Genomic DNA, 53756 nt, shown 5'->3' with positions numbered 1-53756 from the left:
CCTGCACCGCGACACGCGTCGCGGGCAGCGAGCCACTGAAGATGATTACGCCCAGCAAGCCGCTGAGCCATCCGTCGGTCGTCTTTTGCACGGGAAATCCTGAACGGGGAAAGTGGATGACCGATGATCCGCCGCCCGCGAAAAGCGCGTAAGCTACAGCCCAATACAATTCGGACAAACTGTACTGGACAACCGTCCGTACAGTTCATTCTTCGCCATGCGCCATGCCGCCCCGATTCCCGTTCCGCCCGCCCCGTCGCGCACGCGCGTGGAAACCGTGATGGATACCTTGCGCGCGCGGATCGCGAGCCGCGCGCTGATGCCCGGCGCGCGCGTGCCGTCGATCCGGATGATGGCCGACGGGCTGGGCGTGTCGAAATCGACGGTCGTCGATGCGTACGAGCGGCTCGCGAGCGAAGGCGTGCTCGTCGCGCGGCGCGGCTCGGGCTTCTATGTGTCGGGGCACGCGCCGCCGCTCGCGCTCGCCGATCTCGGCCCGCGCCTCGATCGCGAGCTCGATCCGTTGTGGCTGTCGCGCCAGTCGCTCGAAGCGGCGCCGACGTCCGTGAAACCCGGCTGCGGATGGCTGCCGTCGTCGTGGCTGCCCGATGAAAGCCTGCGCCGCGCGCTGCGCGCCGTGTCGCGCGACGAATCCGACGCGCTGACCGACTACGCGACGCCGCTCGGCCTGCCCGCGCTGCGCCAGCAGCTCGCCTGGCGGCTCGCGCAGCACGGCGTTCACGCGGAACCCACGCAGATCTTGCTGACCGACGGCGGCACGCACGCGCTCGACCTCGTGTGCCGGCTGCTGCTGGAGCCGGGCGACACGGTCGTGCTCGACGATCCGTGCTACTTCAACTTCCAGGCGCTGCTGCGCGCACACCGGGCGCGGATCGTCAGCGTCCCGTTCACGCCGAACGGCCCCGACCTGGCGCGCTTCGAGCAGGTGCTCGCCGAGCACCGGCCGCGTCTGTACATCACCAACGCGGCGCTGCACAACCCGACCGGCGCGACGCTCGCGCCGCCCGTCGCACACCGGCTGCTGACGCTCGCGGCCGAGCACGGGCTGCTGATCGTCGAGGACGACATCTTCGCGGATTTCGAGAGCACGCCCGCACCGCGCCTCGCGGCGTTCGACGGGTTGTCGCGCGTCGTATCGATCGGCAGCTTCTCGAAGACGCTGTCGGCCGCGATCCGCTGCGGTTACATCGCCGCGCGCCCGGAATGGATCGAGGCGCTGGTCGACCTGAAGCTCGCGACGTCGTTCGGCAACGCGCAGATCGGCGCGAACGTCGTGCACCGGCTGCTGATCGACGGCACGTACCGGCGTCACCTCGACGGCTTGCGTGCGCGTCTTGCCGATGCGATGGGCGAGACGATCCGGCGCCTCGCGCGCGCCGGGCTCGGGATCTGGACGGAGCCGCGCGGCGGCCTGTTCGTGTGGGCGCAACTGCCCGACGGGCTCGACGCCGCACGCGTCGCGCGCCACGCGCTGGATCACGACGTCGTGCTGGCGCCCGGCAACGTGTTCAGCCCCTCGCACAGCGCGACGTCGTACCTGCGCTTCAACGTATCGCGCTGCAAGGGGCCCGCGGTGTTCGATGCGCTTGCGCGGGCGATGGAAGCCGCACGCGCGGCGGAACACGGCGGCGTGCAGGCGGATGCGGAGCGGCGCGTGCTCGCGGGCGAACCGTGATCGCAGGCGATCGCGCTAACTGCCGATCGCCACGATCTCGGCCACGAAATCGACGAACGCGCGCACCTTCGCGGGCGGCAGGTGGCGCGACGGATAGTACGCAAACAGCGGGAACGCCTCGCCGCGCCAATCCGCGAGCAGCTCGACGAGCCGCCCCTGCTCGATCAGCTCCGCTACGCCGCTCGCCTTGAAGCGGGCGATGCCCGCGCCGGCCAGGCACGCGCCGAGCATCGTGCCGGCGTCGTTGACGAGCAGCCTGCCCGTCGTCTTCACCGGCACGCGCTTGCGGCCAAGCTGATAGATCCATTCGAGCGGCTGGCCGGTCAACGTGTTGCGCATCTGGATGCACGCATGGCCGACCAGATCGGCAGGCGCCTCGGGACACCCGTGCCGCTTCACGTATGCGGGCGCCGCAACCGTCACCGCACGCGTCTCCAGCAGTTTGCGCGCGACCAGCGACGATGACGGCGGCTCACCAAACCGCACCGCGATATCGAAACCTTCGGCGACCAGATCGCCGAGTTGCTCGCGTGCCGCCAGTTCCAGCGACAGATCGGGATGGCGCGCAAGAAACGCAGGGAGATGCGGCGCCAGCACCCGCCGCGAGAAATAGGCGTCGACATTCACGCGCAACCTGCCACGGACGGCGGCGACCGAACCGGCGGCCAGCGTAACCGCGTCGCCGATCCCGGCAAGCAGCGGACCGATATCTTCGTACAGGCGCCGCCCTTCGTCCGTCAGCGTCACCGACCGCGTCGTGCGATCGAGCAGCCGCACGCCGACGCGCGCCTCGAGCCGGCCCACGGCCCGGCTGACGCCGGACGGCGACAGGCCGAGCGCCTCGGCCGCGCGCGCGAAGCTGCCGCTTTCGACGATCGCGGCCAGCACGCCCACGTTCGCCAGAATCCGCCCGTCGATGCCCATGATTTCGCTCATGACAAAAAATCACCAATCAAATGACATGGATTCGATTCCATCAGGAATCGCCGTTCCCTATCATGCAACCCGATGCATCGCGACGGCAAGCCCCTCTGGCGGCCTACCCGAACGCAGCAGGCAGACCCGCCGCGCGGCCGCTCCAGCGCGGGACCCTTTCATTTTTCGATGAGGATTTCGAACCATGTACGCCATTACCGGCATCACCGGACAGGTCGGCGGCGCGCTCGCCCGAACGCTGCTCGCATCCGGCCAGCACGTGCGGGCCGTCGCGCGCGACGCGGATCGCGCCGCACCCTGGGCCGCACGCAACTGCGACGTTGCACTCGCGGACATGACCGACGCCGCCGCACTGACGGCAGCTTTCTCGAACACGGCCGGCGTATTCGTGCTGCTGCCGCCGTGCTTCGATCCGTCCCCGGGATTCCCCGAAACGCGCGCCGTGATCGACGCGGTCGGCGCCGCGTTGCGCGCCGCGCGGCCGCGCAAGGTCGTCTGTCTGTCGACGATCGGCGCCCAGGCGACGCAAGTGAACCTGTTGTCGCAATTGACGATGATCGAGCAGGCGTTCGCCGATCTGCCGATGCCCGTCGCGTTCCTGCGCCCCGCGTGGTTCCTGGAAAACGCCGCATGGGACGTCGCGACGGCACGCGACGACGGTGTGATCCACAGCTTTCTGCAGCCGCTCGACAAACCGGTGCCTATGGTCGCCACCGAAGACGTCGGCCGCGCGGCGGCCACGCTGCTTCAGGATGAATGGACCGGCGCACGCATCGTCGAGCTCGAAGGGCCGCGTCGGGTCAGCCCGAACGACCTGGCGGCCGCGTTCGCCCGCGTGCTCGGGCGCACGGTACACGCCGAAGCCATCCCGCGCGACACGTGGGCAGCGCTGTTCGATGCGCAGCGGATGCGTTACCCCGAACCGCGCATGCGCATGCTCGACGGCTTCAACGAAGGCTGGATCGATTTCGCGTCGGCACGCGCGGACATTCTGAAAGGAGACATCGACGCGGATGCCGTACTCCGCACGCTCGTCGCCCGCACCGCGTGAGCGGGAACGAGGCGACCGCATTGCACGCTGTCGCCCCGTTCCCGCCTGTCACCGCGTCACGCTTCCCCCGCGTGCGCCCTCGCCCGCACCTCGGCAAACGACGCATCGACGAGCAAGCGCCCCGTATCGAACACCGTTTCGAGCGCCTCGTCCCATTCGCCTTCCAGCGCACGATCGTCCCACGCCACGGGCAGCGTCGTGGTCCGATACTCGCCGGTGCGGCGATTGCGCAGCAGCGTGAGCCGCCCCTTCTTCGAGCGCTTGCCCTGATCGGTGACCGGATCCTTGCGGACGTCGTGCCACACGCCGCCGCGCCGGATTGCCGAGCACTTCATCGCGAAGCGCTGCGTATCGCGGTTCAGTTGCTGCAACAGCGCGCCGCCCATGCCGAACACGACGTTGCCGGCCGCATACCCCGCGTCGTCGAGCGCGGAAAGAATCGTGTCGATCGACTGCTCGTCGACGCCATCGCCCTGGATCACGCGCACGCGGTTCAGCACGCGCCGCCCCTTGCCGTTTACGGTCGAACCGAACGACGCGTCGAGCGCGCGCACGGTCTGCAGCACGATCGCCATCGGGTCGCCCGAATCGGGACGCACGACGAGCGTCGCGCCCGAATCGAGCACGGCCTGCCGAAGCTCGCCGCCCCACAGTTCGAGCGCGGCGAACAGATCGTAGGAGTCCGACACGACCGACACGATCGCGCCGGGCAGGCCGAAGCGGCGGATCATGTTCCGGTAAGCATCGGCCTCGCCTTCGCGCCCCCACGACGTGATCGTGCTGTGTTCGGCCGCCGGCACCGAATAAGCCGCCATCGGCTCGCGATAGAAGCGGTTCGCGGCCAGCACGCCGAGCACCGTGTCCGAACCCATGAAGTTCACGAGGTGCGCCGCACCGCCGATCGCGGCCGATTCCGCGCTCGATACACCGCGCGCGCCGAAGTCGTGCAGCTTGAACGGCAATTGCGCGAGATCGTCGTCGGTCTTTTCGAGGAAATGGCGGATCGTCTGCCGCAGGTGCCAGCTACGTGTCGCGACCGTCACCGGATACCAGATGCGCAGCAGCATCGTCTCGAGATACGACGCGAGCCAGAACACCTGCGGATCGTCGCATTCGACGGTCATCAGCACGTTGTGTACCGGCACGACCGAACCCTCGGGCACTGCGCGGATCTTCACCGGCAGGTAACCGTCGTAGCGTTCGACGATATAACGCCACCCGGCTTCGTTGAACGGCTCGCCGTGCACCGTGAAGAAATCGCGCGCTTCGTCGATCATCGCGTGCGTGATCGGCGTGCACAGATACTCCTTCAGCAGCATCTGCAGGCCGAAGAACAGCGTGCGGTCGTAGCGGCCGCCGCGCGATTCGACGTACGAGAACATCGCCGACGCGTCGGGCGGATATTGCAGGAAGTGGGAAGCCTTGTACGAATCCGTATTGAGGATCGGATTGGCGAGAACCGCGGCAAAGCCGCCGAGATCGTTTTGCATGGCTAGAGCTCCTCTAGGCCGTTGACGTGCCGCCGCGTCTGTCGCGGCGGACCGGAATGCGGGGAATCAGCGGATCACAGCTTCCCCAGGAAGTGATACGCGATGTCGAAGTGATCCTCGAACATCACGTTGCGCATTTGCGCGAATTCGTTGAGCGGCACCCAGCGCGCCTTGTCGGCGTCGTCGCTGCCCTTCACGCGCGGCAGCTCGCCGGTCGGGAAGTTGAACAGGCATGCGTGCGTGATCGTGCGGCCGCGCAGCGAGCGGGTCGGGTGATCGAACACCTGCCGATCCTTGATCGAGCCGCGCAGCACGGGCTCCGGCAGTTTCAGCCCGGTTTCCTCGCGCAGTTCGCGGATGCAAGCGGCGTCGAGCCGTTCGTCCTGGTTCACGAATCCGCCCGGCAGCGCCCACAGGCCGCGGCCCGGTTCGCTGCGGCGGCGCACGAGCAGGATATGGCCCGAGTGCACGACCACCGCGTCGACCGTCACGAACGTGACGGGATACGGCGCGGCCGCCCATGCCTTGCGATACGCGGCGATGAATTCGGCTTCCGACTTCAGCTGCGCGAATTCCGGCTGCGTGCGGAAACGCTCGAGCCAGCCGAACACGGGTTCCGGCACGGCCCACTGCACGAAGCTGTTGGTGCGTTCGGCGAAATACTGGTCGCGGATCTCGGTAGCGGAAATGTCTTCCGTCGCGTCGACGTCGACGAGCTCCCATTGCGGGAACATCCGCAGGTAATACGATGTGGCGTCCTTCTCGTGGCCGATCAGCCCGACCTTGCGCTGCGCGACGTCGCCGAGCGCGGACGCGACCGCATCCTGAACCCAGCGCACCCAGTCGCCGTCGTTGTAGGTCGAATCCTGCAGCGGCGCGACCGTCACGCGGTCGCGCTCGGACGCGTCGAGCAGCGAAGCCAGCATCTGGCGGCGCTCGTCGAACGAGAACGGATCCTTGATGGTGCGGGGCTTGTCGGTCGACCCGATCAGCACACACACGCGCTCGGCCCGGCTCAGTGCCGACTTCAGCACATTCAGGTGACCACGATGCGGAGGCTGGAAACGACCAATGAAAACGAGCGCGTCGAAGCGCCGGTTCTGTTGCGTGCTCATGAGGCTCCCTCAAGAGATTGAAACGCTTCGGGTCTTTCCCGAAGGGTTGGATGAATCCTAGGGGAAATCCCGAAGTGCGTCAATCGAGCACATGCTCGACTTGACCAAGTCTGAAGAAATGCACGGCGCCGGCGGGTTACACTCGATTTCATCCCAATCCGCGCTGCGGCGCCCGCCATCATGAGGATCTCAGTCAGCCGAACCGTCGGTGTCGATCGCAGACGCCTCTTCACGTGGTCGCAGGATTACGCGCGGCGGCTCGTGTGGGACAGCTTCCTCATCGACGCCTATCTGCTCGACAGCACGACGGCCGACGTCGGCGTCGACGCGTTCTGCCGCAGCCAGTCGGGCGCAACGATGGTGTCGCGCTACATCTCGTACCGTCCGCCGCAGGTCGCCGCCGTCGAAATGGTCGACGGGCCGAAGGTGCTCGAACGCTTCAGCGGCAGCTGGAATTTCACCGAACACACGCCGGGCACGACCGAGGTGAAATTCACGTACAACTTCCGCGCTCAGCCGGCCTGGCTGCGCTGGCTGCTCGAACCGCTGATCGGCGCGTTCTATCTCGTGCAGACGCGCCGGCGTCTCGATTCGTTCAAGCGCTGGGCCGAAGCCGAAGCGCTGCCGCACTGACCGGCACTGCCGCGGGCCGTGCACCCGCGTGATCCGGCGTGCCCGCACTACCTCCCCCGAATGCGTTCGAACGCGCCACGGCCGCGCGACCGGGCATTTGCCAGATTCGCCGAACCCGGAGAAACTACGGACGGCCGTCATTCCGACGGCGGGCCCTGACCGAGAGAACAGGGCTTTCCTCCCTGAAACGGCTTCGACACCAACAACATCCATGAGCCTGATATCCCGATTCTTTGGCCGCAAGGAAGAACCCGAAAGCCCGGCCGCGCTGGTCGCCGCATCCGACACTGACAATCCGCTGAGCGTGACGGTCGTCTTCGACGGGCCGCTGCAGGTCGATATCGCGTCGCTGACGGCCGCGCTGCGTGCGTACCATCCGAGCATGCAGCAGGCGCGCGTCGAAACCGAGCCGACGCTGGAGCAGGTATTCGGGCTCGCCGGTTGGGGCAAGCACGTCGTCCGGCTGGTCGGCTTCGATGCGCCTTATCCGTCCGACGCGCTGGAAGCGTGCGTCGCGCCCGCCCACTACGGGCAGGACCTGAAGCAGCAGGTGCGCGCGAGCCGCAGCCACGTGATCCTGTACTACGCCGGACACGAACCCGATCCGCTCGACCAGTACGTCGCGCTGGCGGCCGTCGCCGGCGCGCTGGCCGAACAGAACGGCCTCGCGGTGCTGAACGAGCACGCGCACACGTCGTTGCCGGCCGGTGTCTTCAATGCGAAGGAACTCGGCGAAGAAAGCCTCGAAGTGCTGCGCGCGATCCCGCTGAACCTGTTCTTCTGCGGCTTCGTGAAATACGAGGTCGAAGGCGTCGAGGGTGTGTGGATGCGCACCTATGGCGCCGACGTGTTCGGCCTGCCCGATTTCGCCGCGCTCGCGCAAGGCCATCACGAAGGCGAACGCTATTCCGGCATCTTCAACAACGTGATGCACTACCTGCTCGAAAGCGGCGCGCGGATGCATGCGGGCGAAACGATGCAGGTCGGTTCGGAAACGTTCATGAGGCTGCGGGAACCGCTCGAACATGAGTACTACCTGCAGGGGCCCGCGCAGGTGCTGGTGGCCGAGCTGATCTCGGCGGACGAAATCAATCGCTGATCGCAGCGTATCGCACCGTGATGCACGGCGCGCGGGTTCGACGCTTCGCGAACCGCGTGCGCCGAGGCGCCACATGACAGCGGCGTGACAGCCGCCCCGCCCGACGAGGAGACATCCGTGTTCCGCATACGCGTTGGTTTCGCGCTGGCCGCTCTCGGCCTCTCGTTGTCCGCCCACGCCGACAGCATCGACTGCACGCGTGCGAAGACGCGCACCGATCACCTGATTTGCGGCGACAAGGCGCTGGTATCGGCGGACAGCACACTGTCGAGCGCGTACTACGACGCGATCGGCATCGCCGCCGACCAGCCGGCCGTGATCCGGTCGCAACGCGCGTGGCTTGCACAGCGCGATGCGTGCGCCGATACCGCCTGTCTCGCCACCGCCTACCGCGACCGCACGGCAGCGCTGAAACAGGTCAAGCACGCGGGCTGGAAAACCTATCGCGACCCGACGCTCGGCATCTCGTTCGAATACCTCGCGAACCGGCAGGTGAAGAAGCCGTGCCCGGCAATCGGCGGCGATCGCTGCGTCGCGATCGTCGGCCGCAACATGACCTACAGCAACTACTTCATCGCGTTCGAGATCGTCGACGGCGCGCTGGAGCCGGTCGCAGAAAAGGAAGCCGGTTTCGAGAAGCAGGACGACGGCAAGTGGATGACGACTTACGGCCGCAGCGTTGCGCAGGAAGTCGAACGTTTCTCCGGACCCGGCTGGCGCGGCATGCGCGCGACGATCACGTGCGGCATCAGCGACCCGGAAACCGGCTTCCACGCGGCCGGCGGCGAATGCTACTGGGCCGTGCTGAGCAACGGCACGCGTTCGGCCGTCGCGAATACGCAGGGCATCGTCGGCACCGACGATGCGACGCTGCACAGCGTGTCGACGTTCCGGTTCGAACGCTGACGGGCATCGCAAAACGCGCATCAGTCCGGGTACGAATCGATGTGGGTGCCCCGCCGCAATGAAGTCTCGCTGTCCGGACGGACGGCCGGCGCGCTAACGCGCTCCGTCCCGGCCCATCAGAAATGTTTCCGTACCGGAAGCGCGGTGCAACGTGACTTCCGTACCCGTCAGCCATCCTGACGATTTCAGGATCGGGCGCGCCACCGCGTATAGCCGATCGGCGCTGGGGCCATACAGATACAGATAACCGTCGTTGCCGTCGCGATGCAGCTCGGTCTCACCGAGTTCGCCCGCCCCTGCCTGCTTCGCGGCGCGATCAAGCCGGCGCTCCAGCGCATGAAGCCGCGGCAGATCCTTTTCGTCGTAGTCGAAGTGGACCATCACGACCGGCCCGGGCGGCTTCGTCGGCAACTCCGCGGCAACGTGGCCGGCGAACAGCGTGGAGCCGAGCAACGCGGCAAATCGTATTCTTTTATGCATGGGAATAACCGGTGCGTAACGCCCGCTCAGGTCAATGCATCGCCGCGCGCGACCTGCTGCCGGGCCTGCGCCTGCGTACCGAGCGCGGCGGCGATCGCATCGACCGCATCGGCCGCGCGCGCCGCGCCGCACATGAACACGTCGACGGCCGCGAAGCGATGCTCGGGCCACGTATGGATCGTGATGTGCGATTCGGCGAGCAGCACGACACCCGTCACGCCATGTTCGCCGCCGAAATGATGGAAATGCGCGCCGATCACGCGCGCGCCCGACTGTCGCGCCGCTTCGGTGAGGATCGTCTCGAGCCGCGCGGCGTCGCGCAGCAGCGCCGCGTCGATGCCGGCCAGGTCGGCCAGCACGTGCGAGCCGAGCGTCGCGCGCGGCGGCGCGATCCCGTCGCGCGCGGTCATTTGTGCGACCCGTACGACGAGTAGCCGCTGCGGGCCGACGAACTGCCCCAGCCGCTACCGCCCGAACCGCTGCCGCCGATCGATGCGCAGCTGAACAGCGTGACGACGATCAGGCCGTAGATGCCGTAGAGGATGTACCGGATCACGAGTTGCCCCCGTCCGACGCGAAACCCTTCCACAGCCATTCAGGCAGCCACAGCACCAGCAGGCCGATCAGCACGAAGACGGAGCGGCCGCTGAACGCGAACAGCGACCCCATGTTGAAGATCACGAGCAACACGCTGAACACGAGCGGCAGCGGCGAGAAACTATGCGGGTTCTTCCCGCCGAACAGGCCCTTCGTTTCCTTCTCGCCGGCCGCGGCTGCGGCCGTCGCGAGCGCCGGCGTGCCGAAGCGTTCGCCGAGCGCGCTGGCCGACAGCGGCCGCGCGCGCGACCAGACGATCTCCGCGTCGCTGCGCTCGCGCGTCAGCTTGTCCTTCTGCCAGCCGTAATCGATGATCGACGTGCGATCGCCCACCTGCACGCGCCAGTTGAACGCACCGACTACGTAGACGACCTCCGAGTCATACTCCTCGCGCAGGCGGTAGGTCTTGCCGCCGTCGGTCACGTCGGACTCGCTGCCGATCGTCGGCCATTGGTCGAGCACCTGCACGCGCTCCCAGCGTCCTTCGCTCTGCACGAGCCACAGGAAACCGCGCTTCGGGTTCAGCAGCAGGTATTCGTCCCACGTCTCGGCGTCGCCCGGCACGCGACAACGCATCATGCCGATTACCGTGTATTTCACGCCATCGAACGTGCCGATCGCACCGAGCTCCAGCGCGCCCTTCACCGATTCGAGCTTGCGCTGCGCCGCGAACACGGTCTGCTGCTCGGCCGTGCACTGCACGCCCGCGTGACAACTGCCGCACACGACGTAGTCGGCGACGTTCGGCGCATACGACAGCGGCGCGCCGCAGCTCGGGCACGCGAACGGCACCATCTCCGCGCCGCGCTTCTCGCGCGTATCGATCTCGGTGTCACGCAGCCCCGTGAACGCGAGCGCGTCGAATTCCAGCGCCTCGCCCGAATAAACGGCCGGGCTCCCGCCATTCGAATCGGCGTCGGAATAGTCGTAGGTCGCAAACGCGTTGCCGGTCCGCAGATCGACCACGCGTGCCTCCCAGCCGGCATCGACGCGGAACGGCAGCTCGCCGTCGCCGCCCGTGCAGCGCGCGGTGCGCACATCGGACACGAGGCACGCGCGGCTGCCGTGGTCGATCCGCATGCCCGGTTCGAGCGTACCGAACGCGGGCCACGCGCCGCCCGACGCATCGTCGGGCTCGCGCACCGTGACCGCGTACTGGCCCGACGCATCCGACAGCCAGCCGAACGCGCCGTCGTCGAACACGACGTACCACTCGCTCCACGCGCCGGCGTCGTAGGTCATCTGGATGCGCCCGAGCACCGTGAACATGCGCTTGCCGTAGCGCCCGGCCGTGCCGATCTGGATCGGCGACGCGTCGTCGAGCACCGTCGCCAGCTCGCCGATGCGCTCGACGTCGGCGCCGCGCTTGAGCAGCGTACTGCGGCAGGACGCGCAGACGGCCATCACCGCCGCCGCCGAGCGAAACTCGACCGGCGCGCCGCACTGGGGGCACGAAGTGCTGAACATGCGCGACGCTTACCGGGTGAGCTTCGCGAGGATCTCGGCCTTCGCGCGCGAATATTCGTCTTCGGTCACGAGGCCCTTGTCGAACAACGCCTTCAACTGCTCGAGCCGCTGCACGTAGTCGGTACCGTCGGCCGGTGCGGCCGGCTGCGCAGCGGCCGCCGGTGCCGCGACGGGCGCGGCCGGTGCGGCCGCCGGCGCCGGTTGCGCGGCGCCCGCCATCTGGCCGGCCATCGCCTGCCCGATCACGGCACCCGCGGCGAGCCCCGCGCCGACACCGGCGATGCCGCCCGGGTTCTGCGCGGCAAGCGGAATCGCCTGCGCGGTCTGGTATTGCGTGGCGCGCGCGAGATCGCCGGCCATCCCCGCGCCGATCCGCAGGTCGAGCGCCTTCTGCAGCTCCGCCGGCAGCGACACGCTCTCGACCGCGAACGCATCGAGCGCGAGGCCATAGCGCGTGAACACCGGCGCCAGCGCGTCGGCGATGCGCTGCGACAGCAGCGACTGGTTCGCGGCCATGTCGACGAACGGCACGTCGGACGCGCCGAACGTCGTGCTCATCGCGGTGACCACCAGGTTACGCAGTTGCTGTTCGAGATCGTCGACCGTGTATTGCGCGCGCGTGCCGCTGACCTCGCGGTGGAACGCGCCCGCGTCGACGATCCGGTACGAGTAGATGCCGAACGCGCGCACCTGCACGATGCCGAATTCGCGATCGCGGATCGTCACCGGCTGCGCGGTGCCCCAGCGCCGGCCGAGCTGCAGCCGCGTGCTGAAGAAATAGACGTCCGACTTGAAAGGCGATTGAAAGAGTTTGTCCCAGTTCTTCAGGTACGTGAGCACCGGCAGCGTGTTCGTTTCCAGCGTATACAGCCCCGGCTGGAACACGTCGGCGACCTTGCCTTCGTTGACGAAGATCGCGACCTGCGTCTCGCGCACGGTCAGCTTGCCGCCGTAGCGGATTTCCTGGTCTTCCATCGGATAGCGCCAGGCCAGCACGCCGTCGGTGTCTTCCGTCCATTGCAGGACGTCGACGAACTGCTTGCGGATAAACGAACCCAGACTCATGTCGGTCTCCTCGGACGCGTGGCGGTCAGGTCAGGCAGGCGGCATTGATGATGCCGACGACGAGCGACGCGGTGCCCATCAGGCCGCCCATCGCGACGTTGCGATCCTCGATTGCATGATTCATGCCGGGCATCAGGCGCGTCAGCGCCGCATAGGTGATCAGTTGCACGGCCATCGCGCCGACGGCCCAGATCACGACTTCGCCGAGCGTCGAGTTGTGCGCGATGCTGGACGCGAGCGTCAGGCAGAAACCGATCAGCGCACCGCCGAACGACAGCGTCGCAGCCGAGTTGCCGTCGCGGATCAGCGCCAGTTCGTCGAACGGAGTGACCTTCAGGTACACTGCCGCGAACACAAGAAGCAGCACGAACGCCGACAGTAAATGAACCGCATAAAGATAGGCACTATTCATTCTTTCCCTCGGATTTTGTGCTCGGTTCGCCGCCCCGTCGCCGGCCGGCCCGCACGGGGCCAGCAGACGGATGGCCGCCCCACAAAAATCCGCGCCAGTATATCCACATTGCCGAACACTGCACAACGGACGCACCATGCTGCATAGGCGTGCGCTCGTCCTGTCGATCCTCGTGCTCGCGTCGTGCGGGCTCGGCTACGAACTGATCAGCAGCGCGCTGTCGAGCTACCTGCTCGGCGATTCGATCCTGCAGTTCTCGTCGGTGATCGGCTGCTACCTGTTCGCGATGGGGATCGGCTCGTGGCTCGCGAAGTTCGTCGAGGACGACGACGTGCTCGACCGCTTCGTCGACATCGAGCTGCTCGTCGGCCTGCTCGGCGGCGTGTCGGCCGCACTGCTGTTCGCGGTGTTCGCGTGGCTGGCCGCGCCGTTCCGCGCGGCGCTCTATGCGCTCGTGCTCGCGCTCGGCATGCTGATCGGGATGGAGATCCCGCTCGTGATGCGCGCGTTCCAGCAGCGGCGCCAGGCGTTCCGCCATACCGTCAGCGAGGTGCTGACCTTCGACTATCTCGGCTCGCTCGCCGTGTCGCTGATCTTCCCGCTCGTGCTCGCGCCGCGTCTCGGCCTGCTGCGCACGAGCTTCCTGTTCGGCATCCTGAACGCCTTCGTCGCGCTGTGGACCACGCACCTGTTCCGCGACGAGATCCGCAACGTGCGCGGCAAGCTGATGCGCGCGTCGCTCGTGATCGGGCTGCTGGTCGCCGGCTTCGCGCTGTCGGACCGCATCACGCACTGGGCCGAGCATGGCGTGTACGGCGACGAGACGATCTATTCGGAAACGACGCCGTACCAGCGCATCGTGCTCACGCAGTGGCACGACGACATGCGGCTGTACCTGAACGGCAACCTGCAGTTCTCGTCGCGCGACGAGCATCGTTATCACGAGGCGCTGATCCACCCGACGATCGAGGCGCTGCCGTGGGCGAAGCACGTGCTCGTGCTCGGCGGCGGCGACGGCCTCGCGGTGCGCGAACTGCTCAAGCACCGCAACCTCGAACAGATCACGCTCGTCGATCTCGATCCCGCGATGACCAAGCTGTTCTCCACGTCCGCGCCGCTCGTCAAGCTGAACCAGGGCTCGCTGAAGGATCCGCGCGTGCACGTGATCAACGACGACGCGGTGCGCTGGCTCGAATCGAACGCCGACGTGTACGACGCGATCGTCGTCGACTTCCCCGATCCGACCAACTTCGGGCTCGGCCGCCTGTATTCGGTGCCGGTGTTCCGGCTGCTCGCGCGCCACCTGTCGGAGAACGGTTATGCGGTGATCCAGTCGACGTCGCCGTATTTCGCACCGCACGCGTACTGGACCATCATCGCGACGCTGCATGAAGCCGGGCTCAACACGTGGCCGTACCACTGCTACGTGCCGTCGTTCGGCGACTGGGGCTTCGTGATCGCCGGCAAGCGCCGCGACTTCACGGTGCCGACGCACTACTCGGTGCCCACGCGCTGGCTCGACGCGCAGACGGCCGCCGAGATGTTCCACTTCCCGGCCGACATGCCCGCGCTGCCGATGACGCCGAACGAACTCAACGACCAGCCGCTCGTGCGCCGCTTCGACGACGACTGGAAACACGTGCTGCGCTGATGGATCGCCGCACGTTCCTCGTCGCGTCGGCGGCCGCGTCGCTCGCCGCATGCGGCCGCACCGGCTGGATCGAGACGACGCCGCGCGTCGGCTACCCCGGCATGCGCGAAGGCCATGCGCTGCGCGACCATGCCACGCTGCCGCCGCCGTCCGGCACGATCGAGACGGACGTCGCGATCCTCGGCGCCGGCGCGGCCGGGCTGTCGTGCGCGTGGCAGCTCGCGCGCGCGGGCCACACGCGCTTCGCGGTGCTCGCCGGCCCCGAGTTCGGCGGCAATGCGGCCGGCGGCCGCTTCGGCGATCTCGGCTATCCGAAAGGCGCGCACTACCTGCCGCTGCCGTCGCTCGAATCCGCGCATCTGCGCGACATGCTCGCCGATCTCGGCGTGATCGAATCCGCACCGTTCTCCGCGCGCCCCGTGTACGACGAGCGCGTGCTCGTCCATGCGCCGGATGAACGGCTCTTCATCGCCGGGCAATGGCAGGACGGCATCGTGCCGACGGCCGGCCTCGACGCCGACGCGCTCGCGCAGCAGGCGCGCTTCTTCGCGTACACGGACGGGCTGCGCACCGCCCGTGGCGCTGATGGCCGCAAGGTGTTCTGCATCCCGATCGCGGAATCGTCGCGCGACCCGCGCTGGCGCGCGCTCGACCGGCGCTCGTTCCGCCAGTGGCTGCTCGACGAGGGCTACACCGCGAAGGCGCTGCACTGGTACCTGAACTACTGCTGCCGCGACGACTACGGCGCGGGATACGAGCATGTGTCCGCGTGGGCCGGCCTGCACTATTTCTCGTCGCGCGGCGGCCATGCGGGCGACGCGAGCGACGGCGCGGTGCTGACCTGGCCCGACGGGCTGCACACGATGGTGACGAAGCTGAGCGATTCGATCACCGCGCGCACCGGCTCGAACGCGTGGTCGCGGGACGGCTTCGCGGTGCGCGCGACCGAACGCGCGGGCGGCGTCGACGTGCTGTGCGCGCGCCTCGGCGACGACGGCGCGCTGTCGACGTTCACGCTGAAGGCGCGGCGCGTCGTGTGTGCGATGCCGCTGTTCGTCGCGGCGCACGTGTTTCCGCAGCTTTCCGCCTACGGCTTCGAACCCGCGCGCGACCTGCCGCCGCGCGCACCGTGGCTCGTGTCCAACTTCCTGCTCGACGGCATGCCGGCCGAGGCGGCGGGCGTGCCGCTTGCGTGGGACAACGTCGTCTACGACGGCGCGGGGCTCGGTTATGTCGTGTCGACGCACCAGCTGATCCGGATGTCGCCGCCGACGCGCTCGGTGTTCTCCGCGTATCAGGCGTTGAGCACGCGCGCGCCGGACGACACGCGCCGCTGGCTCGCGCAGGCCGAGCCCGGCGCGTTGCGCGAACAGGCCGCGATCGACCTGCAGGCCGTCTACGGGCGCGAGCTGTGGAAGCACGCGACGGCGCTCGAGATCACCGTGCGCGGCCACGCGATGGCGACGCCCGACGTCGGCTTCCTGAGCCGGCCGGGGCTGCTTGCGCTGCGCGAGGCTGACGGCCCGGTCGTGTTCGCGCATGCCGATCTGTCCGGGCTGTCGCTGTTCGAGGAAGCGTCGTACTGGGGCATGCTCGCGGCGCGGCGCGTGCTCGCCTGAGCACCGGCTTCCGGCCGGCGCGGCAGCGGCCGATTCGTCATTGCGACGACATTGCCACCCGCTATAATCGCGCGACATTCCGACTGCATTGAGCAGGCCGACGGTGCCGTGCCGTTCGACGCGCCGCATGCCCTCCTCGACAACAACAATGACGAACCGAACCCTCCGACGCCTTTGCCCGTTCGTGCGCACCGCCGCGCGTGTGCTTGCCTGCGCCCCGCTGCTCGGCGCGCCGCTGGCGCTGCATGCGGCCGACGCCGCAGCCCCCGGCGCCGAGCCCGCATCCGGGCGCTATATCGTCGTCGACACCGGCCATACGCCCGCTCACCCGGGTTCCACCGGCGCGAGCGGCCGCGTCGAATACCTGTACAACCTCGATCTGTCCGCAGCAGTTGCTGAAAAGCTCGCCGCGCACGGCGACCGCGTGCTGCGCACGTCGGCCGACGGCCGCGAGATCGCGCTCGTCCAGCGTTCGACGCAGGCGCCCGACGCGAACCTGTTCGTGTCGATCCATCACGACTCGATGCAACAGCAGTTCATCGACGCGGGCCGCCAACGCGAATTCCGCGGTTTCTCCGTGTTCGTGTCGGAGCGCAATCCGCACTATACGGAAAGCCTGCGTTGCGCAAAGGCGATTGCCGAGCGGCTGGTCGCGGCCGGCGAGCGGCCGTCGCTGTATCACGCGCAGCCGATCCGCGGCGAGAATCGCCCGCTGATCGACCCGCAACTCGGCATCCACCGCTTCGACGATCTCGTCGTGCTGCGCACCGCGCCGATTCCGGCCGTGCTCGTCGAGGCCGGCGTGATCGTCAATCCCGACGAAGAAGCGCGGCTCGCGCGGCGCGAGACAATCCAGCACCTGTCCGCCGCGATCGCAGGCGGGATCGACGCGTGCACGGTGCCGAAGTGACGGCATCGCCCCTCGGGCTCAACGGTTTTCACCCAGTCAGGAGCATCGCAATGAAAAAGAAGAAGAATCTGTTCGCATCCTGCGCGCTGCTCGCGCTTGCCGTTCCGTTCGCCGCGCACGCGGCCGGCTGCGCGAAGCCGCACAGCGCGTTCGACCAGGTGTACTGCACCAGCACGCAGTTCTCGCAAAGCGACCGCGAACTCAACGACGAGTACGGCCGCCTGCGCAAGCAGCTGAGCGGCGACCAGCAGGCGACGCTGAAGGCCGGCCAGCTCGCGTGGCTGAAGCAGCGCGATGCGCAGTGCAGCGAGACGCGCAACAACAGCTACCTCGTGGATATCCAGTGCGCGAACGACATGACGCAGTCGCGGCTGTCGTTCCTGCGCGAGCGTGAGCGTGAATGCACGAGCACGGGGTGCGTGGCGTCGAAGCTCGGGGAGTAAGGCCTTCGCGCGTGCCGTGCCGTGAAGCGTTTCGCGGCGCGGCGCGTCAGCCCCACGAAGGAAACAGCGATGCGACATGAATTCTCCGAAGTCCTCAACGACCTCGTCGACTATTTTCTCGTCGGCGATGTTCTGCTGCTGAAGCGCTACAAGGAACAGCACGGGCTGTCGGACAACGTCGCATCCGAGTTCACGTCGAACGACAGCGGCGACACCGCCGTGCTGGAAGGCATCGTGATTCCGCTGGCCGGCATCGAGAATCATCCGTACACGGTCATCTTCACGCTGGACGACGACACGCCCGAATTGCTGAAGACGGGAAGCCGCCTGCAGCATCGGCGTGGTGGCTACGTGCTGCGCGTCGAGCATCGTTCGATCATGCTCTACACGTGGCGCATGCTCGAACGCTTCAACGACGAGACGGTGAACGCGTTGCTCGCGCGTTACCGCGAACCGGGCAGGCCCGTCATCGAAATCGAGAACGGCTGGTACGAAGTCGACATCCTCGGCGGGGAAGTCCCGCGCAACGGCTGGTTCGAACCTGCGTTCGAATTCGTGCTGAAAAGAACCGACGAACCGCGAGATGCGTCGCACGTGGATATCGGCTACCGCTTCGCGATCGACAGCAGTTCGGATCGCGCGAATTGATCCGGACACGGCAACGCAACAGCAACCGATCAGGCGGAACACGCATGGCACCGAACACGACGACGATCGACATCCGCGCTGCCGACCCCGCCGACGCCGCGACCATCGCCGGCATCCACGTCGCGTCATGGCAGGCAACCTACGCGGGCATCATACCGGCCCCGTTCCTCGCCGGTCTGTCGGTCGAAAAGCGCACGGCCGCATGGCGCTGTGCGCTCGACGCCGGTCGGCCGCGCGTCGCCCTCGCGTTCACGGACAACGAGCCGACGGGCTGGATCGCATACGGTCCGACACGCGACACCGACAAGGATCGCACCTGGGGTGAGATCGAAGCGATCTATCTGCACCCGTCGCATTGCGGGCAACGCATCGGCGCGACGCTGGTCGACCATGCGTGCCGATCGCTGCATGACGCGGGCCACGCATGGGTGTCGCTCTGGGTGCTGGTCGAAAACCGTCGCGCAAGAGCGTTCTATGAACGCGAGGGCTTCGTCGCGGAAGACGACATCAAGACGTTCGAGATCGACGGCACGCCAATCGAAGAAGTGCGCTATTGGCGCGCACTGCCGAAGCAATCCTCACGACTGAATAGTTAGCCCCGCCTCCAAACGCAACTGCATCATCCGCACCAACTCGCGGATCTTCGCGTTGACGGAATTGCGGCTCGCATAAGCGGCAAGCAGTTCCAGCGGCGCCGGTGCCATCTCCAGCGGCACGCGCAGCAACCGCCCGTCAGCAAGCTCGGCCGCGCACGCACGCTCGACGAGAATCGCGAAGCCGATCCCGTTCAGCGCCGCCAATCCCGCCATCTCGCCGCTATTGACGCGATACCGGCTCGCGACCGGAATCTTGTGAATCCGCCCGTCGCGATCGGCGAACTGCCATGGCTGCCCTTTCAGCGTGCTCAACGTCGTGATGCACGGCAATTGCCTGAGCTGTTCCGTCCGGGTCGGCATCCCGGTCCGGGCGACGAGCGACGGCGCAGCCACGACGACGCTCGGCAAACACGCGAGTGGCCTCACGACGAACGCGCTGTCGTCCAGCTTCCCGCGATTGACGATGATCGACAGGTCGATGTCGTCGCGCAACGTCGATATGCCCGCGAGGCTGGTATCGCAGTCGATTTCGACGCGCGGATGGCGGCTTGCGAATTCCGCGACGATCGGCCCGAGCATGCGCGGCCCGATTTCGCCGGGCACGCAGAGCTTCAGCACGCCACGCAACTCCGTTTGCTGCGAGGTCAGCTCGGATTCGGCCAGCGTCAGCGCATCGAGCATCGGCCTCGCGCGCTCGTGCAGCAGGCGCCCGGCCTCGGTCATCCGAAGGTGCCGCGTGCTGCGCTCCAGCAACCTCACACCGAGCCTCGACTCCAGTTGTGCCACATGGCGGCTCACGTTGGAACCCGGCAACGCAAGCGCACGCGCGGCACCCGCAAAGCTGCCCTCGTCGACGACCGACACGAACACGCGCACCGCATTCAGATCCAGCTTGCTACGCATCATTATCCCGTTTGAGGTATCAAAGCCCGCCATTTTTCATGGCTTATCCCGCCAGACACCGTAATTTACGATGCTCGTCCCGTCAATGCGACGCCGAAGCGCGAACCCGCGACCCAGCGAGCGCTCGCACGACAATACGGAAGGAGTGTCATGGATATTGCAATTCTGGGTGCCGGCATCGCCGGCATGAGCACCGCACTCGCGCTTGCCGGGCGCGGGCACCGGATCCGTCTGTACGAACGCCGGCTATCCGACTCGACGATGGGTGCGGGCGTGGTGCTGTGGCCGAATGCCGGTTTCGTGCTGGCGCAGCTCGGCATCCTGCCGGACATCGTCGAGGTCAGCGGCCACCTGCGCGCGATGCGGTGCATCGACCGGCACGGCAACCCGTTCAAGCTCACCGATATCCGCCAACTCGACCGCCGCATGGGTTTTCCGACGCGCTCGATCCTGCGGCGCGACCTGCAGGCCGTGCTCGCGCGACACGTGGCCGCGCGCGGCATCGAAGTCTGCTTCTGCCACTGCGCAACGGCCATCGACACCGGGCCGGACGGCCGCGCCGTCGTTCGTTTCGACAACGGCACGGCGATCGCGCCCGATCTCGTGATCGGCGCGGACGGCCGCATGAACTCCGTCGCGCGACGCCATGTCGTCGGCAGCAACACGCCGGTCTATCAAGGATTCGTCAACTGGATCGGCGTCGCGCAGAGCGACGCGCCGCTCGTCGATGACGTGTCGATATTCGACTACTGGGGCACACGCGAACGGTTCGGTATCGTCGCGATCGATCGGCAGCGCGTGTACTGGGCCGCGGCACGGTCCGAAGCCGACGGCGACGGCGACGACACGGTGCAAGGCGATCCGGGGCCGATGCTGAAACGGCTATTCGATGCGTGGCCTGCACCCATCGCAGACGTGATGCGCGCGACGCCGCCGAACACGATCGCAAAGATTCGCGTGCACGATCTCGATCCGGTCGACGTGTGGCACCGTGGCAATGTGCTGCTGATCGGCGATGCCGCGCATGCGCCCTTGCCCACCTCAGGACAAGGTGCATGCCAGGCACTCGAAGATGCGTGGCACCTCGCCCGTTGTCTCGACGAGCACGGGGAAGGCAACGGCAGCGACCTCGACGCAGCACTCGCGTCGTTCACGATGCGACGCAGCCTGAAAACCACGGCGATCACCCTGCGTGCCCGCGATTTCGCCCACCGGCTATTCGGCAACGACACGCACGAAAGCGCACGGCAGGTCGATCCGCTTGCCGAAATCGACTCCCTGGCGCACGCGTGGGGCGCGAACCTGCCGTTGGAGCAGATGCCCGATCGATAGGACTCGCAGGCGGCGGCATGCAATCACAGAAACCACCGATACTCCCGCGCGCCGATCTCGTTGCGAAAATCCAGCTCCTCCTGCCGCTTGTTCTCGCAATAGACCATCACGAACTCGCTGCCGAGCCCTTCGCGCACGGCCGGATGATCCTGCATCGCGGCAACCGCAGACAGCATCTCCTTCGGAAAATCGATCCCGCTGCCGCGGTCCTCGTTGAGCGGCGCGATCGGTTCGATCCGTGCATCGAGTCCGTGCTCCATCCCGGAAAGGATCGCCGCGAGCACCAGGTACGGATTCGCATCTGCACTGGCGAGCCGGTGCTCGATCCGCAGGTTGCGCGCATCCGACTCGGGAATCCGGATGCACGCATCGCGATCCTCGAAACCCCAGCTTGCGCGGCTCGCCGCGTTCACCATCGACCCGTAGCGCCGGAACGCGTTGTGATTCGGCGCGAACACCGGCATGCAATGCGGCAGCAGCGCGAGACATCCGGCCACCGCGTGCCGCAGCGGTCGCTGCCCGTCCGCCGCGAGCAGGTTGCGCCCCGCGTCGTCGTACAGGCTTACATGCACGTGCATCCCGCTGCCCGGTGCATGCAGGTACGGCTTGCCCATGAAGCTCGCGCGATAGCCGTGCTGCAGCGCGACGCCGCGCGTACTGCGACAGAACAGCGCCGACCAGTCGGCCGCGCGCAGCGCGTCGTCGGTGTGGCCGAAATTGATTTCGAACTGGCCGGGCCCGAGTTCGGCCGTGATGACCGTCGCGTCGACGCCCTGCTCGCACGCGGCCTCGACCATCTCGTGCAGCACGTCGGAGAAGCGCGACAGACGCTCGATATGCATGTTCGGCTGATCGTCGCGGTCGTCGCTCAGGCGGTCGCGCGGATACTGCGGCATCCCTTCCGCGAGCTGCGCGGCGAACAGGTAGAACTCGAGCTCGAACGCGACGACCGGCCGGATGCCGCGCGCCGCGAAGCGCCGCAGCACGCGCGCCAGCACCTCGCGCGGTTCGAACTCGATCGGTGCATCGGTGCCGTCGGAGCTGATCAGCATCTGCGCGAGCGGCTGCCGCTCCCAGCGCACCGGCTTCAGCGTGCCGGGGATCAGCCGGCGCGGCGCGTCGGGGTCGCCGTCGTTGAAGCAGTAGTCGCCGATCTTGTACAGGCCGCCCTGCGTGCCGAGCAGCACGCAGTTCTGCGGCAGCTTCAGCAACGAACCCGACGCGACCTTCTCGAGCGCGTCGATCGGGTAGCGCTTGCCGTAGAAATGCCCGGGCAGGTCGAGGCAGATCAGGTCGACATAACGGATCTCGGGGTGTGCCTGCCGGAATGCGCGGACTTCACCGACCAGCGCGGGAACGACGTCAGCCATGTCTCATCCTTTCCATGTCTTGTATGGCGGTGCCGCGGCGCGGCGAACCGGATTCATGCGGCACGCGGAACAACGCAGTCGCATTTAAATCAGTACTGCAAATAGGCTGCGAGGTGCGGCGGCCTGCAACGCCGCCCGCCCCGCTACAACTCAGGTGAATACCCAGATCACGCGCGTCGGCGCGTCGGTCAGGTTGGCGTAACGGAAGCGCCGGTGCGCGGGAAGCTGGAACGCATCGTTCGGGCCGAGCGTGACGGGCGTGTCGTCGCCGTCGATCCAGATCGTCAGTTCTCCTTCGAGCACGAAGCCGCCCTGCTCGTCGCTGTCGTCGACGGGCCGCTCGCCGCTGCTCGCGCCGGGCGCGAGATGGCTTTCGAGGATCGAGAAGCGCGAGCGCATGTTCGGCGACACGAGGATGTCGGTAATGCCGGCCGCGTAATACACGGTGCGCCGCTCGTCGGGCCGCGTGACCCACGGCACGCTGCGCGGCTTGCTCAGGCTGTAGAAATACGTGGTCGGCACGCCGAGCGCCTCGCCGATCGCGGTGAGATCCGCGACCGTCGGGCGCGACAGCCCGCGCTCGACCTGCGACAGAAAGCCGACCGAGCGGCCGATCCGCTCGGCGAGGTCGTTCAGCGTGACCTTGCGATGCTTGCGTAGGTCGCGGATCAGGATCGCCAGACTTTCTATCTCTTCCTGTTCGTTCATGATGGGTTCCGGTGCGGTCAGACGGTATCGCGCAAACGGTACCAAACCTTGCCCAGCGCTTCCAGCGGCGCGGCGAGCCGGTCGCCGCCGGGAAAGCGCGGATTGCGGATGCGCTGGTATTGGGCGAGCAGGCGCTCGTCGCCGAGCACGGCGTCGGCGACCGCGCGCGCACCGGCCAGCGTCGGCAGCACGCCGTGCCCCGAGAAGCCCTGCAGCCAGAAACGCTGCCCGTGACGGCCAATGTCCGGCGTGCGGCGCATGCTGATGTCGATATGGCCGCCCCACGCGTAATCGAGCGGCACGCCGGCCAGTTGCGGGAATGCACGTTCGAGGTGCGGGCGCGTCGCCGCCGCGATATCGGCCGGGATGCCGCCGAGATACGTGCAGCCGCCGCCGAACAGCAGCCGGTTATCGGGGCTCAGGCGGAAGTAGTCGGGCACGAACTGGTTGTCGATCACGCAGCTGTTCTGCGGCAGCAGCGAACGCGCGACATCGGGCGCGAGCGGCGCGGTCGCCACCTGGTACGTGCCGACCGGCAGCAGCCGGCGCGCCAGGTCGCGATCGAGCCGGTCGACGTACGCGTTGCAGGCCAGCACGAGCACGTCCGCGCGCACTTCGCCGCGCGCCGTGCGGGCGACGTGGCCACCGGGCGTCTCGCGGCAGTCGAGCACGCGGCTCTGCTCGAAGATGCGCCCGCCCGCGCGCTCGATCGTCTGTGCGAGGCCGAGCGCGAGCTTCAGCGGATTCAGGTGGCCGGCCTCGGGATCGTGGAGTGCCGCGAGATAGCGCCCGCCGCCGATCCACGCCGGCATTTCAGCCCGCTCGATCACGCGCAGCCGGTCGTAGCCCCATCGCTCGGCGGCCTCGTCGCGGGCCTGCGCGAGCATCGCGACGCGCCGCGGCCGCACCGCCGCCCACAGGCTGCCGGGCCGGTAATCGATGTCGAAACCGTGCCGCCCGGGCAATTCGCGCACCTCGGTCGCGGCCCAGCGCATGCTGTCCCACAGCAGGCGTGCGCCGTCGCGGCCGAGCACATCCTCGAGCGGCTGCATGTCGCACGACCAGCCGAGCAGCGCCTGCCCGCCATTGCGGCCCGACGCGGCCCACGCGACGCGGCTCGCCTCGAGCACCACGACGCGCTTGCCGGCGAGCGCGAGACGCAACGCCGTATGCAGCCCGCTGAAGCCGGCGCCGACGACGAGCACGTCGGCGTCGATGCGTTCGTCCAGCTCCGGACGACGCGGGATCGGCGCCGGATAGGTGCCGGCGTAGTAGCTTGCGACGTGACGGTCGGACTGCACGAACATGCGGGCTCCGGTGAAATTTACCTCGCTAAATTTCATGAAAAATTAGCACGTCAATTTCACGGAGGCAAGCGCGCGGAAAAACGGCGCAGCGACGGATCGACCGATACACACGACACCCCAAGGGTGCACCGCACCAATCCCGCCCTTCCCCCCACCATCCGCCCGGCCTGAATTTTTACGCTTGTAAAAATTTTGGACAGAGAGAATGACACCTGGAAACAGCGCGTCATCTGTCCATGCACGGCCCCTGCCAACCCTTTCGGACCCACCCAGATCGCTGACGGGAGTAAAGATGCCCACGAACCAGGATTCACGCCCGACGAACGCATCCGATCACGGAGAATTCTCGCTAAGCGAAGTCCCGCTCGAGAAACGCACCGGATTCCTGTCGATCACGATGGTGCTGCTGAGTTTCACGTTCTTCACGGGAACGATGTTTGCCGGCGGCAAAATCGGCGTTGCCTTCGACGTCGTCAGCATGATCCAGATCGCCGTGATCGGAAACCTGTTGCTCGCCGCCTATGCGGCGTCGCTGGCGCTGATTGCGGCCCGCAGCGGCCTGAATGCGGTGCTGATGGGACGATTCTGCTTTGGGGAAGTCGGCAGCAAGCTGTCCGATTTCCTGCTCGGCTTCGCCGAACTCGGCTGGTACGCATGGGGCACCGCAACGGTGGCCATCGTCCTGGTCAAGCTGCTCGGGTGGCCGGCCTCCGTTACCACGCCGTTGATGATCCTGTTCGGCTTCGGGTTCTCGATCACGGCCATCATCGGCTATCGGGGCATGGACGTGCTGTCGCGCGTCTCCGTGCCGCTGATGTTCGTGCTGCTGATGACGTCGATGTGGATCGCCACCCGCGATATCGGCGGATGGGCCGGCCTCAAGCACATCGCGCCGTCTCATCCGATGCAGTTCTCGGCCGCCGTGACCATGGTCATCGGCACCTTTGCCAGCGGTGCCACCCAGGCAACCAACTGGACGCGCCTCGCACGCAGCGCGCGCAGCGCCGTGTCGGCAAGCATGATCGGATTCTTCGTGGGCAACGGCCTGATGATCATCGCGGGCGCGTACTGCGCGATCGTCTATCAGCAAGCGGATATCGTCGAAGTGATGATGCTGCAGGGCCTGTCGATCGCGGCGGTCGTGATGCTGTGCCTCAACCTGTGGACCATCCAAGGGCCGACGATGTACAACGTCGCGGCCGCCGGATGCCACCTGCTGCGCACCGAACGGCGCCGCACGCTCGTCCTCGTGGGCGCGGCGATCGGCATCGTGCTCGCGGTCGGCGGGATGTATGAGCTGCTGATTCCGTTCCTGGTGCTGCTCGGTTCGATCATTCCTCCGGTCGGCGGCGTGATCATGGCGGACTACTGGTACCGCCATCGCGGGAAATACCCGCCGCTTGCCACCGCGCGCCTTCCGCGCTTCAATCTGGTGGGTCTGGCCGCCTACGCGATCGGCGCGATCCTCGCTTACACGTCGCCGTGGATCGCGCCGATCGTCGGCATCGCGGCGTCCGCCGGCGCGTACGTCGTGCTGCTGCAGATTGCCCGTGCGCTGTCGCGCGAACCGTCGGTCCAGGGCGAATGATTCCGCCGAGCGCCGTCCCGGTCCCCCGAACAACAGGAGCTTTCATGAAAATCGTCAATGCGAAATTGCGCGGCCGTAGCGGCCTCTTCACGATCGACATCGATGCGGACACGATTCGCGGCATCGACCTCCAGCCGTCGCCGTTGACGCCGCAAGGGGATGACGTCATCGATGCAGGCAGCAATCTCGTCATCCCGCCGCTGGTCGAGCCGCACATTCATCTGGATGCGACGCTGACCGCCGGCGAACCCGAGTGGAACATGAGCGGCACGCTGTTCGAAGGCATCGAGCGATGGGGGCAGCGCAAGGCCACCATCACGCACGACGATACGAAAGCCCGCGCCCACACCACGATCGGGATGTTGCGCGACAACGGCATCCAGCATGTCCGCACGCATGTGGACGTCACCGATCACACGCTTGCCGCATTGAAGGCGATGCTCGAGGTCCGGGACGAGGCGCGCGACCTGATCGATCTGCAGATCGTCGCGTTCCCTCAGGAGGGCATCGAATCGTTCGAGAACGGACGCGCGCTGATGGAGCGCGCGATCGAGATGGGCGCCGACGTCGTCGGCGGCATTCCGCATTTCGAGAACACCCGCGACCAGGGCGTGAGCTCCATCAAGTTCCTGATGGATCTCGCGGAACGCAAGGGCTGCCTGGTCGATGTCCATTGCGACGAAACCGACGATCCGCACTCACGCTTCCTGGAGGTGCTCGCGGAGGAAGCGCGGGTTCGCGGGATGGGCACGCGCGTCACCGCCAGCCACACGACCGCGATGGGTTCCTACGACAACGCGTACTGTTCGAAGCTGTTCCGCTTGCTGAAGCGCTCGGAAATCCATTTTGTTTCGTGTCCGACCGAAAGCATCCACCTGCAGGGGCGTTTCGACACCTTTCCGAAACGACGCGGCATTACGCGGGTGGCGGAACTCGATCGCGCCGGCATCAACGTGTGCTTCGGACAGGATTCGATCAAGGATCCGTGGTATCCGATCGGCAACGGCAACATCCTGCGCATTCTCGACGTCGGCCTGCACGTCTGCCACATGCTCGGTTATGAAGACCTGCAGCGATGTCTCGACTTCGTCACGGAGCACAGCGCCAACGCGATGTCGCTGGGCGATCGTTATGGCATCGCCGTCGGGCGGCCGGCCAACCTGCTGATCCTCGATGCGGATTGCGACTACGAAGTGGTTCGCAAGCAAGCGAAGGTGCACATGTCGCTTCGCGCCGGGAAGGTCATCATGCAGCGCGCGCCTGAACGCATCACCTATCCGGACGCGAACACGCATTGAGCGGACGACACCCCCGGTCCGACATGAAGGTGGAAGACATGGCGACGAACCCGTCCGAGCCGACGGCCGGAACGCCCGCCCGGCCGCATGGCCGGCGCGAAGCGCTGCGCGACACGCTCGAGGCGGCCATTCTCGCCGCGGCCGAAGAATCGTTTTCCACTCACGGATTCGAGGGGAGTTCGGTGACGACGATCGCCGCGGCCGCCGGCTTGTCGAAGCAGAACCTGATGTACTACTTCCCAACGAAGCTGGCGCTCTACAAGCGCGTGCTGGATGACGTATTGCGGGACTGGCTCGGCAGGATGCGGGAGTTTGCGGCGCCCGATCGAGAGCCCGCGGAAGCCATGTCGGCCTACATCCGGGCCAAGCTCGAGTTCTCCAGAAATCGCCCGCATGGATCGCGGGTGTTTGCGCTGGAGATCATCGGCGGCGCGAAGACTTACGGAAAGGAAATTCGCAAACAGCTGATTCCGGTGTTGCGAGACGACATCCGGGTGCTCGAACGCTGGATCGATGCCGGCAAGGTCAGGCCGGTCGATGCGGAGCATCTGTTCTTCCTGATCTGGGCAGCCACGCAGGCGTACGCGGATTTCGCGCCCCAGATGCTGCTGGTGCTCGGCAAGCGCTCGCTGGGCAGCGACGATTTCGACGCGGCTTACCGCACCATCTCGGACCTGGTGCTCAAGGCCCTGATCACCGGCGACGGCATGACGAAATGATGGATTGACCGCCTCCATCGCGAGGTCGGTCATGCAGCGGCGGCCCGGCGCCCTCGGCGTTCGTCGAGCCGTGCGGGATGAAGTCGCGATGATGCGCGCTTCGTCGCCGTCCGCTCGCCGCTCGCTTCATCGAGGCTCGCCGGGGAACCGCCGGTCAGTCGTTGTGCTTGTGGTGCTTCTTGTGTTTGTTGCCGTGGTAGTTGTCGTTGGAACGCGAGTTGTTGCGCGACACGTGGCCGCCCAGCGCCGCACCCGCACCGCCGCCCACCGCGGCGCCGACGAGACTGCCGGTCGTGCCGCCCATCGCGTTGCCCGCAGCGGCGCCCGCGCCACCGCCCAGCGCGCCGCCGACGACCGCACCCGTGCGTTCGCGCTTGTTCGACGTCACCGCGCCGCCTGCGCCGCCGCCCACTGCGCCGCCAATGATGGCGCCCGTGCTGCCGCCGACCGCATGGCCGACCGCCGCGCCGGCGACACCGCCGAGCGCGCCGCCCAGTGCATTGTTCGTGTCACTGGCCATCGCAGGCAGCGACGCCACTGCCGTCGCGCCAACCACCACTGCCATCCCGACCCATTTCTTCAGCATCTGCCTGCCCTCTTCAAATTCCGAGATATCGAGCGGCGAATTTAGCATTTTTCCGGAAAGCCCATCGTAATGAAGGGTTAAATCAGCGGTTTTCGGGTCGAGTCCGCACTGCGACCCACGTCGCGGCCATGAACCCGCGAACATAGACGCGATATCCGATCCGTTATGAAGTCCGCCCCGCAAGGCCCGTCCGCCGGCTCCGGCGATCCACTCGATTGACGACCGAAATATCGCTACGTATACATCGCTGCACAAACGAACTCACCGGCAGCCAGCATGTCCCGACACGTCATCGACGCCCATCTCCTGAAGACCCTTCACACGCTCATCACAGAATCGAGCGTCTCGCGCACCGCCCTGCTGCTCGGACAATCGCAGCCGACCATCAGCGTCGCGCTACGCCGGCTGCGCGCGATCACCGGCGATCCGCTGCTGGTGCGGAGCGGCAGCCGGATGGTGCCGACCAGTCACGCGATGACGCTCGTCGAGCCGCTCGACCAGGCGCTCGCCGGCATCGCCGCCGTGCTGAACCCGGCCAGCAAGTTCGACCCCGCCACGACGCGCCGCACGTTCCGCATCGGCTCGCCCGACTATCTCGACGTGTTCTTCCTTCCCGCGATCGTCGACGCGTTCAAACACGAGGCACCGGGCGCACGCATCGAGTACCAGCACCTGATGACGGTGGACGGCGGATACGAACACGCGCTCGAAAGCGGCGCGCTCGATCTGGCGGTCGGCAACTGGAGCACGCCTGCCCAGCAGTTGCATCTGCAGCCGCTGTGCCGGGACGATCTCGTGTGCCTGATGCGCGACGATCACCGGATCAAGCGCGGCCGGCTCACCGCCGACGTCTACCGGGAAGCGGAACATCTCGGCGTGACCACGCATCACGCGACGGGGCTCGGCACGATCGACCGGGAACTCGCGCGCGGCGGCCTGTCGAGAAACGTCACGACGACGATGCCCTACTTCGGCATGGCGCCTTATGTGCTGATGCGCTCGAACCTGCTGTTCACGACGACGCGCACGCTCGCGATGCATTTCTGCAGCCTGCTGCCGCTACGCATCGAACCGCTTCCGTGCGAACCGCAGGCACTGAGCTATTACCAGCTCTGGCACGACCGCACGCATCGCAGCGCCGCCGCCATCTGGCTGCGGCGCCTCGTGTCGGGCGTCGCGAAGAAGCTGGTGCCGGAACACGCAGGCGACAGGCGGTGAAACGCACGCGGTGAAAAGCAAAAAAGCCGCGAGCAAATGCTCGCGGCGACGAACGGACGAGCCCGCGCACATCGTGCGGGCCGCGTCCGCGACAGGGGTCGGTCAGCGAAGGGGCTGCCTGTCGAAGGCGCACCTGGAAAAGCGCCATTTCAGGGGCCGCGCGCTCGCGCGCGGCTATAAGGCTAGGTCGATGCGCCAGCGGTCATCGCCTTCAGCAGCGCGGCCTTTTCCGCCGTCGCCGAATCGAGCAGCGCAAAACCCGTGATGCGCCCCGACTCGGGATCCGAGCAGAGCGCACGCGTCGCGCGCGGCGCATCGCCGACCCCGATCTCGGTGGTCCAGCGGCCGCCATCATCCGCCGTCACGACGACGGCGGGAATGGCCGGCGTCTTCACCACGACCGGCATCACCGGAAAATCCACCCGTGCCGGCGTGCCCCGCAAGCACTGCGCCAGTGCGCGCGCCGCATGCATGATAGGCAGCACGTAAGGCCGCACGCGCCCGTCGATCGCCGCGCAGTCGCCCAGCGCGAAGATGTCCGGCGCGCTGGTGCGGCACCACGCGTCGGTCACGATCCCGTCCGCGACATCGAGCGCCGCCTCTCGCGCGAGCGCGGTTCTCGGCACGAGCCCGATCGCCGAGATCACGAGGTCCGCGTCGAGGCTCGCGCCATCCGTCAGCGCAAGCCGGTACCCACGCACGAGACGGGCGATCGAGCGCACGCCCGCGCCGAGCCGAAGCTGTACGCCCGCATCGCGCAGCCCATGCGCGAACACCTGTCCGGCCTCCGGCGGCAGCAATCGCGACAACGGCGCGTCAGCGGGATCGATCACGGTGACCGTCAGCCCCGCCGCGACCAGATCGTTCGCGAACTCGCAACCGATGAGACCCGCGCCGAGGATCGCGACCGATCGACAGTCACTCAGTGCGCTGCGAAGCCGCGCGTAGTCGGCCAGGTCGTTGACCGACAGCACGTCGGCCGCACCATCGCCTTCGCAGGGCACGCGCCGCGCATCCGCGCCGGTGGCGAGGACCAGCGCGCGATAGCGCAACACCCGCGCGTCGTCGAGCACGACCTCATGCGCGTCGACGCGAATCCGCCGCACCGCGCACTGCGTCCAGATGGACGCGCGCAGTTGATCCGCCATCGCCGCCGCATCGGACATCGCAAGCTGCTCGGGTGTCTTGCGCTGCGCGAGCGCGTTCGACAGCGCCGGCTTCGAATAAAAGCTGCCGTCGTCCCGGCTGATCATCACGAGCGGCGTCTCGCCGTCGAGCTTGCGCCACTCGCGCGCCACGGTATAACCCGCGAGGCCCGTGCCGACGATGACGACGGGATCGTTCCGGTTATCCGACGTTTCTCTTATGCTCATGCGGCCACCACCTGCATGTCGAAATCGTGCTTGCCGGTCGCGCAGTCCGGACACATCCAGTCGTCGGGCACGTCTTCCCAGCGCGTGCCGGCCGCGATCCCGTGCTGCGGCAAGCCTTCGGCCTCGTCGTATCGAAACCCGCAGATCACGCATTCCCAGATCTTCATCGCGTTCTCCTATGCAGCGATCAGCGTGCGTAAGACTGGCCGAGCCCCAGCTCGCCGAGCGCACGCCGGTAGGCACCCGACGAGCGATCGGCCAGGATCGGCGCTTCCTGCGAACGATCGATCGGCAGATCCTCGGGACACTGCTGCTCGACGATCTCGCGATCTTCCTCGAACACCTGGCGATTGAATTCGTACACGTCGTCGAGCGGCAGGTCGTGATCGAAGTTGCGCACGATCGGCACGAACAGGCGCGTCAGTCGCGCGGAAACGGGGCTGGCCGCGTTCAGGATCGCGAGCCGGCCGCCTTCCGGAAAATGCACGGTAAGGCGTGCGAAGAACGGCACGTCGACCTCGAACACGCGCCGCCACAGAAACCCGTCGGGCGCGCGATGCTGCATCGACTTCGGAAAGTTGCTGACCGTGCTGACGTATTCGGCCCGCAACCCGTTCTCGCGCCGCTCCACCGAGTATTGCGGCACGACCGGATTGCACCGGTCGGCAAAGCTGTCGTGATGAATCCACGCGAAGTGCGCGACGTCGATGAACCCTTCCGTCTGCCGGCCGGCCGACGCACGAATATCGATCGACGGCGGCAGGATCTGCTGGAAACCCTCCTCGTTCCACGCGGGGAAGTCGGGCAACGGCAGTTCCCCGCCGCCCAGCGATACCCATACGAGCCCGTACGCCTGCTGCGCCGCGAAGGTCGTCAGGCACAGGCGCTCCGGAATCGGGCCGTCGGGCTGCGACGGAATATGCTCGCACTTGCCGTCGGCCGCGTATTCGAGGCCGTGATACGGGCACACGAGCCGATCGCCGATCACCCAACCGCGGCTCAGCGGCGCGCCCCGGTGCGGGCACACGTCGCGCGCGGCGACGATGGTGTCACCTGAGCGGAACAGCACGAGCCGCTCGTCGAGCAGCGTCACGCCGAGCGGGCGTTCGCGCACGTCGCTCGCGAACGCGACCGGATGCCAGTAGCGGCTCAGTATTTCCCAATCGCGCACGTCGAACGTGCAGTTGCGGGGCGGGACGGGCGAGCGTGACCGAGTCAACGGCACGACCTGGGTATGCGTCATTCGTGTCTCCTGGCATGAGTGGCTGTCAACGCGGCGACCGTCGAAGGTCCGGGCATAACCGCGCGGAACCCACGATATAGAGCGCGCTGCCCGGCTCCCATCGCCGGACCGCCATGTAGTCCATGTCGACGCCGGCATGGACGCGCACCGCACGCGCGTGCCGCATCGGCTTCCCGCGCCCGCGATCCTGCATTACCATCGTGCGTCCACCGCGCCTGCCCGCCTCCGGCAAGCGAGCCCAGCCACCTCCCCGCCCCCGCACCCATGCTCGCTCTCGTCATCCTCGCCGGCCTCTGGGCCGGCCTGCAGAACACCCTCGCCGGCGGCGGCTCGTTCGTCACGCTGCCCGCGCTGATCGTGTCGGGCATGTCACCGCTCGCGGCGAACATCACGTCGACGGTCGCGCTGTTTCCCGCACAGGTCACGACAGGCTGGGCGAGCCGGAACATGGTGCGCGGCGTGGGCAAGCTGTCGTTTCGCACGATGTTCGCGATCAGCGTCGTCGGCGGCGCGCTCGGCGGGTTGCTGCTGCTGAAGACGCCTTCGTCGATCTTCTCGCACCTCGTGCCGTGGCTCGTGCTGTTCGCGACGATCGTGTTCGCGTGGGGCAGCTTTTTCCGCAAGCCGCGCGAAGGCACGGCTCACCTCGGTGCCGTCCCCGCCGCGATTTCGCAGTTCATGATCGCGATCTACGGCGGCTACTTCGGCGGCGGGCTCGGCTTCCTGATGATGGCCACGCTGACGATGGCCGGCCTGTCGCCGCGTCACGCAATGTCGACCAAGAACGCGCTCGCGGGCGTGATGAACGCATCGGCCGTCGTGCTGTTCCTGACCTCACCTCAACTGCACTGGCGCTCCGCACTCGCGCTCGGCGGCGGCGCGATCGTCGGCGGGCTGCTCGGCACGTGGGCGCTGCAGCGCGTGAACGAACGCATCCTGCGCATCGGGATCGTCTGCATCGGCGCGGTACTGACCATCGGGTTGTTCGTCAAACCGATCTGACGCACGCTCGCCGCTGCCGCCATCACGGCAACGCAGCGGCAATTGATGAGCAAACCGCACGACGTCTTTCACATATCTCGTTTGCCGGCGCGGCCGTCGCGATGAAGATCGTGCTGTTCGTGTCGTTCATGTCGGTGATGAACTCGTTCCTGTTCTCGAACTCGCGCATGCTGTTCTCGCTGAGCCAGCGCGGCCATGCGCCCGCGATGTTCGGACGCACCAACGCGAAGGGCGTGCCGATGAACGCGCTCGTGCTGTGCCTCGCGATCTGCGTGTCGATCCTCGGCGTGCACTTCGTGAGCGGTGGCGACCTGTTCCTGATGCTCGCGAAGAGCAGCGGCGCGTTCGTGATGATCGTGTGGATCTTCATCATCGCCGCGCACTTCGCGATGCGCCGGCAGACGAAGCACGAGCAACGCGACCCGTCGGCGTTCCGCGCGTGGTTCTATCCGGTGTCGAACTGGGTCGCGCTGCTGGCGCTGGTCGCCGTGCTCGGGTCGCAGGCGTTCAACCCGGATTCGCGATTCCAGTTCTGGTTCACGGTATCGACGGCGCTCGCGATCGTCGCGTCGTACTTCCTGCGGCGCAGGCAGCCGCCGTTCGGGCAGGCGTCCGGCGCGAAGCTGCGTTGACCGGCGGCCTGCTGCCCGGCGTGCGCGTTCAGCCGAACGGCCGCACGCCGATCAGCCAGCCGTGCAGGAACAGCGCGAACACGGCCCAGACGACGAGTCCGCCCAGCACGGCGACGACGTCGCCCGACAGCCCGCCGGCCGGATAGCGGACACCGTCGCGGCGGTCGCGCGCACGCGACACGACGAAATCGACGATCGACCACACGAAGAACGCGCCGAACAGCACGACCGCGTGCAGCGTGCCATTCATGAGCAGGTGCGCGACCGCCCAGACCATCACGCCGGCCAGCATCGGGTGTCCGACGAGCGTCTTGATCCGGTTGCGCGGCACGTACGACGCGGCGATCAGCACGAACGCGACCGCGGTCAGCATGCCCGTCAGGTGGCGCACGCCGACCGGCGACACCCACAGCTGCGTCGCGCTCTCGCGCGCGATCCCGTAGCCGCGGACGATCAGCACGAAGCCGACGATCGACGCGATCGAATAACCGGCCTTCCAGCCTTTCTCGCCGATTCGCGCGATCATCGCGGAGCGCCAGCCATCGGCGACGATCCGGATCGAGTGCACACCGAGGAAGATCGCTAAACCGAGAATCAGGACGGGCATCGGCTGTCTCCGCTGGAATGATGAGTGGGGAAGCGTTCCGCGCGGCGTACGATGCGCCGTTCGCGGGGCCGGCGGCGAGGCCGGCGCGGGTCGTGCCAGGCACCGGCGCAACCCGCGCCGATCATAAACGCCAAGGCTGCCGTTGTGAAGCATGCAGGATGTGCGGTGCGTCAAGCCTGGCGCTTTCGCGCACCCGTCGCGCGGCAATGGGCACGCCTGAAAGAAAGGAAAGGGAACGTCGCGAGGCGATCGCCTCGCATGACCGGCACTACGCCGGTTTGCGCTTGGCCGGGGGGTTCGATGCCGGTTTCCGCGCAGGTTTCGATGCCGCTACCGCTATCGCTTTCGGCTTCGGCTTCGGCGCCGGTTTTGGCGCAGGTTTCGGCGCGGATTTCGCTGCCGCCGTGGATGCCGTCTTCGGCTCCGGTTTCACCGAACGCTTCGATGTGGATTTCGGCGCCGCCGCGGATCCCGTCGCCGGCACCGGCTTACGGGCGGCCCTCGCCTTGCGCTTCGGCGGCCCCGCCAGCAGCGCCGCGCGATACGCGCTGCGGCACCAGTCGAACAGCGCGCCCGCATCCTCGAGCACGTCGGCCGGCGTTTCGTAGTAGCCCTCGAGCGCTACGGTACGCGTCGGCCTTGCGTACGAGAACGGCCCCATGCCCGCCGCGACGAACGCCGGACGATTCACGTCGTCGACACGCAGGAACAGCGACCCGCGCGACATGAAGCCGAACATCACGCCATCGAGCCGCATCGCCGCCCCGCTGAAGAACCGTGCGACCTCGACCATGCCGAGCGGAGCAAGCTGGTACGCGATCTCCTCGCCGTGCGCCTTCTCCGACTGCCAGCTCACGCGGAAGCCTCGCAGCGCTGCGTCCACGCATCGAGATCGGCGTCGTCGAAGCCAACGGCCGCCGCGCTCTCGCGAATCTGCCGCCACGTCGCGCGATCGACCGGAATGCCGCCCGCGCCGCGCGCGGCGCGGCTCGCTTCCTCGGGTTCGCCGGGCACCTGCACCGGCGCATCGCCGGCCTGCGGCGACGCCTTCGCCCATGCAACGAACGCATCGGCTTCGCGCTCGGCGTCGGCCGCGTCGAACGCGTTCGGATCGATCAGCACCGACAGCATCCCGTTGACGATCGCACTCGTCGTCTGCAGCGTATCGCCATAGGTCGTATGCCCGCCGACGAGTGCGCCGCCGAAGATCTCGCACATCGCCGCCAGCGCATACCCCTTGTGCAGCCCGAACGGCAGCAGCGCGCCGAACGGTTGCTCGTGCATCACCGCCGGATCGTCGGTCGGCTGGCCGAGATGGTCGATCAGCGACCCGGCCGGCACGCGCTTGCCCTGGTTGTACGCGACGCGCGTCTTGCCGTACGCGATCGCGCTCGTCGCGAAATCGAGCAGCAGCGGCGGCTTGCCCGCACGCGGATACGCGGCGCAGAACGGATTCGTGCCGAAGCGCGGATCGGTGCCGTACAGCGGCGCGACCAGCAGGTCGCCCGGCACGTTGACGAAATGGAACGACACGAGCCCCGAGCGCGCGCACTGCTCGGCCCAGTGCCCGATGCGGCCGAGATGATGCACGTCGCGCAGCCCGATCGCGCAGATGCCCATGCGCCGCGCACGCTCGATCCCTTCGACCATCGCCTCGAACGCGATCACCTGGCCGAAGCCGCGCCCGCCGTCGATCGTCAGCACCGCGCCGCCGTCGCGGACGATCGACGCGTGCCCGTTCAGTTGCAACTGCCCTTCACGCCACGATGCGACGTAGTTCGGGATCATCCCGATCCCGTGCGAATCGTGGCCCGCGAGATTCGCGCCGACCAGGTGATCGGCGACGAGCCGCGCCTCGCGCTCGCTGCTGCCGGCCCGTTCCCAGAGTGCCGCGACGAATGCATGCAGCGGTTCGGCGCGCATGCGCAGCGGTTCGGCGTCGGGCGTCGGCAGTGCGGTCATCGGCAGGGTTCCTTCAGGTCGGATTGAGTCGGGCAGTCGCGACGATCAGCGCGCGGACGCGATCACGTCCGCAACCGCGGCCGTCAGCTTCTTCGCGTACGGCACGTGCAGGAACTCGTTCGGGCCGTGCGCGTTCGACTTCGGCCCGAGCACGCCGCACACCATGAACTGCGCGGACGGGAAGCCTGCCTGCAGCACGTTCATCAGCGGGATCGTGCCGCCGAGGCCCATGTACGCGCAGTCCGCGCCGAAGTGGCGGCGCGAAGCGGCGTCGAGCGACGACGCGAGCCACGGCGCGAGATCGGGTGCCGCCCAGCCGGTCGCGGCGCCCGCGTCCGGCTTGAACGTGACCTTCGCGTTGTACGGCGGATCGAGTTCGAGCAGTTCCTTCAGCTGCTGCACGGCCTGCGCGGCGTCGACGAGCGGCGGCAGGCGCAGCGACAGCTTGAACGCGGTGCGCGGACGCAGCACGTTGCCCGCATCGGCGAGCGCCGGCATGCCGGCCGCACCCGTCACCGACAGCGACGGACGCCACGTCGAATTCAGCAGCGCCTCGCGCGGATCGGTCGTGGTCGGCAGCACCGGCTTGCCGTCCGCGCCGCACGCCCACGGCAGCCCCTTCCACACCGCATCGCCGAGGATCGCGGCGGCCGCGTCGGCCTCGCGCACGCGGCTCGACGGAATCTCGCAATGGAACACACCCGGCAGCAGGTTGCCGTTCTTCGCATCTTCGAGGCGTTCGAACAGCTGGCGCATCACGCGGAAACTCGACGGCGCGATGCCGCCATAGACACCCGAGTGAATGCCTTCCTCGAGCACCTCGACCTGCAGGTCGCCGGACACGAGCCCGCGCAGCGACGTGGTGAGCCACATCTGGTCGTAGTTGCCGGCGCCCGAATCGAGACACACCACGAGCGACACCTGGCCGAGCCGGTCGCGCAGCGCGTCGACGTACGGCAGCAGGTCGTAGCTGCCCGATTCCTCGCAGGTTTCGATCAGGCCGACGCAGCGCGGCCGCTCGATGCCCTGCTCGTCGAGCGCGCCGAGCGCCGCGAGGCTCGCGTAGATCGCATAACCGTCGTCCGCGCCGCCGCGGCCGTACAGCTTGCCGTTCTCGAACTTCGGCGTCCACGGGCCGAGGTCCGCGCGCCAGCCGTCGAATTCGGGCTGCTTGTCGAGGTGGCCGTACAGCAGGATCGTGTCGGTGCTGCCCGAGCGCGTGGCCGGCGATTCGAAGAAGATCACCGGCGTGCGGCCCGGCAGGCGCACGATCTCGAGCTTCAGGCCCTTCACGGGCTGTCGTTCGGCCCACTGCGCGGCGTCGGTGACGACGCGCTCGAGATAACCGCGCTTCGCCCAATCGGGGTCGAACGCGGGACTCTTCGCGGGGATCGCGATGTAGTCGGTCAGTGCGTGGAGGATTTCATCGTTCCACTTGCGCTCGATGAAGGTAACGAGCTTGTCATGGTCGAGGACGGGGGTAGTGTCAACGGAGGTCATGATGGGGGTGCCTGGATCGGGCTGACGAAAACCCAGATCATACGCCGATGCTTCCGCTCCGGCGCCCCCTGCCCTGGCCGTTCAGACCGCCTGCGGGAACGCGTCGCGCAACCCCGCCGCGCACGCCAGCGCGTCATCCCACAAGCGCCGCGTCAGCACGCCGGCATCCTCTTCGCGTGCGAGCGCCGCGGCCTCGCCCGACCACAGCAGCGAGAAATCGTCGCGGTCCTGCCGCTCAAACGCGCCGCGCAGCGGATCGACCGCGGCCGTCGCGAGCGGGAACGCGGGCGCGAGCGCGCTCATCGGCCCTTGCTCGCGCATGAAGCGCGTCAGTAGCCCGCGCGCGGGCCGGCCCGTGTACAGGTTGGTCACGCGCGTGCCGTCGTCGCGCGCGGCGCGCACCGCCGCGCGATGCTGCGCCGAGCGGCCGGCCTGCGGCGTCAGCAGGTAGCCCGTGCCGATCTGCACCGCGCGTGCGCCGAGCGCGAACGCGGCCGCGATGCCGCGCCCGTCGGCGATCGCGCCGGCCGCGATCACCGGCGCGCGCACCGCGTCGACGATCTGCGGCAGCAACGCGAACAGGCCCGGTTGCGCATGGATGTCGTCGGTCAGGAACATCCCGCGATGGCCGCCGGCCTCCGCGCCCTGCGCGACGATCGCATCGACGCCGCGCGCATCGAGCCAGCGCGCTTCCTCGACGGTCGTCGCGGATGAAACGACTCGCGCGCCGGTGCGTCGCACGCGGTCGAGCAGCGTGTCGTCCGGCAGCCCGAAATGGAAGCTCACGACGGCCGGCCGCAAGTCCTCGACGACCGCGCACATCGCATCGTCGAACGGCGCGCGGCCGGGGCCGCCCTTCACGTCGGCCGGATCGAGCCCGGCTTCCGCGTAGTAACCGGCGAGCGCCGCACGCCAGCGTGCGTCGACCTCGGCGTCGGGCGCCGGCTGCGTGTGGCAGAAGAAATTCACGTTGAACGGCGCGGGCGTGCGTGCCCGGATCGCCGCGATCTCGTCGCGCAGTTGCTGCGGGCCAAGCGCCGCGCACGCGAGCGAGCCGAGCCCGCCGGCTTCGCACACCGCGATCGCGAGCGGGCTCAGCGAACCGACCATCGGGGCCTGGATCAGCGGCAAACGGGAAGGCAGCATCGTCATCGGAGTCCTTGTTCGGAATGAATGGTCATCGGTTATCGCGAACGCCGGCGGCCGTTCAGGCGGCCGGTTGTCCCGGCAGCTGGCCGACCCACGCGGCAAGCTGCGCTTCGCCTTCCTCGTCGAGCTTGCCGTTGAGCGCGCCGTACCACGGCGCAATCGCATCGGCCGGCTGCGTGGCCTTCAGGATCTCCAGGCTCTTCTCGAGGAACGACGGGAAAAACGGAATGCCGCGCATGTAGAGGAACGTCGAATCGGTGATGCGCACCTGGCCGTACACGTCGCGCATCCACGCGATATGCGGCAGCGCGTCGTAAAGATGGCCGCTTTGCATCAGCGCGGAGATGAAGTTCACGCGCGCGGCGACATCCGACTGCTCGTGCGTTTCATGATTGACCTCGGCGGCCTTCTGCAACCACGCTTCGCCGCGCTTGACCTCACCGCACATCACCGAGGTCGTCGCGAGCTGCACCGCGTTGTGCGCGCTCGGCTCCTGTTCGAACAACGCGAGCCAGTGCGGAAAGGCGTCGTCATACCGGTCCATCGCCGAATACGCGAGCGCGCAGAGCCGCGCCGCATCGGCGAGACGCTCGGCGTACGGCGCGGCGATCGCAATCGCGGCCTCGTGCCGGCCGGCCTGGTAGGCCGCCAGCGCGGGCGCGAGTTCGGGTGCGATGTCGGGGCCGCTCTGCGCTTCCTGCGCATCCTGCTCGCCGGTCGAAGGCACCTGAGCCGACGACGACGCTTCGTCGCGCGATTTCTTTCCGAACAGCTTTCCGAACAAGCCCATGATGTTTTTTTCCTTTTGTTGTCGTGTCCGAACGGCCCCGTTCGGCGCCCGTCATTATCTTTCGCCTCGACCCATCCCGCGCCGATAGGCGGCCGGGCTGGTCGCCGCGACGCGCCGGAAATGCCGGCGCAGCGATTCCTCCGACCCGAACCCCGCGCGCGCCGCGATCTGTGCGAGCGACAGCGCGGGTTGCGCTTCCAGCATGTCCTTCGCGACATTCACGCGCTCGCGGATCAGCCACGCGAGCGGCGACATCCCCGTCGCGTCCGCGAACTGGCGCTGCAGCGTGCGCGTGCTCATCGCGGCCTGCGCGGCGAGCGACGCGAGCGTGTGCGGCTCGGCCGCGTGCACGCGCATCCAGTCGATCAGCTTCGCGAGTCGGTCGCTGCCGCCCGGCGCGACCGGACGCGGCACGAACTGCGCCTGGCCGCCGTCGCGATGCGGCGGCAGCACGAGGCGCTGCGCGACACGGTTTGCGATTGCGCCGCCGTAATCGCGACGCACCAGATGCAGCAGCATGTCGAGCCCCGCCGCCGAGCCGGCCGACGTGACGATCTGCCCTTCGTCGACGTAAAGCGCATCGGGATTCACGCGCAGCGCCGGATAACGTGCCTGCAGGCGCTCCGCGTAACGCCAGTGCGTCGTCACGGTGAGACCGTCGAGCACGCCGGCCGCCGCCAGCACGAACACGCCCGAACAGATCGAGCAGAGCCGCGCGCCGCGCCGATGCGCGGCCCGCAGTTTCTTCAGCAACGGCTCCGGCGGCAGTTCGTCCGGATCGCGCCAGCCGGGGATCACGATGGTGTCCGCGCGATCGAGCGTCGCGAGCCGGTACGGCGCGGCGACCGTGATGCCGCCCGCCGCGCGCACGGGCCCCGGCTCGCTCGCGCATACCGCGAAGCGATACCAGTCGACGCCGAGCTCGGGGCGCTCGAGTGCGAACAGTTCGACCACGCAGCCGAATTCGAAGGTGCAGAGGCGATCGTAGGCGAGCGCGACGACGAGATGATTGTGCATGGCGCGATGTTACCGGAACTTGTCGATCGCGCCACTGCCGCAAAACGCGCCGAACCGCGATACTGCCCTTCATGACGGCGCCTTCCGCGCCCTTTCGACCAGGAGAGCCTGCCCATGTCTTACGTCACCGACGTGCCCGCCGCCGACAGCCCTACCGCCCTCGCGCATTTCGAGGCTTCGCTGCGATTCGAGACCGATTGCTGGGACGTGCACGACGCGCTCGCGTCCGGCACGCCCGATTTCGTGCTGCTCGACGTGCGCGGCCCCGACCAGTTCGCGGCCGGCCATGTGCCCGGCGCGCGCAACCTGCCGCGCCGCAAGATCATCGAGAGCAAGCTCGCCGGCTATCCGGCCGGCACGCTGTTCGTCGTCTACTGCGCGGGACCGCACTGCAACGGCGCCGCGCGCGCGGCGATCCAGCTCGCCCGCCTTGGCCGGCCGGTCAAGCTGATGATCGGCGGCGTGACGGGCTGGCTCGACGAAGGGTTCATCCTGAGCAACGATGAGCAGCTGGAGAACGCCGAAGCCGGCTGATCGTGATTAAAAACGCAACAATCAATTGCCGGCACACGAACGGAAAAAGCGCGACAATCGGCTCCATTGCAGTTCGGACGGAGCAGCACCATGCAGAACGCAGTCCTGATTCAAGCAGTGGGTTCGGTTGTCGCGATCGCGCTCTATTTTCTGCCTGCCATCATTGCCGACCGGCGCGGCCGGCGCGACAAGCTGACGATCGCGCTGTTCAACGCGCTGTTCGCGTGGACCGGCATCGGCTGGCTGATGACGCTGTACTGGGCATGCCAGCCGAACCCGCAAGCCGACGTCGCGCAGACGATCATCGCGAAGCGTCGCGGCATCAGCATGCGCACCTTCTCGACCGGCCTCGTCGAACGCGTGCAACGCCGCGTCGCCGCCCAGGAGCAATGGGCGGAGAAACAAGGCTGCCGTTAAGTCCCTCTTTCCCCTTCACCGCGCCGCGTCGAACATCGGCATCCTGACGTTGGTCGACGCGCGGTAATGCCACGCCAGCCGGTCGCGCGGCGCCCAGCCGCCCGCGCGCAGCCACGCACCAAACGCCCCCGTCGTCACCGCCCGCGCGATCCGCTCGCCCGGACAGCCGTGCGGCCCCGTGCCGAAACCGAAATTCGGCCCGGCCGCGCGGCCCGGCATCAGCCGATGCGGATCGCGATGCACGGCCGGGTCGCGGTTCGCCGCGGCGAGCACGACGAGAATCGCGTCGCCGGCTTCGACGGTCACGCCTTCGATCGTCGTGCGCGCCGCAACGAAGCGGCGCGTGTTCTGCACCGGCGAATCGAAGCGTCCCACTTCGGCCACGAACGCGTCGAGCGTCGCGTCGTCCGGCGCGACGCGCGCGGCTTGCGCGTCCCCGTCCCAAGCCACCAGCGCATTGCCGAGCCACGCGGCCGTCGCCTCGCAGGTCTGCGACAGCAACCCGACGAGATTCGCGACCAGCCCGCCGCTCGCCTGCCAGCCCGCCGCGCGGGCCGCCTGCTGCACCGCGGCGACCAGCGTGCCGTCGTGCGCGTGCGTCTGCGCAACGCGCTCCGCCATCCGGTCGAGCAGTTGTCGCGCCGCGTCGCTCGCGCGGGCCAGCGCCGCGGCGTCCGACAGCGGCGACAGCGCGGCGACGAAGTCGACGACCTGCGCCGCAATGTCGTCGAGCTGCGTCTCGTCGAAGCCGAGCAGATCGGCGACCGCGCAGACAGGCACCGTCATGCACCACGCGTTCAGCGCATCGGCGTCGCCCGGCGCCGGCAACCGCCGTGCGGCCAGCTGCGCGGCGCGGGCGCGCAACGCATCGGCGTCGATCGGCGCGAACGCGGTGCGCAGCGCCTGTTTCGGCACGTCGTGCCGCGACGCGCCGTCGTTCATGCGCACCAACTCGCCGAACAGTGCACCGGCCGTCGTGCCGCGCAACGCGGGCGGCACGGGCGCGTCCAGCGGACGCACGCGGCACGCGGGATGGCCGAGCACGGCGGTCACGGCCGTCGCGCGGCTCGCAACCCACAGGCCGAGCGTCGCGTCGAACGCGAGCGACGGCCCGCCGACGAGCGCTGCATAGTAGGGATAGGGATCGCGGTGCGTCACCGCGGCAATGGGATCGGTCGGGTTCATGCGTGCAGTATCGGCGCAGCGCGCCGCCTCATGTTTCGGGCTGGCGTGAAATGTCGTGGCGCGGGCGCCGCGCACTGCCGCACGCTGTGACCGGCCCGCGTCAGGCGGCCGACCGGTAGCGATGCGACTGCATGCGCATCCGGACACGCCCGGCCGAAATCGCGCGCGGCTCGGGCACGACCGTGTCGTGATGGAACATTTCCTGCCGGAACTCGCCGCTTTCGTCGAACCACTGGCAGATCAGCCAGTCGCTGTCGTCGAACACGACCGGCCCGGCATAGGTGACGGTCATGCGCGGCCCGCCCGTTTTCAGCGTCACGACATCGCCGACGCGAAACCCGACACGCTGATTTTCTCGGATCGTCATCGTTCTCTCAGGTTTTTATATATTGATATTCCCGGCAACTCACCGACCGGTCGTTCGACGTGCGGCAGATTATCAATCAAAAAAATAACCGGCAACTCCCGCGCACAAAAAACGCGTCGCCCGGGAAAATGTAACAATGCGCCGCACCGGCACGCGCGGCGAAAGGCAATCGCCAGGTCCGGCGCGGCTTGCGCGCCGGTTCCGGGTGAACCGGAGAAATGCGGAGAATAAACGATGGCTTTCGCGCCGTCATTGCCATTTAATTCGGACGTGAAATCGGTTGATTATTGTCAATCAACGTTTCGACTGGAAACGATCCCACCTTTTATTTGTCGTCATTCATCGAACAAAACCGGCGAATTATCGGGTGCCGCGAACCAGCGATTGAGTTCGCGACCCGGCACGGCCGCTTGCGAAAACGTAAACGTGCCGTCGCGCGCCATCTCCATCGCGGCGCGCAGGAACGCGCCGAGCGCGGCCCGCGCCAGCGCGCCGCCGACGCTGACGCGCTTCACGCCGAGCGCCGCCAGCGCATCGAGGCTCAGCAAGCCACCCTGCAATCCCATGACGACGTTCACGGGCGCGCCGACCGCCTGCGTCACCGCCGCAATCTCGTCGGCATCGGTGATGCCCGGCGCATACAGCACGTCGGCGCCCGCGTCGCGATAGGCGACCAGCCGCGCGATCGTATCGGCGAGGTCGCGGCGGCCATGCAGGTAGTTTTCGCAGCGCGCGGTCAACGTGAACGGAAACGGCAGCGCGCGCGCCGCGTCGACGGCCGCAGCGATGCGCTCGATCGCCGCTTCGCGCGCGTAGATCGGTGCATCGGCACGGCCCGTCGCATCCTCGATCGAGCCGCCGACCGCGCCGGCCTCGGCCGCCAGCCGGATCGTTTCGGCCACCGTTGCGGGCGCGTCGCCGAAGCCGTTCTCGAGATCGGCGCTCACGGGCAGGCCACCCGCGGCGACGAGATCGGCGATGTGATCGAGCATCGCGTCGCGGTCGATCGCGTTGTCGGGCTGCCCTTTCGAAAACGCGTAGCCGGCACTCGTGGTGGCGAGCGCCTCGAAGCCGGCCATCGCGAGCAGGCGGGCGGTGCCGGCATCCCACGGGTTCGGGATGATGAACGCGCCGGGGCGCGTGTGCAGTGCGCGGAAAGCTTCGGCTTGGCGGGCTTGAAGGTCGGAACGGGTCATCGTGGACTCCCGGAAGGTGTTGACGGGTGAGCTTACGCCGGTCGTGCACGCGACGTTTCAGCAATAGCCGAAATGTCGTCGCACGACAGGAAAAATCTCGCGGCCGGCAACGGGCGGGCAGGTATCACCGCCCGCCCGCTGTCCGACCGCTGTCGTTCACTTCGATGCGGGCTGCCCGTCGTCGATGCCGCGCAACACGTCGGTGACGGCTTCGGAGAACCGCATCGCGCGACCGTCGATCAGCACGCCGTCCGGATTCGACGGGTCGCGCGCGGCTTGCGGCACGCCGTGCGCGATCAGCACGCGCGCGCAGGCTTCCCAGTCGGGATGGCCGACGCCCTCCGGTTCGTTGACGGACGCCCACGACAACGTGCCGAGCGCATCGCTCCCGAACCCGTGCGTTTCGCGCCAGCTTGCGCCGTGTTCGAGCAGGAACGCCAGCAGCGCCGCATCGCCGCGGAACACGGCGTGATTCAGCGCGCTCGCGTCCCAGTCGCCGCCCCGCACGGCGATCGGCCAGCCCAGTTCGACCATGACCTTCACCGCGTCGCCCGAGCCCCACGCGGCGGCGTCCGGCAACAACCGCAGCCGGTCGTCGGGCAGCGCGCCGGGCAATTCGGGATGCCGCGCCTGGATGCGCCGCGCGGCGTCGGCGTCAGCACGCGCGCAGGCCGCCACGAACGCGTCTGCCGCGCTGAGCGTCTCCTCCGCGCCGCCCGCGCGCAGCAACGCCGCGACGTCGGGCAGCCCGGTCTGCATGGCCAGCCGGTACGCACTGACGCCTGCCACCGTCCGCGCGCCCGGATCGGCGCCGGCCGCCAGCAGCGCGGCGATATGGCGTGCCGAGCAGCGCACGGCGATCGCCCGCAACAACGGCGCGCCCCACATCTTCGTCGGCCCCTCGCCGGCCGGTTCGTTCGGGTCGCCGCCATGCGCGAGCACCAGTTCGAGCGCGGTCGCATCGCGCATGTCGAGCGCCCTCCGCACCGCGTTCGTCCCGCCCACCCGCGCGCCGTGCTCGAGCAGCAGCCGCGTGCACGCCGGGTTCTCCAGCGAGTGATACAGCGATTCGCCGTCGTTCGGGTCGGCGCCGGCTTCCAGCAGCAGGGTCGTGAGCGCCGGATCGCGATTGACACCGGCGGCGCCATACAGCGCCGACAGCGGGCCCGACTCGTCGGGCGCGGCGAGCGAAGCCGGTGGGAACCGGTTGCCGATCCGCTGGTTCGGGTCGGCGCCGGCATCGAGCAGAAGGCGCGCGCAGGCGCGCAGCCTGACGGCAAACTCGGGAATCTGCCCGAGCCGCGAATGCGTGACGGCGACCAGCGGCGGCAGATTCAGCGCGCCGCCGGCGCGCGCGATCCAGCCGGGATCGGCGGCCAGGGCCGCCTGCACCGCGTCGAGATCGCCCGCCGCGCACGCGATGGTCGGATCGCCCGACACGAGGTCGGGCTGGTCGCGCAGCAATTGCGCGGCGACCCGCGGCCGGGCCGCGCCGAAACCACCGGTCACATCGCCGCCGTATGCGAGATCGAGCCAGCGCCGGATCAGCAGCGAGCGCTGCTGTCGCGCCAGCGCATGCGTTTCGACGAACGCGCCGAGATCGGCCCACGACGCGAAGCCGTACTCGCGCGCAATGCAGGACTGCGCGTCGTGCAGGCGAAGCCCGAGCGCAAGCACTTCGTCGTGCGTGCGGTTCGCGGCGGCGGGCAGAAACCGGACGAAGCGTTCGACGGCTTGCGCGTCGCCCTGCCGGTACAGGCGCAACAATGCCTTGGCCTGCTTTTTCAGATGTTCGGGATTGGCCCTGGGGGGCAGCGTGTTCATGCGGATCCTCGTGCAGAAATGGCCGAAGGTCCGCAATACCGCCAGCACAAAGGATGGGGAAAGACTGGATTTGCTGCGACAGGTGGGTTCAACCCTTTCCGCGGACCCGGAAGCGACCTGCATCGCTGACCGGTATCCTAGGCGACGGCCGGTGACATCGTCAACCGTGCCGCGCAGCGGCGGCGCCGCTCAGCCCGCGAGCTTCTTCGTCAGGAAAATGCGCGTGTGCCCGACCGGGTAATCCGGCAGCTCGCCGAAGCGGACATAACCGCGCTTCTCGTAGAAAGGCCGCGCCTGGAAGTCGAACGTGTCGAGCCACGCGCTGTGGCAGCCGCGTGCGACGGCCTCCGCTTCGGCCAGATCCATGATGCGCGTGCCGGCGCCCTGGCCGCGCGCTTGCTCGGGCACCACGAGCAGGTCGACATGTAGCCAGCCGAACGCCGTGCCGCCCCACAGGCCGCCGACCACCGCGCCGTCCGCATCGGTCACGAGCACGGCCAGCGGACGGAAGTCGTTCGGGCCGGCCTGGCTTTCGTTGAAACGCACCAGCGGCGCGACGATCTGCTTGCGAACGTTCGCATCGCCCGCGTCGGTCACCTCGTATGTGAACGTCATCGGATGGTTCGGATTGAATCGTGAACGGAAAACGGCCGGAGCCGTGGGTACCGCGTCAGACGACGTAAGCGCCCTTCGCGTGCAGCTCCGCTTCCGTGCGCTCGAGCGCCGCGACCGCATCGCTGCCTTCGAGCGCCAGCAACTGCGCGACCAGTGCCTCGGTCATCGCATGCGCGGCCACCAGCGACGGAAAGAACGACGGGCTGTCGTGCGTGAAGATCAGTTGCGCGTCCGCATGCAGCGCGATCGGCGACACCGCGCTGTCGGTGATCGCGACGATCCGGCTGCCCTGCGCCTTCGCGGCCTGCGCGACGCGCGTCGCTTCCGCCGAATACGGCGCGAAGCTGATGACCACGGTCACGCTCTGTTTCGCGATCGTCCGCAGCTCCATTTCGAGCGAGCCGGCGACGCCGTTGAGCAGCGACACGGTCGGACGGAACAGCCGGTAGCCGTACACGAAGCCGAACGCGACCGGATAACAGGAGCGAAACCCCGCGACATGCACGTGCGACGCCTTGCGGATCAGCTTGGCCGCGTCCGCGAGCGCGTGCTCGTTCTGCGCGGCGGTGGCCGACAGGTTGTGCTGCTGCGCGGCGAGCAGGTCGTGCGCGAGCGACGCCTTCGCGTCGGGCCGCACGAGCGAGCGCGCGCGCTGCGTGAGCGGCTCGGGGCGCGTGCGCACGCGCGCGACGCACAGGTCGCGCAGCTCGTTCCAGCCGGGGAAGCCGAATTGCTGCGCGAGCCGCACGAGCGACGCGGGCTGCACCTGCGCACGCTGCGCGACCTTGCGCATCGACGACGTGGCGACTTCGTCGGGATGATCGAGCAGGAAAGCGGCGCCCGCCTGGAATTGCGGGCTCAGCTCGGAAAATTGCGCCCGGATCCGGGACGCGAGTTCGTCGAAATTGTCGGCCATCTTGGTGGGAGCGGGAACCGGTCGTCCATGTTATCACCGGCCCCGCGCGCATCGGTCAGTGCAGCACTTCGACGTGATCGGCGTCCACCTTCACCTTGCCCGACCACTTGCGCTCGAACTCGCCGGTCAGCTTCACCTCGTTCTTGTCGTTGACGGGCTGCCCGGCCGCCCACAGCTTGTCGTCGATCTCGACGCGGATCGTGCCGGTCGCGTCCGCGAACTCATAGTCCTCGCCGCCGGCATGCTTGACGATGCGCCCCTGCAATTGCACGTGCTGGTCGTCCTTGCCGTTCGCGAGCAGTTCCTTCACGGTCGTCGTGGTCAGCGTGGACGGCCCGGTATATTCCGCGTAGACGGCGGCGGGCAGCACGGCGAGCGCCACGGCCAGGATTCTCGTCAGGTGTTTCATGGTGTTGTTCCTCCGGTTTTGATCGTAAGCCGCGCTCCCGTTGAACGCGACGGCCCGAGATTACGGAGCGTAAGATTAAGCAAACCTGAAGAACGTCCGACGCGGCACGCGACCGTGTCGATACGGTGCGCCAACGCACCGAGGCGTCCGTGTTTAAGCTCCCGCTAAGGCACGCCCGCTTATCATTAGGGTCTGTTTACATAGGGAACGTGCATGCGTTGCCACGAGAATGCCCGTTCCCTATGTAAACCCCGGGTGCCACGGCGCCCTGCTGAAGAGACAGGAATCCATGCGCGTACTGCTCGTCGAGGACGATCCGCTGATCGGCAGCGGGCTCGAACAGGGCCTCAAACAGGAAGGCTTCGCGGTCGATTGGGTCAAGGACGGCGACGCCGCGTCGCTCGCACTGCGCTCGACCGGCTACGGCCTGCTGCTGCTCGACCTCGGGCTGCCAAACCGCGACGGCCTGTCGGTGCTCGCCGCGCTGCGCCGCCGCGACGAAACCCTGCCCGCGATCATCATCACCGCGCGCGACGGCGTGCCGGACCGCATCGCGGGCCTCGACAGCGGCGCGGACGACTATCTCGTCAAGCCGTTCGAGCTCGACGAACTGCTCGCGCGGATCCGCGCGGTCAATCGCCGCCATGCGGGGCGCGCGCAGACCACACTCTCGATCGGCCCGTTGCGGCTCGATCCCGTCAAGCACCTCGTGTGGCTCGGCGACGACGAAGTGCCGCTGTCGCCGAAGGAGTTCGTGCTGCTGCACGAGCTGATGCGCGAACCGGGCGCGGTGATTTCTCGCGAGCAGTTCGAGGAGCGGCTGTATAGCTGGGGCGAGGAAATCGAGAGCAACGCGGTGCAGGTGCATATCCACAACCTGCGCAAGAAACTCGGCCACGACATGATCCGCACGGTGCGCGGCGTCGGCTACCGGATCGGTGACGGCGCATGACCGGCGTGCAACGCGCGATCGCGCGCTGGCGCAGCGCGTCGCTGCGGCGGCGCCTGCTGATGTGGCTGCTGCCGGCCGCGTGCGTGATCGGCCTGGTCGCGAGCGCGGGCACCTACTGGGGCGCGCTGCGCGAACTCGACGACCTGCTCGACGACCAGATGCGCAGCATGTCGAAGCAGATCGTCGTCGGCCCGAACGGCGAGCTGTCGTTCAGCAACGACGGCAAAGGCAAGCACGGCTTCGAGGCCAGCGATCCCGATGCGGTACTGCTGCAGGTCTGGCGCAACGGCACGCTCGTCTATTCGACCGATCGCGAATCGAAGCTGCCACCGCCCGAGCAGAAAGGCATCGCAAGCATCGACGTCGGCGGCCAACCGTGGCGCACCTATGTGACCGAGCGCGGCGGCACGACGATCCGCCTCGCGCAGGCACGCCATGCGCGCTGGGAAGCGATCGCGGGCATCGCCGTGCACCTGCTGTGGCCGGTGTTCTCGATGCTGCCGGTGTTGGCGATCGGCCTGTGGTTCGGCATCGGCGCGGGGCTGCGGCCGCTTCGCACGATCGCGTCCGGCCTGAAACGAAGGAATGCGAACAATCTTGAGCCGGTCGATGTCGCGTCGATGCCGAACGAGGTCCGGCCGCTTGCCGAAGCGATCAACGACCTGCTCGCGCGGCTCGATCGTTCGTTTACGCTGCAGCGCCATTTCATCGCCGATGCCGCGCACGAGTTGCGCACGCCGATCATGGGGCTGTCGATCCAGTCGCAATTGCTGCGGCGCGCGACAAGCGCCGACGAGCGCGAGCGCATCCTCGCGCAGATCCACGCGGGCACGACGCGCCTCGGCCACCTCGCCGAACAGTTGCTGACGCTCGCGCGCCTCGAACCCGATGCGCAAGCGGCCGCGTCCGCGTCTGCGCCCATCGATCTCGCCGCGCTGTGCCGGTCGGTGGTCGCGGACCGCGCGCGCGTCGCCGATGCGCACCGGATCGATCTCGGCGCGATCGTCGCGTCGCCCGTGATGACCGCGGGCAATCCCGACACGCTGCGCGTGCTGCTGAACAATCTCGTCGACAACGCGATCCGCTATGCGGGCGATGGCGCGCGCGTCGACGTGTCCGCCCGCATCGACGGCACGACGCCCGTGCTCGAGGTCGCCGACGACGGCCCCGGGATCCCGGAGGCCGAACGCACGGACGTGTGGGAGCGCTTCTATCGCGGCGAGGGCGCGCAGGCCGTCACGTCGTCGGGCAGCGGGCTCGGGCTGTCGATCGTCAAGCGGATCGCTGAACAGCACCGCGCGACGGTCGCGCTCGGCACCACGCGCGGCGGGCGCGGGCTGACTGTCACGGTGCGCTTTCCTGCACCAGTCTGATGCACGCGTGCCACGCCGCTTTTCCACAGATTATGTTGGCAAGCTTGTGGACAACCTTCCATTAACGGTATCAAGCCATTGATCGGAAAGGGTTTGTCGTCCGTGCGCGGCAAATGCGCCATGCCGCTGAAAATGCACGCATGCGCGCCGCCGCGATGACCTCGACTCAATTGTCTTCGACGATCCGCTCGACCCGCAGGCCGGTCGAGGTTTCAAGAATGCTCGCGTGCTGCTCCACCCTGCAGTACATGAGGCCCTGCGGATAATCGTCCGGCCTGGGGCGGGTCCGATCCTCCACATGAACGACGACGGTGCCACCGAGCGGATAGGCGCCGACATGTTCGCCCAGGTAATAGAGCTGGCCGTTCAACTGGTAATAGCCATGCCCGAGGTACCAGAACGAATCGTTCCGGGTGGCGATCGGCTGATGGCCAAGGTAGATCGTGTCGCCTTTCCCGACGATAGGGTAGAACAGCAAGCCGATGCGAAGTTCGATGATCGTGTAGTGATTGGCACGGATGTCGTCGACTACCTTGTCGCGGAGCGCGTCGCTCATGTGTTGTTCCGCGTCGCCGAAATACGCGGTCCGATAGTCGGGCGGCTGACAGGCGCGCGCGAACGGACTGCATGCGGACACAAGCGACAGAACGGCGATCGTCTTCCGGATCGTTCTCACTGATGCTCTCCAGGTTCCTTGTTGTCGGTCGGCAATCCGCTGCAACCGATGCCATCGGTTCCGGATCGCGGCACAAGTTTACCTATCCGGCCTCGATCCACGACACGCATCTTGGATTTGACAACCAGTTGTCCATTACGTAAAGTAGTTGTCAATTCCTCACCGATATCGAGTATGACGAAATCCGCGAAGTTGACCGCCGTCGCGTTGTCCGTATTCCGCTTGAACGGCCTGCTGATCGAATGGGGCAACACCTTTGCCGGGCCGCACGGCTTGACCAGTGCGCGCTGGCAGGTGCTGGGCGCCATCTCGATGGCGCCGGAAGCCCCGAACATCCCGCAGATTGCCGACGCAATGGGGATCACACGGCAAGCCGTGCTGAAACAGATCAACGTGCTGGTCGATGAAGGGCTGGTCCGGTCGCTGCCCAACCCGTCGCACAAGCGGTCGCCGCTGTATGCGCTGACGCCGCGCGGCGATGCGGCCTATCAGGCGGTGGTCGAGCAATGGCAACAGCACGTTCACGACATCGCCGGCGAGTTCAGTTCCGCTGACCTGGATGCGGCGCTTCGCGTCCTGTCGGCGATGTCCCGCGCGCATGGCCAGGAAGGCCACGCGTGATCGCTCGATCGACCCACGCCCCATAGGAGTTCTCATGTCCCAGTTCAAACCGATGGATCCGAACTTTCCGATCCAGCAGCAGCTCGGCATCGCCGCGGAGCCCGTCGTCCTCGTCAACGTGTTCACGCTTGCGCCCGCGGACGAAGCGGACTTTCTGGCTACGTGGAAGAACGACGCCGAATTCATGAAGCGGCAGCCGGGATTCATCTCGACCCAGCTGCATCGTGCGATCGGCGACAGCCCGACTTACCTGAACTATGCGATCTGGGAATCGACCGACGCGTTTCGCGCGGCGTTCACGCATCCCGAGTTCGTCGCAAAACTGTCGGCCTATCCGTCGTCGGCCGTCGTCAGCCCTCACCTGTTCCAGAAAGTCGGCGTGGCCGGAATTTGCACCGCGTGAATTTGCACCGCGTGAACCCAAATGCAAACCCGGACTTCTCCACAGAAAATGTTGGCAAGCTTGTGGATATCCTGCGCACCGCAGCGCTAAACCCTTGATCCGATGGACTTTGGCACGCGTGATGCAGACGCGGCACGTGCGATGACCATCGTTTGCGCCGCTTCGCCTCAGTTCGCATCACGACGCCACGGCGATGCGCGTCGTGATCGCCGCAAGCGTGTCGGTCATGCGCTGCGCCACTTACCCACAGATTTTGTTGGCAAGCTTGTGGATATCCTGCGCACCGTGTCGCTAAGCCCATGATTCAATGGACTTTGGCACGCGTGATGCGGTCACCGTGCACCACAGGTTTCGAAGACGGTGCGAGGCATGACGAACTGCAATTGGCACTGCCGCAATGTAGCTTAAAAATCACACCATGTGATCTCTGGCATTCCCGATGTGCAAATGCCACCCTACGCCCCATCGTCCATCGGCATGTCCTCGGCCACCTCTCGCGAGACAACATGCCATTGACCGAATTCCACATCAAACAGCGCCGCGTCGGTCTCGACCATACCATTCGGCCAAGCTACCGCCGGCGCCAACCTGATCGCCCGTCTCGCCATCGTCTGTAACCTGGACAGGTTCCACGTCGTCCGCATCCATTCGCAAGTGTCACGCCAAGCAAACAGCCCGGCCTGCTCGTAAATTCGATCCAGCGTACCGAGTGCGGTCGCGTTCACATTGAACGTGATCGGCCCATGATCGCCGATCGGTTTCGTCAACGGCCCTCCGAACCTTCTGGGCGCGCCATCCTCACACAAGATCATCCGACCTTCCGCCACGCCCCACGCCAAGTGCAGCATTGCGAATAGTCCGCCCTCGGAATTCAAGAACAATCGGGGCGGGAGGCTACGAGCCTCCATTACGTGATACTGCAATCCCGGCTTGGCTCGGAGCATTCCTTCGATATGCGCATCGGCCAGCGACAGAAAACATACCAGGACACGGCCATTCCCCAATGCCTCTGTGACGTATTCAAACTGTCCCGGTTCAATTTCCACCGTCACCACATACGTAATCGGGTCCATGAAAAAGTACCCAACTTCATACTGCTTCCCATTCCATTCGTAATTCATACCTTTAGTGGTACAAAATGCCACTGGCC

58 protein-coding genes and 1 pseudogene (2 of these 59 cut by a window edge) are annotated in these 53756 nt (G+C 67.3%); 24 read left to right on the top strand and 35 right to left on the bottom strand.

The window, feature by feature from the left end; genetic code table 11:
* On the bottom strand, positions 1–91 hold the beginning of the coding sequence (locus ACN22W_RS19080; RefSeq protein WP_412024100.1) for a DMT family transporter. 797 nt of this gene lie to the left of the window's left edge; 91 of the gene's 888 nt are visible here — the first part of the coding sequence; it begins with the start codon at positions 89–91; its stop codon lies beyond the left edge, outside the window.
* Positions 92–217: 126 nt separating this feature from the next.
* Between ACN22W_RS19080 and ACN22W_RS19075 the strand changes: the two genes are divergently transcribed.
* Complete coding sequence (locus ACN22W_RS19075; protein ID WP_419688987.1) at positions 218–1696, top strand: PLP-dependent aminotransferase family protein; 1479 nt, start codon at positions 218–220, stop codon at positions 1694–1696.
* A gap of 15 nt (positions 1697–1711) precedes the next feature.
* Here the strand turns inward: ACN22W_RS19075 and ACN22W_RS19070 are convergent, their stop codons facing one another.
* Positions 1712–2620: a LysR family transcriptional regulator gene (locus ACN22W_RS19070; RefSeq protein ID WP_419689866.1), complete on the bottom strand. Its 909-nt coding sequence runs from the start codon at positions 2618–2620 to the stop codon at positions 1712–1714.
* A gap of 196 nt (positions 2621–2816) precedes the next feature.
* On the opposite strand from ACN22W_RS19070, the gene ACN22W_RS19065 reads away from it, so the two are divergent.
* Positions 2817–3683 carry an NmrA family NAD(P)-binding protein gene (locus ACN22W_RS19065; RefSeq protein WP_419688986.1) on the top strand — a complete coding sequence of 289 codons (867 nt, stop codon included), beginning with the start codon at positions 2817–2819 and terminating at the stop codon, positions 3681–3683.
* A gap of 56 nt (positions 3684–3739) precedes the next feature.
* Here the strand turns inward: ACN22W_RS19065 and ACN22W_RS19060 are convergent, their stop codons facing one another.
* Positions 3740–5173: a nicotinate phosphoribosyltransferase gene (locus tag ACN22W_RS19060; RefSeq protein ID WP_419688985.1), complete on the bottom strand. Its 1434-nt coding sequence runs from the start codon at positions 5171–5173 to the stop codon at positions 3740–3742.
* A 74-nt stretch (positions 5174–5247) separates the two neighbouring features.
* Positions 5248–6288 (bottom strand): bifunctional nicotinamide-nucleotide adenylyltransferase/Nudix hydroxylase, encoded by a 1041-nt coding sequence (locus tag ACN22W_RS19055; RefSeq protein ID WP_048245562.1) that lies wholly within the window; start codon positions 6286–6288, stop codon positions 5248–5250.
* A 180-nt stretch (positions 6289–6468) separates the two neighbouring features.
* Here ACN22W_RS19055 and ACN22W_RS19050 point away from each other — a divergent pair, with 180 nt between their 5' ends.
* The 3 genes from ACN22W_RS19050 to ACN22W_RS19040 all read left to right on the top strand — a co-directional run bounded on the left by ACN22W_RS19050 (position 6469) and on the right by ACN22W_RS19040 (position 8926).
* The gene (locus ACN22W_RS19050) at positions 6469–6921 is read left to right on the top strand and encodes a type II toxin-antitoxin system RatA family toxin (RefSeq protein WP_048245561.1); all 453 of its coding nucleotides are present in this window, start codon (positions 6469–6471) and stop codon (positions 6919–6921) included.
* Between the two features lie 211 nt (positions 6922–7132).
* Positions 7133–8020, top strand: a complete 888-nt coding sequence (locus ACN22W_RS19045; protein ID WP_419688984.1) for a DUF4261 domain-containing protein — start codon at positions 7133–7135, stop codon at positions 8018–8020.
* Between the two features lie 117 nt (positions 8021–8137).
* Positions 8138–8926 carry a lysozyme inhibitor LprI family protein gene (locus tag ACN22W_RS19040; protein ID WP_419688983.1) on the top strand — a complete coding sequence of 263 codons (789 nt, stop codon included), beginning with the start codon at positions 8138–8140 and terminating at the stop codon, positions 8924–8926.
* Between the two features lie 93 nt (positions 8927–9019).
* On the opposite strand, the gene ACN22W_RS19035 is transcribed toward ACN22W_RS19040, so the two are convergent.
* The 6 genes from ACN22W_RS19035 to ACN22W_RS19010 are packed head-to-tail and all read right to left on the bottom strand — an operon-like array spanning position 9020 to position 12947.
* Complete coding sequence (locus tag ACN22W_RS19035; RefSeq protein WP_419688982.1) at positions 9020–9379, bottom strand: hypothetical protein; 360 nt, start codon at positions 9377–9379, stop codon at positions 9020–9022.
* Between the two features lie 53 nt (positions 9380–9432).
* Positions 9433–9816, bottom strand: a complete 384-nt coding sequence (gene speD, locus ACN22W_RS19030) for an adenosylmethionine decarboxylase (protein ID WP_419688981.1) — start codon at positions 9814–9816, stop codon at positions 9433–9435.
* Complete coding sequence (locus ACN22W_RS19025; protein ID WP_155291822.1) at positions 9813–9962, bottom strand: hypothetical protein; 150 nt, start codon at positions 9960–9962, stop codon at positions 9813–9815. Before ACN22W_RS19025 ends, speD begins: the two co-directional genes overlap by 4 nt.
* Positions 9959–11470, bottom strand: coding sequence for a DUF4178 domain-containing protein (locus tag ACN22W_RS19020; protein WP_419688980.1), 1512 nt, complete (start codon positions 11468–11470; stop codon positions 9959–9961). The genes ACN22W_RS19025 and ACN22W_RS19020 overlap by 4 nt, the downstream gene beginning before the upstream one ends.
* Before the next feature lie 9 nt (positions 11471–11479).
* A complete protein-coding gene (locus ACN22W_RS19015) occupies positions 11480–12535 on the bottom strand; it encodes an SPFH domain-containing protein (RefSeq protein WP_129515439.1) in 1056 nt (351 codons plus the stop codon).
* A 25-nt stretch (positions 12536–12560) separates the two neighbouring features.
* A complete protein-coding gene (locus tag ACN22W_RS19010; protein WP_129515440.1) occupies positions 12561–12947 on the bottom strand; it encodes a DUF350 domain-containing protein in 387 nt (128 codons plus the stop codon).
* A 136-nt stretch (positions 12948–13083) separates the two neighbouring features.
* Between ACN22W_RS19010 and ACN22W_RS19005 the strand changes: the two genes are divergently transcribed.
* The 6 genes from ACN22W_RS19005 to ACN22W_RS18980 all read left to right on the top strand — a co-directional run bounded on the left by ACN22W_RS19005 (position 13084) and on the right by ACN22W_RS18980 (position 18814).
* Positions 13084–14598, top strand: a complete 1515-nt coding sequence (locus ACN22W_RS19005; RefSeq protein ID WP_419688979.1) for a polyamine aminopropyltransferase — start codon at positions 13084–13086, stop codon at positions 14596–14598.
* Positions 14598–16217 carry an NAD(P)-binding protein gene (locus ACN22W_RS19000; RefSeq protein WP_419688978.1) on the top strand — a complete coding sequence of 540 codons (1620 nt, stop codon included), beginning with the start codon at positions 14598–14600 and terminating at the stop codon, positions 16215–16217. The genes ACN22W_RS19005 and ACN22W_RS19000 overlap by 1 nt, the downstream gene beginning before the upstream one ends.
* A gap of 148 nt (positions 16218–16365) precedes the next feature.
* Positions 16366–17127, top strand: coding sequence for an N-acetylmuramoyl-L-alanine amidase family protein (locus ACN22W_RS18995; protein ID WP_419688977.1), 762 nt, complete (start codon positions 16366–16368; stop codon positions 17125–17127).
* A 50-nt stretch (positions 17128–17177) separates the two neighbouring features.
* Entirely contained in the window at positions 17178–17570 is a 393-nt protein-coding gene (locus ACN22W_RS18990) for a lysozyme inhibitor LprI family protein (protein WP_419688976.1), read from the top strand.
* A gap of 69 nt (positions 17571–17639) precedes the next feature.
* The gene (locus tag ACN22W_RS18985) at positions 17640–18218 is read left to right on the top strand and encodes a hypothetical protein (RefSeq protein ID WP_419688975.1); all 579 of its coding nucleotides are present in this window, start codon (positions 17640–17642) and stop codon (positions 18216–18218) included.
* Between the two features lie 44 nt (positions 18219–18262).
* A complete protein-coding gene (locus ACN22W_RS18980) occupies positions 18263–18814 on the top strand; it encodes an N-acetyltransferase family protein (protein WP_419688974.1) in 552 nt (183 codons plus the stop codon).
* Here ACN22W_RS18980 and ACN22W_RS18975 read toward each other — a convergent pair.
* Positions 18797–19717, bottom strand: coding sequence for a LysR family transcriptional regulator (locus ACN22W_RS18975; RefSeq protein WP_129515446.1), 921 nt, complete (start codon positions 19715–19717; stop codon positions 18797–18799). The two genes, ACN22W_RS18980 and ACN22W_RS18975, sit on opposite strands and share 18 nt — an antisense overlap.
* Positions 19718–19867: 150 nt before the next feature.
* Here ACN22W_RS18975 and ACN22W_RS18970 point away from each other — a divergent pair, with 150 nt between their 5' ends.
* Positions 19868–21049: an FAD-dependent oxidoreductase gene (locus tag ACN22W_RS18970; RefSeq protein ID WP_419688973.1), complete on the top strand. Its 1182-nt coding sequence runs from the start codon at positions 19868–19870 to the stop codon at positions 21047–21049.
* A gap of 23 nt (positions 21050–21072) precedes the next feature.
* Here the strand turns inward: ACN22W_RS18970 and ACN22W_RS18965 are convergent, their stop codons facing one another.
* The 3 genes from ACN22W_RS18965 to ACN22W_RS18955 form a co-directional block, all read right to left on the bottom strand.
* A complete protein-coding gene (locus tag ACN22W_RS18965; RefSeq protein WP_129515448.1) occupies positions 21073–22419 on the bottom strand; it encodes a glutamine synthetase family protein in 1347 nt (448 codons plus the stop codon).
* Positions 22420–22569: 150 nt separating this feature from the next.
* Entirely contained in the window at positions 22570–23127 is a 558-nt protein-coding gene (locus ACN22W_RS18960) for a helix-turn-helix domain-containing protein (RefSeq protein WP_048245547.1), read from the bottom strand.
* 17 nt (positions 23128–23144) lie between these two features.
* Entirely contained in the window at positions 23145–24434 is a 1290-nt protein-coding gene (locus tag ACN22W_RS18955; protein ID WP_419688972.1) for an NAD(P)/FAD-dependent oxidoreductase, read from the bottom strand.
* 292 nt (positions 24435–24726) lie between these two features.
* Here ACN22W_RS18955 and codB point away from each other — a divergent pair, with 292 nt between their 5' ends.
* From codB to ACN22W_RS18940, 3 genes are read left to right on the top strand one after another with little or no spacing between them, the layout of a single operon-like run.
* Entirely contained in the window at positions 24727–26022 is a 1296-nt protein-coding gene (gene codB, locus ACN22W_RS18950) for a cytosine permease (RefSeq protein ID WP_419688971.1), read from the top strand.
* A gap of 44 nt (positions 26023–26066) precedes the next feature.
* Complete coding sequence (codA, locus tag ACN22W_RS18945) at positions 26067–27320, top strand: cytosine deaminase (protein WP_419688970.1); 1254 nt, start codon at positions 26067–26069, stop codon at positions 27318–27320.
* Positions 27321–27343: 23 nt separating this feature from the next.
* A complete protein-coding gene (locus tag ACN22W_RS18940) occupies positions 27344–28039 on the top strand; it encodes a TetR/AcrR family transcriptional regulator (protein ID WP_419688969.1) in 696 nt (231 codons plus the stop codon).
* 154 nt (positions 28040–28193) lie between these two features.
* On the opposite strand, the gene ACN22W_RS18935 is transcribed toward ACN22W_RS18940, so the two are convergent.
* Positions 28194–28625, bottom strand: coding sequence for a hypothetical protein (locus tag ACN22W_RS18935; RefSeq protein ID WP_419688968.1), 432 nt, complete (start codon positions 28623–28625; stop codon positions 28194–28196).
* Between the two features lie 276 nt (positions 28626–28901).
* On the opposite strand from ACN22W_RS18935, the gene ACN22W_RS18930 reads away from it, so the two are divergent.
* Positions 28902–29843: a LysR substrate-binding domain-containing protein gene (locus tag ACN22W_RS18930; protein WP_419688967.1), complete on the top strand. Its 942-nt coding sequence runs from the start codon at positions 28902–28904 to the stop codon at positions 29841–29843.
* 182 nt (positions 29844–30025) lie between these two features.
* On the opposite strand, the gene ACN22W_RS18925 is transcribed toward ACN22W_RS18930, so the two are convergent.
* Genes ACN22W_RS18925 through ACN22W_RS18915 form a run of 3 tightly spaced genes read right to left on the bottom strand, consistent with a single transcriptional unit; the run spans position 30026 to position 32459 of the window.
* Positions 30026–31216, bottom strand: coding sequence for an NAD(P)/FAD-dependent oxidoreductase (locus ACN22W_RS18925; RefSeq protein ID WP_419688966.1), 1191 nt, complete (start codon positions 31214–31216; stop codon positions 30026–30028).
* Entirely contained in the window at positions 31213–31383 is a 171-nt protein-coding gene (locus ACN22W_RS18920; RefSeq protein WP_048250728.1) for a rubredoxin, read from the bottom strand. The genes ACN22W_RS18925 and ACN22W_RS18920 overlap by 4 nt, the downstream gene beginning before the upstream one ends.
* A gap of 20 nt (positions 31384–31403) precedes the next feature.
* On the bottom strand, positions 31404–32459 hold the full coding sequence (locus ACN22W_RS18915; RefSeq protein WP_419688965.1) for a Rieske 2Fe-2S domain-containing protein: 1056 nt from the start codon (positions 32457–32459) through the stop codon (positions 31404–31406).
* Positions 32460–32723: 264 nt separating this feature from the next.
* Here ACN22W_RS18915 and ACN22W_RS18910 point away from each other — a divergent pair, with 264 nt between their 5' ends.
* Both ACN22W_RS18910 and ACN22W_RS18905 read left to right on the top strand, forming a co-directional pair.
* Entirely contained in the window at positions 32724–33461 is a 738-nt protein-coding gene (locus ACN22W_RS18910; RefSeq protein ID WP_419688964.1) for a sulfite exporter TauE/SafE family protein, read from the top strand.
* 80 nt (positions 33462–33541) lie between these two features.
* Positions 33542–34093: pseudogene (locus ACN22W_RS18905) on the top strand (amino acid permease); the annotation flags it as partial.
* Between the two features lie 28 nt (positions 34094–34121).
* Here the strand turns inward: ACN22W_RS18905 and ACN22W_RS18900 are convergent.
* The 7 genes from ACN22W_RS18900 to ftrA form a co-directional block, all read right to left on the bottom strand.
* Positions 34122–34700 carry an NnrU family protein gene (locus ACN22W_RS18900; RefSeq protein ID WP_193100036.1) on the bottom strand — a complete coding sequence of 193 codons (579 nt, stop codon included), beginning with the start codon at positions 34698–34700 and terminating at the stop codon, positions 34122–34124.
* Between the two features lie 268 nt (positions 34701–34968).
* Positions 34969–35556: a TfoX/Sxy family protein gene (locus ACN22W_RS18895; RefSeq protein ID WP_419688963.1), complete on the bottom strand. Its 588-nt coding sequence runs from the start codon at positions 35554–35556 to the stop codon at positions 34969–34971.
* Positions 35553–36662 carry a malate/lactate/ureidoglycolate dehydrogenase gene (locus tag ACN22W_RS18890; RefSeq protein ID WP_419688962.1) on the bottom strand — a complete coding sequence of 370 codons (1110 nt, stop codon included), beginning with the start codon at positions 36660–36662 and terminating at the stop codon, positions 35553–35555. The genes ACN22W_RS18895 and ACN22W_RS18890 overlap by 4 nt, the downstream gene beginning before the upstream one ends.
* Positions 36663–36707: 45 nt before the next feature.
* Positions 36708–38162, bottom strand: coding sequence for a M20 family metallopeptidase (locus ACN22W_RS18885; RefSeq protein WP_129515465.1), 1455 nt, complete (start codon positions 38160–38162; stop codon positions 36708–36710).
* An 81-nt stretch (positions 38163–38243) separates the two neighbouring features.
* Entirely contained in the window at positions 38244–39314 is a 1071-nt protein-coding gene (locus tag ACN22W_RS18880; RefSeq protein WP_419688961.1) for an NAD(P)H-dependent flavin oxidoreductase, read from the bottom strand.
* A 55-nt stretch (positions 39315–39369) separates the two neighbouring features.
* Positions 39370–40101, bottom strand: a complete 732-nt coding sequence (locus tag ACN22W_RS18875; RefSeq protein ID WP_419688960.1) for a hypothetical protein — start codon at positions 40099–40101, stop codon at positions 39370–39372.
* Between the two features lie 54 nt (positions 40102–40155).
* On the bottom strand, positions 40156–41118 hold the full coding sequence (ftrA, locus tag ACN22W_RS18870) for a transcriptional regulator FtrA (RefSeq protein WP_129515468.1): 963 nt from the start codon (positions 41116–41118) through the stop codon (positions 40156–40158).
* 114 nt (positions 41119–41232) lie between these two features.
* Here ftrA and ACN22W_RS18865 point away from each other — a divergent pair, with 114 nt between their 5' ends.
* On the top strand, positions 41233–41652 hold the full coding sequence (locus ACN22W_RS18865) for a rhodanese-like domain-containing protein (RefSeq protein ID WP_412024071.1): 420 nt from the start codon (positions 41233–41235) through the stop codon (positions 41650–41652).
* Between the two features lie 90 nt (positions 41653–41742).
* Entirely contained in the window at positions 41743–42069 is a 327-nt protein-coding gene (locus ACN22W_RS18860; protein ID WP_129515470.1) for a superinfection immunity protein, read from the top strand.
* 15 nt (positions 42070–42084) lie between these two features.
* Here ACN22W_RS18860 and ACN22W_RS18855 read toward each other — a convergent pair whose 3' ends face one another.
* The 7 genes from ACN22W_RS18855 to ACN22W_RS18825 all read right to left on the bottom strand — a co-directional run bounded on the left by ACN22W_RS18855 (position 42085) and on the right by ACN22W_RS18825 (position 48581).
* Positions 42085–43254, bottom strand: coding sequence for a cytochrome P450 (locus tag ACN22W_RS18855; protein WP_419688959.1), 1170 nt, complete (start codon positions 43252–43254; stop codon positions 42085–42087).
* 100 nt (positions 43255–43354) lie between these two features.
* Entirely contained in the window at positions 43355–43621 is a 267-nt protein-coding gene (locus tag ACN22W_RS18850; RefSeq protein ID WP_129515472.1) for a YodC family protein, read from the bottom strand.
* Positions 43622–43956: 335 nt separating this feature from the next.
* Positions 43957–44817, bottom strand: a complete 861-nt coding sequence (locus tag ACN22W_RS18845; protein ID WP_193100028.1) for an isocitrate lyase/PEP mutase family protein — start codon at positions 44815–44817, stop codon at positions 43957–43959.
* 156 nt (positions 44818–44973) lie between these two features.
* On the bottom strand, positions 44974–46641 hold the full coding sequence (locus tag ACN22W_RS18840) for an ankyrin repeat domain-containing protein (protein WP_419688958.1): 1668 nt from the start codon (positions 46639–46641) through the stop codon (positions 44974–44976).
* Positions 46642–46830: 189 nt separating this feature from the next.
* Positions 46831–47256 (bottom strand): GNAT family N-acetyltransferase, encoded by a 426-nt coding sequence (locus ACN22W_RS18835; RefSeq protein ID WP_412024067.1) that lies wholly within the window; start codon positions 47254–47256, stop codon positions 46831–46833.
* 55 nt (positions 47257–47311) lie between these two features.
* Entirely contained in the window at positions 47312–48172 is an 861-nt protein-coding gene (locus ACN22W_RS18830; RefSeq protein WP_048250749.1) for a MurR/RpiR family transcriptional regulator, read from the bottom strand.
* 55 nt (positions 48173–48227) lie between these two features.
* Complete coding sequence (locus ACN22W_RS18825) at positions 48228–48581, bottom strand: YgiW/YdeI family stress tolerance OB fold protein (RefSeq protein WP_129515475.1); 354 nt, start codon at positions 48579–48581, stop codon at positions 48228–48230.
* A 289-nt stretch (positions 48582–48870) separates the two neighbouring features.
* On the opposite strand from ACN22W_RS18825, the gene ACN22W_RS18820 reads away from it, so the two are divergent.
* Both ACN22W_RS18820 and ACN22W_RS18815 read left to right on the top strand, forming a co-directional pair.
* Positions 48871–49533 (top strand): response regulator, encoded by a 663-nt coding sequence (locus tag ACN22W_RS18820; RefSeq protein ID WP_193100025.1) that lies wholly within the window; start codon positions 48871–48873, stop codon positions 49531–49533.
* Positions 49530–50906: an ATP-binding protein gene (locus ACN22W_RS18815; protein ID WP_419688957.1), complete on the top strand. Its 1377-nt coding sequence runs from the start codon at positions 49530–49532 to the stop codon at positions 50904–50906. Before ACN22W_RS18820 ends, ACN22W_RS18815 begins: the two co-directional genes overlap by 4 nt.
* Before the next feature lie 166 nt (positions 50907–51072).
* On the opposite strand, the gene ACN22W_RS18810 is transcribed toward ACN22W_RS18815, so the two are convergent.
* Entirely contained in the window at positions 51073–51582 is a 510-nt protein-coding gene (locus tag ACN22W_RS18810) for a hypothetical protein (RefSeq protein WP_419688956.1), read from the bottom strand.
* Positions 51583–51756: 174 nt separating this feature from the next.
* Between ACN22W_RS18810 and ACN22W_RS18805 the strand changes: the two genes are divergently transcribed.
* Together ACN22W_RS18805 and ACN22W_RS18800 are read left to right on the top strand one after the other, a co-directional pair.
* Positions 51757–52203 (top strand): MarR family winged helix-turn-helix transcriptional regulator, encoded by a 447-nt coding sequence (locus ACN22W_RS18805; RefSeq protein WP_129515480.1) that lies wholly within the window; start codon positions 51757–51759, stop codon positions 52201–52203.
* 34 nt (positions 52204–52237) lie between these two features.
* Positions 52238–52606 carry an antibiotic biosynthesis monooxygenase family protein gene (locus ACN22W_RS18800; RefSeq protein ID WP_419688955.1) on the top strand — a complete coding sequence of 123 codons (369 nt, stop codon included), beginning with the start codon at positions 52238–52240 and terminating at the stop codon, positions 52604–52606.
* Between the two features lie 455 nt (positions 52607–53061).
* Here ACN22W_RS18800 and ACN22W_RS18795 read toward each other — a convergent pair whose 3' ends face one another.
* On the bottom strand, positions 53062–53727 hold the full coding sequence (locus ACN22W_RS18795; RefSeq protein ID WP_419688954.1) for a hypothetical protein: 666 nt from the start codon (positions 53725–53727) through the stop codon (positions 53062–53064).
* Positions 53724–53756, bottom strand: partial view of a hypothetical protein gene (locus ACN22W_RS18790; protein WP_419688953.1) — the final stretch only. It continues 564 nt past the right edge of the window; the window shows 33 of its 597 coding nt (coding positions 565–597); its start codon lies off the right edge, out of view — the gene reads right to left on this strand; it ends in the stop codon at positions 53724–53726. The genes ACN22W_RS18795 and ACN22W_RS18790 overlap by 4 nt, the downstream gene beginning before the upstream one ends.

Origin of the sequence: Burkholderia theae (genome assembly GCF_048565265.1) — a bacterium.
GTDB classification, from domain to species: Bacteria; Pseudomonadota; Gammaproteobacteria; order Burkholderiales; family Burkholderiaceae; genus Burkholderia; species Burkholderia theae.
This window is presented reverse-complemented; position numbering and strand designations above follow the sequence as displayed.

What these genes read in the sequence shown, in the direction of transcription:
- ACN22W_RS19075 (WP_419688987.1), top strand. Translation starts at nt 218, where the DNA reads ATGCGCCATGCCGCCCCGATTCCCGTTCCGCCCGCCCCGTCGCGCACG.
- ACN22W_RS19070 (WP_419689866.1), bottom strand. Translation starts at nt 2,620, where the DNA reads ATGGGCATCGACGGGCGGATTCTGGCGAACGTGGGCGTGCTGGCCGCG.
- ACN22W_RS19065 (WP_419688986.1), top strand. Translation starts at nt 2,817, where the DNA reads ATGTACGCCATTACCGGCATCACCGGACAGGTCGGCGGCGCGCTCGCC.
- ACN22W_RS19060 (WP_419688985.1), bottom strand. Translation starts at nt 5,173, where the DNA reads ATGCAAAACGATCTCGGCGGCTTTGCCGCGGTTCTCGCCAATCCGATC.
- ACN22W_RS19055 (WP_048245562.1), bottom strand. Translation starts at nt 6,288, where the DNA reads ATGAGCACGCAACAGAACCGGCGCTTCGACGCGCTCGTTTTCATTGGT.
- ACN22W_RS19050 (WP_048245561.1), top strand. Translation starts at nt 6,469, where the DNA reads ATGAGGATCTCAGTCAGCCGAACCGTCGGTGTCGATCGCAGACGCCTC.
- ACN22W_RS19045 (WP_419688984.1), top strand. Translation starts at nt 7,133, where the DNA reads ATGAGCCTGATATCCCGATTCTTTGGCCGCAAGGAAGAACCCGAAAGC.
- speD (WP_419688981.1), bottom strand. Translation starts at nt 9,816, where the DNA reads ATGACCGCGCGCGACGGGATCGCGCCGCCGCGCGCGACGCTCGGCTCG.
- ACN22W_RS19020 (WP_419688980.1), bottom strand. Translation starts at nt 11,470, where the DNA reads ATGTTCAGCACTTCGTGCCCCCAGTGCGGCGCGCCGGTCGAGTTTCGC.
- ACN22W_RS19015 (WP_129515439.1), bottom strand. Translation starts at nt 12,535, where the DNA reads ATGAGTCTGGGTTCGTTTATCCGCAAGCAGTTCGTCGACGTCCTGCAA.
- ACN22W_RS19010 (WP_129515440.1), bottom strand. Translation starts at nt 12,947, where the DNA reads ATGAATAGTGCCTATCTTTATGCGGTTCATTTACTGTCGGCGTTCGTG.
- ACN22W_RS19005 (WP_419688979.1), top strand. Translation starts at nt 13,084, where the DNA reads ATGCTGCATAGGCGTGCGCTCGTCCTGTCGATCCTCGTGCTCGCGTCG.
- ACN22W_RS19000 (WP_419688978.1), top strand. Translation starts at nt 14,598, where the DNA reads ATGGATCGCCGCACGTTCCTCGTCGCGTCGGCGGCCGCGTCGCTCGCC.
- ACN22W_RS18995 (WP_419688977.1), top strand. Translation starts at nt 16,366, where the DNA reads ATGACGAACCGAACCCTCCGACGCCTTTGCCCGTTCGTGCGCACCGCC.
- ACN22W_RS18990 (WP_419688976.1), top strand. Translation starts at nt 17,178, where the DNA reads ATGAAAAAGAAGAAGAATCTGTTCGCATCCTGCGCGCTGCTCGCGCTT.
- ACN22W_RS18985 (WP_419688975.1), top strand. Translation starts at nt 17,640, where the DNA reads ATGCGACATGAATTCTCCGAAGTCCTCAACGACCTCGTCGACTATTTT.
- ACN22W_RS18980 (WP_419688974.1), top strand. Translation starts at nt 18,263, where the DNA reads ATGGCACCGAACACGACGACGATCGACATCCGCGCTGCCGACCCCGCC.
- ACN22W_RS18975 (WP_129515446.1), bottom strand. Translation starts at nt 19,717, where the DNA reads ATGCGTAGCAAGCTGGATCTGAATGCGGTGCGCGTGTTCGTGTCGGTC.
- ACN22W_RS18970 (WP_419688973.1), top strand. Translation starts at nt 19,868, where the DNA reads ATGGATATTGCAATTCTGGGTGCCGGCATCGCCGGCATGAGCACCGCA.
- ACN22W_RS18965 (WP_129515448.1), bottom strand. Translation starts at nt 22,419, where the DNA reads ATGGCTGACGTCGTTCCCGCGCTGGTCGGTGAAGTCCGCGCATTCCGG.
- ACN22W_RS18960 (WP_048245547.1), bottom strand. Translation starts at nt 23,127, where the DNA reads ATGAACGAACAGGAAGAGATAGAAAGTCTGGCGATCCTGATCCGCGAC.
- ACN22W_RS18955 (WP_419688972.1), bottom strand. Translation starts at nt 24,434, where the DNA reads ATGTTCGTGCAGTCCGACCGTCACGTCGCAAGCTACTACGCCGGCACC.
- codB (WP_419688971.1), top strand. Translation starts at nt 24,727, where the DNA reads ATGCCCACGAACCAGGATTCACGCCCGACGAACGCATCCGATCACGGA.
- codA (WP_419688970.1), top strand. Translation starts at nt 26,067, where the DNA reads ATGAAAATCGTCAATGCGAAATTGCGCGGCCGTAGCGGCCTCTTCACG.
- ACN22W_RS18940 (WP_419688969.1), top strand. Translation starts at nt 27,344, where the DNA reads ATGAAGGTGGAAGACATGGCGACGAACCCGTCCGAGCCGACGGCCGGA.
- ACN22W_RS18935 (WP_419688968.1), bottom strand. Translation starts at nt 28,625, where the DNA reads ATGCTGAAGAAATGGGTCGGGATGGCAGTGGTGGTTGGCGCGACGGCA.
- ACN22W_RS18930 (WP_419688967.1), top strand. Translation starts at nt 28,902, where the DNA reads ATGTCCCGACACGTCATCGACGCCCATCTCCTGAAGACCCTTCACACG.
- ACN22W_RS18925 (WP_419688966.1), bottom strand. Translation starts at nt 31,216, where the DNA reads ATGAGCATAAGAGAAACGTCGGATAACCGGAACGATCCCGTCGTCATC.
- ACN22W_RS18920 (WP_048250728.1), bottom strand. Translation starts at nt 31,383, where the DNA reads ATGAAGATCTGGGAATGCGTGATCTGCGGGTTTCGATACGACGAGGCC.
- ACN22W_RS18915 (WP_419688965.1), bottom strand. Translation starts at nt 32,459, where the DNA reads ATGACGCATACCCAGGTCGTGCCGTTGACTCGGTCACGCTCGCCCGTC.
- ACN22W_RS18910 (WP_419688964.1), top strand. Translation starts at nt 32,724, where the DNA reads ATGCTCGCTCTCGTCATCCTCGCCGGCCTCTGGGCCGGCCTGCAGAAC.
- ACN22W_RS18900 (WP_193100036.1), bottom strand. Translation starts at nt 34,700, where the DNA reads ATGCCCGTCCTGATTCTCGGTTTAGCGATCTTCCTCGGTGTGCACTCG.
- ACN22W_RS18890 (WP_419688962.1), bottom strand. Translation starts at nt 36,662, where the DNA reads ATGACCGCACTGCCGACGCCCGACGCCGAACCGCTGCGCATGCGCGCC.
- ACN22W_RS18885 (WP_129515465.1), bottom strand. Translation starts at nt 38,162, where the DNA reads ATGACCTCCGTTGACACTACCCCCGTCCTCGACCATGACAAGCTCGTT.
- ACN22W_RS18880 (WP_419688961.1), bottom strand. Translation starts at nt 39,314, where the DNA reads ATGACGATGCTGCCTTCCCGTTTGCCGCTGATCCAGGCCCCGATGGTC.
- ACN22W_RS18875 (WP_419688960.1), bottom strand. Translation starts at nt 40,101, where the DNA reads ATGGGCTTGTTCGGAAAGCTGTTCGGAAAGAAATCGCGCGACGAAGCG.
- ftrA (WP_129515468.1), bottom strand. Translation starts at nt 41,118, where the DNA reads ATGCACAATCATCTCGTCGTCGCGCTCGCCTACGATCGCCTCTGCACC.
- ACN22W_RS18865 (WP_412024071.1), top strand. Translation starts at nt 41,233, where the DNA reads ATGTCTTACGTCACCGACGTGCCCGCCGCCGACAGCCCTACCGCCCTC.
- ACN22W_RS18860 (WP_129515470.1), top strand. Translation starts at nt 41,743, where the DNA reads ATGCAGAACGCAGTCCTGATTCAAGCAGTGGGTTCGGTTGTCGCGATC.
- ACN22W_RS18855 (WP_419688959.1), bottom strand. Translation starts at nt 43,254, where the DNA reads ATGAACCCGACCGATCCCATTGCCGCGGTGACGCACCGCGATCCCTAT.
- ACN22W_RS18850 (WP_129515472.1), bottom strand. Translation starts at nt 43,621, where the DNA reads ATGACGATCCGAGAAAATCAGCGTGTCGGGTTTCGCGTCGGCGATGTC.
- ACN22W_RS18845 (WP_193100028.1), bottom strand. Translation starts at nt 44,817, where the DNA reads ATGACCCGTTCCGACCTTCAAGCCCGCCAAGCCGAAGCTTTCCGCGCA.
- ACN22W_RS18840 (WP_419688958.1), bottom strand. Translation starts at nt 46,641, where the DNA reads ATGAACACGCTGCCCCCCAGGGCCAATCCCGAACATCTGAAAAAGCAG.
- ACN22W_RS18835 (WP_412024067.1), bottom strand. Translation starts at nt 47,256, where the DNA reads ATGACGTTCACATACGAGGTGACCGACGCGGGCGATGCGAACGTTCGC.
- ACN22W_RS18830 (WP_048250749.1), bottom strand. Translation starts at nt 48,172, where the DNA reads ATGGCCGACAATTTCGACGAACTCGCGTCCCGGATCCGGGCGCAATTT.
- ACN22W_RS18825 (WP_129515475.1), bottom strand. Translation starts at nt 48,581, where the DNA reads ATGAAACACCTGACGAGAATCCTGGCCGTGGCGCTCGCCGTGCTGCCC.
- ACN22W_RS18820 (WP_193100025.1), top strand. Translation starts at nt 48,871, where the DNA reads ATGCGCGTACTGCTCGTCGAGGACGATCCGCTGATCGGCAGCGGGCTC.
- ACN22W_RS18815 (WP_419688957.1), top strand. Translation starts at nt 49,530, where the DNA reads ATGACCGGCGTGCAACGCGCGATCGCGCGCTGGCGCAGCGCGTCGCTG.
- ACN22W_RS18805 (WP_129515480.1), top strand. Translation starts at nt 51,757, where the DNA reads ATGACGAAATCCGCGAAGTTGACCGCCGTCGCGTTGTCCGTATTCCGC.
- ACN22W_RS18800 (WP_419688955.1), top strand. Translation starts at nt 52,238, where the DNA reads ATGTCCCAGTTCAAACCGATGGATCCGAACTTTCCGATCCAGCAGCAG.
- ACN22W_RS18795 (WP_419688954.1), bottom strand. Translation starts at nt 53,727, where the DNA reads ATGAATTACGAATGGAATGGGAAGCAGTATGAAGTTGGGTACTTTTTC.